We start from the raw sequence: 57,494 nt of genomic DNA on the forward strand, positions 1-57,494 counted from the left end.
GGTCGGGCTCAGTAGCGGCGCATCACGAACTCGGCGACGCAGACCGGCTTGTCGCCGCCTTCGCGCTCGATCACCACGCCCCACAGGATCTGGGCGCCGTCGGCGATATCGTCGATGGCGGCGATGGTCAGCCGCGCCCGCACCCGGCTGCCGACCGGCACCGGGGCCGGAAAGCGCACCTTGTTCAGACCGTAGTTCAGGCCCATCGTCATGTCCACCATGTGCAGCGCGTTGACCAGCAGCGCCGGCAGCAACGCCAGCGTCAGGAAGCCGTGCGCCACCGTGGCGCCGTAGGGCGACTCGCGCGCCGCCCGTTCGGCGTCGGTGTGTATCCACTGGTGGTCACCGGTGGCGTCGGCGAACAGGTCGATGCGCGCCTGGGTGATGGCCACCCAGTCCGACACCGCCACCTCATTGCCGATCTCGGCCTTCATGGCCGCCAGGTTGGCGAAGCTGCGCATCAGGAATGCTGCTGGAAGCCGCGCTGGGCGATGAAGCGCTCCAGGTGATGGTCGACATCACCCAGGCTCACCTCGATCATCGCCAGGCGCTTGAAGTGGTGCGCGGCCGGCAGCTCGTCGGTCACGCCCATGCCGCCGTGCAGCTGCACCGCCTGCTGGCCGAGGAACTTCGACGCCTGCCCGACCCGCACCTTGGCCGCCGACACCACGCGCCGGCGCTCCTCGGCGTCGCCGCAGGACATGCGGGCGGCCGCCAGCATCGCCATCGAACGGGCCTGCTCCAGGTGGATGTACATGTCGGCCATGCGGTGCTGCAAGGCCTGGAAGCCGCCGATCGGCGTGCCGAACTGCTTGCGCGTCTTCAGGTAGTCCAGGGTGGCGGCGAACAGCGCGTCCATCGCGCCCACCGCTTCGGCGCACAGCAGGCTGGCGCCGTAGTCGGCCGCCTCGTCCAACATCTCCCAGCCGCCGCCCAGCTTGCCCAGCAGCGCCGAGGCCGGCACCGCCACATGGCTGAACTGCACCGTGGCGGCGCGCTGGCCGTCGATGGTGCGGTAGTCGCGCACGATCACGCCGGGCGTATCGGCCGGCACCACGAACAGGCTGATGCCGTTGGTGTCGCGCTGGGCGCCGGCGCTGCGGGCCGAGACGATCAACGCGCCGGCCTGGGCGCCGTGGATCACCACGGTCTTGGTGCCGTCGATGCGGTAGCCTTCGCCGTTGATGCTGGCGATGGTCTTGATGTCCGACAGCTCATGGCGCGCATGCTTCTCGCCCAGCGCGCAGGCCAGCTTCAGTTCGCCGCTGGCGACTTCCTCCAGCAAGTGGTGCTGGTTGCCGGCCAGCTTGAGGAATTGCGCGCCCCACACGGTGGCGAAATATGGCTCGACCACCAGGCCGCGGCCGATCTCCTGCATCACCACCCACAGGTCGACCGCGCTGCCGTTGAAGCCGCCCTGCTCTTCCGGCACCGGCAAGGCCGTCATGCCCAGTTCGACCAGCGTGCTCCAGGCCACGTCCGAGACGCCGCTCTGCGAATGCACGATGCGCTGGCGCACGTCGAAGCCGTAATCCTTGTCGACCCAGCGGCGCAGCGCGTCGGCGAACTGCTGCTGTTCTTCTTTCAAATTAAAATCCATCGCTGCCCCTTACAGTCCCAGGATCATCTGGGTGATGATGTTTTTCTGAATCTCGTTCGAGCCGCCGTAGATCGACGTCTTGCGGAAATTGAAGTAGTAGCCGGCCAGCGGCGCGGCGGCGTCGTCGCCGGTGACGGCGTGGTCGGCCTTGCCTTCGAGGTAGTCGGTGTCGAACGGCAGCGCGTCCGGGCCCAGCGCCTCGACCATCAGCTCGGTCAGCAGCTGCTGGATCTCCGAGCCGCGCACCTTCAGCAGCGACGCCTCCGGTCCCGGCGCGTGCGATTCGCGCGTGATCACGCGCAGCACCGTGGTTTCCAGCGCCATCAATTCAATTTCGAGACTCGCCACCTTGGCGGCGTAGACCGGGTCTTGCAGCAGCGGCTTGCCGTGCTTGTAGTGCTCGGAGGCGATCTTCTTCAAGAACAGCAGTTCGCGCTTGGAGCGGCCGACCGCTGCGATGCCGGTGCGCTCGTGGCCCAGCAGGTACTTGGCGTAGGTCCAGCCCTTGTTTTCCTGGCCGATCAGGTTTTGCACCGGCACCTGGACGTTGTCGAAGAAGACTTCGTTCACCTCGTGGTCTTCGTCCAGCATGATGATGGGTCGCACGGTGATGCCCGGCGTCTTCATGTCGATCAGCAGGAAGGAGATGCCCTCCTGCTTGCGCACGGTGGAATCGGTGCGGACCAGGCAGAAGATCATGTCGGCGTGCTGGGCCAGCGTGGTCCAGGTCTTCTGGCCGTTGACGATGTAGTGGTCGCCGGAACGCTCGGCGGTGGTCTTCAGCGACGCCAGGTCGGAACCGGAGCCGGGCTCGGAGTAGCCCTGGCACCACCAGTCTTCGCAGCTGAGGATGCGCGGCAGATAGTGGGCCTTCTGCGCCTCGTTACCGAAGGCCATGATGACCGGCGCCACCATGTTGACGCCGAACGGCAGGATGGGCGGGGTACCGGCGCGGGCGCACTCTTCTTCCCAGATGTGGCGCTGGGTGGCGCTCCAGCCCGGACCGCCGTGCTCGACCGGCCAGGCCGGCGCGGCCCAGCCTTGTTTGGCGACGATCTGATGCCAGCGCACATAATCCTGGCGGCTCAGGCGCAGGTGGTTGCGGACTTTCTTCTGCAAATCGCTGGGCAGGTTAGCGTCGAGAAAGGCGCGCACCGTGTCACGAAACGCCAGATCCGCCGCCGTGTAGTTCAAATCCATGCTGTCTCCATATTCTTATGACCCCGCTAAAAAAGCACGATCGTTCAAATAATTGTACCCGATATCCTGCTCTGCATTGTGGCATTTTTAAAGGGCGACAGAATGGCGTTGTTTCCAAAACCAATGGGGGTCAAGTCTGACATTCGGACACAAGCTCGGCAGTAGCGGGCTGCCACGGTTGAACTCGTGTCCGAATGTCAGACTTGACCCCACGTTGACTTACTTCATGGTATAGCTTTGCTGCGCGGTGTCGACAGCGTAGTTATGGGCGGTATCCCAGTAGGTGAAGCTGTAGTTCACCACGTCGCCGATCTTCAGGCCGCTCGCGGTGTAGCTGTTGATGCCGGCGCTTTGCGTCATCCGCACGTTCATCTGGCCACCGGCGTTGACCGTGTAGTGCACGTCCGCCCAGCTACTGGAAGCAAGTGAGAACTTCAGCATGGTCGCGCTGGTTTGCTGCACGGCCGGGGTCGGGGTGGGCGTCGGAGTTGGTGTCGGCGTGGGGGTTGGCGTCGGAGTCGGCGTTGGGGTTGGAGTCGGCGTGGGCGTCGGAGTCGGCACGCCGGTATCCCAGACGATATCGTCAATCGCCATCTGGAACGCCGAGCTCGGCAGTGCGGCGCCGTCGCTGGCGATCTGGAACAGGTCCAGCATCGACTGCAGGGCGATCTTGCTGCCGGCCAGGTCGGCCACCGGGATGGTCGCCGTGCCCCAGTCGCCATTGCGCACCAGGCCGTACGTGGTGGCGTTGGCCGGGAACTTGACCGCGTTCTGGTTGGTGTAGGTGTCCTGCACCCCCACCGTGAAGGCAACGTTGGCCGGAATCTTGATCTTCAGCTTCATGGTGCCGTTGCGGAAGTTGCTCATGTCCCGCGCCTGGCGCGATTCCACGCTGCCGCCGAACCACTGGCCCGGCGTGTTGAAGCTCCACGCCATCACATTACTGCCTTCATACGGCGGCAGGTTGCCCGGCGTGACAGAAGCGTTGTTCCACACAAAAACGTCGGAGCTGGTACCCGCCACCAGCTTGTTGTTGACCACGGTGTTGTCGGTGAAGACGCCGAACTTGCCCACCTCCGGCGTGGTCTGGCTGCCCAGCTTGACCGTGCCCTTGCCGTCCAGCTGGTACACGCGCACATAGTCGACGTACATGGTGCCCGGCAGCGGCGCCGTCACCTGCCCCGGCGCGGCCGCGTCGGTGAAGTTGCCGCCGACGGCCAGGTTGAACAGCAGGTAGAACGGCGATTGCAGCGCGGTCGAATTGACCGGCAGCGGATTGTTGTACATGTCGTACTCGACGCCGTTGTCCACCACGGTGAAGCGCATCTGCGTATCGGTCCAGTAAAGGCGATAAATGACGAAGCGGTTCGCCAGCGACTGGCTCGGCGTGTACCAGTTCTTGGTCTGCCACGCGGTCGAAGCGGCGCAGCTTTCATTGCCCGGCACGCAGGCGGCCTGCTGCCAGGTGATGACGTTGGAGCCGGCGAAATTGTCGATCGCCGGGGTCGGACTGCCGGCCGCCGCGCGGCTGCTGGCCTTGTGGCCCATCTCGAGGATGTCGATCTCGCCGTTGCGCGGCCAGCTCTGCGGGCTCACGCCCAGCATCCACGCGGCCGGCCACAGGCCGATGCCCAGCTGCGGCGTCGCCATGCGGATCTCGACCATGCCGTACTGCACCTGCACCTTGCCGAAGGAGCCGATTTTTCCGGAGGTGAAGACGTTGCTGCCCACCGTCTGGTTCTGCGCCTTGATCGCCAGCGCGCGCGTGTTCGGCTCGAACGGCACGTTGGCGATGGAGACGTTGTTGGGGCTGTAGTACTCCAGCTCCTGGTTGCCGTAGCCGCACAGGTTGATCTGGCAGCCGTTGCCATCCACCGCCGTCCACAGCGTGGTGTTGAGCGTGGCGCCGTTGAATTCCTCGGACCACAGCAAGGGGCCGATGACGGGACTGGTGACACTGGCCGACACTTGCGTGCCGTAGGCCATCAGGATGCCGGCGGCAACGGCGGACAGAACGAATTTCTGTTTATTCACAATGTATGACTCCTCGTATCCATACTTCCTCATTTCGAACCGGACGGCCGTCCGGTCCGCACCTTCGCCGGCAATGCCGGCTATTCCGCTTGCGGTCAGGGAGCATGGAGCGCGGCGCGGCCCGGCGCGGCAAAAAAAGGGCGCAGGGACGCCTTCGCCACAAGGCGTTTCGCTTGTTGTTGCAGTCTCCGTGCCGACCGGGTCGTGGCCCGGACTGTGTCGCTGATTAGAATTGGAAACGATTCCAATTCTATGTTCAAAATATATTCTGATTAATATTTTTTGTCAACGAAGACGCGCAAGCGTGTGCAACTTACTTTTTGCGGACGCGTTTGAGGAATACCGGGAGTCGATTGAAGATACCGACCAAGGCGTGCATCTGCCAAGGAAAGACGCAGCGCTCGTCGCGCCGGGCGATGGCGGCGGCGATGCGCCGCACCGCCTCCTGCTCGGACATCAGGAAGGGCTTGCGGCCGGCGTCGCCATCATTCAGTTCGCGCAGGCGCGCGGTGTCGACGTAGCCGGGGACGATCACCGTGACGTCGACGCCGAACGGCGCCAGCGCCTTGCGGTAGGCGTCGCAGATGGCGATGGCGGCGCGCTTGCTGGCACTGTACAAAGAGCCGCCCGGATAGTCCTGCTGCAAACCGGCGATGGACGCCACCGCCACCAACTGGCCCTGCCCGCGCGCCATCATGGCCTCGGCGGCCGCGCTGAAGGCGTGATCGAGACCGCCCACATTCACCCGCAACACCGGCAAGGTGCTGGAAGGGTCGAGCGCGATCGCGGCGGCGTCGGTGTACTGGCCGGCGGTGACGATCAACAGGTCCAGGCCATCGGCCGCCACCAGCGCCACCGTGCGCGCCACCGCCGCGCGGTCGGCGATATCGCAGGCGTGGACGCTGATGCGCTTCTCCTCCAACAGCGGGGAACCATCCAGCTTGTGCGGATGCCGCCCGCAGATGGCGACGCGCGCGCCCTGCCGCCAGTAATGCTGCGCCAGTCCCAGGCCGATGCCACTGGTGCCTCCGATGATCATGACGTTCATGTGGAAGCCTTGTTGTGCTTATCTTCGTTGCGCATCACGGTCTGGCGGCCTTGCGCGGCCAGCTCGTAAGCCTCCTGCGCACGCCGATAACCATATAGCCATTGGGTTTCCACGTCGGCCACGTATTGTTCGTAACTAGCCGGCGCCACCAACTGCACGCGATTGTTGCGCCACGCGATGCGCTTCTGGACGCCGGTGCCGCGCAAGGCCTCGCTGACGTCGGAGGTATCGATCCACACATCGACCGACTGGCCGTGCACATGCCGCAGGCGCTGATTGGCGTCGAAGCCGAACACCGAGCGCAAGGCGGGAATCGCGGTGAACTGGTCGTAGGACTGCTTCATCTCCATGCTGATGTGCTGCGCCAGGCATTGCGCCAGCTCGATCGGGAACAGGTCGATCACGCCGCCGGTGTAGTCGGCGCCGCCGGCGGATTGGCAGCGGAAATAAACCATGTCGGCAATCGAGATGCGGGCCGCGTCGGCCAGAGGCATCGCGGTGTCGATCTCCAGCTCGTGCGCGACCGCGTTGGTCCAGCCGTCACGGCCGATGGCCGATGGCTGGCCGGCCGCCAGCGCGGCGATGCGCGCGTCGCCGAACAAGGTGACGCGATAAATAGCGCGGCCTTGCCGCAACTGGCCTACTTCGCCGGGAGCGAACAGCAGCTTGCCGCCGAGGATGGCCAGCGCCGGCGCGGACGCGGATGCCGGCATCGGCTCCGGCGGCAACGGCAGCACCGGCGGAATCTCGAACAGGTAGTCGTTGAACAGGTCTGGAATGTGCGCCGCCCTCGCGCCGTTCAAGCGCCGCAGCGCGATGCTGGTCACCGCCCGCAGCGGCGTGGCGCGCGGGCCGGAGCGCAGGCCGCTGAAAAATTCGTACATCCGCGGCGACGCCAGCCAGGCCTTGCGCGCCGCGCTATCCGGCAGGTTGCGGATGATGGCGCCGGCCACCGAGCCGCCACAGGTGGCCAGCAACAGGTCCGGCTCCTGGCCGGCGTCGATGGCCGCCGCGTGCATGCCGAGGTAGTAGCCGAAGCGGAAGCCGCCTCCGGCCAGCACCATGCATCGTTGGTAGCGTTGATCTGGTTGGTCTGGTTGGTCTCGCGCGGCGTCGGTCATGCGTGACATAATGCACCAATTACAACGTTTTTCACAAGGACAGGACGACAATGAACCGGCATGCCGCACCCAGCATGCAGCAACGCGTGACCCAGCTTGCGCTGAACGGCGCGCTGTTCGGCGTCTGCTACCCGCTGACCAACTACCTGGCGCAACGCCACCAGGAGCTGGGCAACGTCGCGATGGCGTGGGAGGCGGCGCTGCCCTTCCTGCCGTGGATGGTGCTGCCGTACATGACGTCCGGCCTGTTCTTCGTACTGAGTTTTTTGCTGGTGCGCGACCGCGCCGGCCTGTCGGCGCTGAGCCGCCGCCTCGCGTTTGCCACCGTCGTCGCCTGCCTGGTCTTCGCCGCCTGGCCGCTGCGCTTCTCGCTGCCCCGCCCCGCCGTCGACGACGCGCTGCCCGCCTGGCTGTTCGCGCAACTGGCGGCGGTGGACCAACCCTACAATCAGCTGCCCTCGCTGCACGTGGCCTACTGCCTGATCTTCTGGGCTGCCCTGCGCAGCGCCGTCACCTCGGCGATCATGCGCGCCGCGCTGGCCGCGTGGCTGATGCTGGTGGCGATGAGCACCGTGTTCACCTACCAGCACCACGCGCTCGATGTCGCCGGCGGCGCCGTGCTGGGCGCATTGGCGCTGCATCTGCTGCCGGCCGACGGCGACGTCCGCAAACCGGTCGCGTTCTGCTACACGGTGCTGGCCGGACTGGCGGCGCTGGCCTGGTTCGCGCAGGGCGGCTTGTGGTGGTTGTACCTTTGCGCCAGCCTGCTGCTGGTGGCGCGCGCCTACTACCTCCATCACGCGGCCTTCCTGCACAAGCGCGACGGCCGCTATCCCTTGTGGATCTGGCTGTTGTACGCGCCCTACCTGTGCGGCTATCTGCTGACCTGGCAGCTGGTGCGCTGGCATGAGCGCCACCGGCCGCCATTCGTGCGCCACAGCGAGGGCCTGTGGGTAGGCCGCCGCCTGACCGAGGCCGAGGCGGCGCAACTGCCGGCCGATTGCGCCATCATCGACCTGTCCAATGAACTAAGCGAGACGCCGGCGCTGCGCGGCCGCAGCTATCATCACTTTCCGCTGCTGGACCTGCAAGCGCCGGACGCGCAATCGGCCCGTCCCATCCTGGCGGCCATCAGCGCCCACGCGGCGCAGGGCCGCGCCATTTACCTGCACTGCGCCATGGGCTACCGGCGCAGCCGCCAAATCGCCCAACTCTACAAGGAGCACTACCAGCAATGAGTTTTTCGATCTACCAGTTGAAACCCCAATTCCAGCAACTGCTGCAACCGTTGATGCGCGCGCTGGTGCGCTGCCGCGTCACGCCGAATCAGATCACGCTGACGACGATGCTGCTGTCGGTGGCCTACGGCGCGGCGCTGGCGATGCAGCCACAATGCGCAGGCCTGTGGGCCGGCCTGGCCGGTTTCCTGCTGCTGCGCATGGCGCTCAACGCCATCGACGGCATGCTGGCCAACGCCACCGGCCAGAAGACCCGCCTCGGCACGCTGCTCAACGAGATCTGCGACCAGGTCTCGGACGTGGCGCTGTACCTGCCCTTCATGCTGGTGCTGCCCGCGCCGCTGGTGGTGCTGGCCGTGGCGGCGGCGCTGCTGGCGGAGTTTGCCGGCGTGCTGGCGCTCAGCGTGGGCGCGGCGCGGCGCTTCGACGGGCCGATGGGCAAAAGCGACCGCGCCTTCTGGTTCGGTCTGCTCGGTCTGCTGGTCGCCTGGGGCGCCGCCCCGCTGCTGCTGAACGGCATCCTGGCGCTGGTGATCGCCTTGTCGGCGTGGACCGTCGTCAATCGCCTGCGGCAGGCGCTGCGGGCTTCTGCGCCAACGACACCGTAAATATCCCCTCCAGCCCGATGCGGGTGGCGATCTTGCGGCAGCCCGCATGCGCCACCAGTCCATCCATCTCCGCCTGCGGACGCGGACGCATCTGCCACGGCTTGCCCTGGTGGCTGGTCAGGGTCAGCGCGATCATGTCCAGCTGCGGATGCCAAGGCTGGCCGGTGTAGATCAGGTGGCCGCCGGCGCGCAGCACGCGAGCGATGCCTTGCAGCGAAGCGGCCACCGGCGCGTTCTCGCTGAACAATTCGTACAGGCCGGAGACGATGACGATGTCGTACTCGCCCTCCTCCGCGCGGTAGCTGTCGGCGCTGAAGGCATCGCGCAGCTGGTAGTCGATGCCGGCGCGCAGTTGCAGCTGCTGCGCCAGCGCGCGCGCCTGGTCCAGGTTGTGTTGCGTGTAGTCGCGCAGCGTGACTTCGATGTCGCGGTCCTGGAAGCGCTTGATCGTCTCCAGCACGTAACGGCCGGAGCCGCAGGCCACGTCCAGTATCCGCAGCGGCGTCTTGCCGTCATGCGCGGCGATGCGTTCGCCCAGCATCTGCTGCAACTGGCGCTTGCGCAGGCGGATGCCGCGCCAGCCCACCGCGTCCAGATAGCCCCGGTCCATGATGCCGCCGAACAGGAAGCGGCCGCCGGCCTGGTTGCGGTAGACGTAATCGAGCGAGGCGCCGGAATCGAAGCCGTGCTGCAGGCCGATCTTCATGCCATTGCTGACCGGTCCCATCATGCCCAGCATCACGCGCTGCATGCCGAACCAGGCCTTGGCCAGCGGGCCGCAGCTCTGCCCCGCTTGCAGGGCCGCGTACTGGCGGGCGCTGTGGCTGTCGCGGTCCGCGCTCAGGTAGTGCGACGGCGCCGGCAACGCGTGCTCGAAGCATTGCTCGACGAACTGGCGGCTCGCTTCCAGCGCCACGCTGGTGTCCTGCTCGTAGAACAGCGCGTGGAAGGCTTCCGGCAAGTACACATAGCGCTTCAGCGGCGACGACAGGCGCTGGTAGAAGTCCTGCTGCGGGCCTTCCTTGACCACGTAGTCCTTGCCGGCGGTGAGCATCAGCACCGGCGTATCGATGGCGGCGGCGTCCTGCACGATGCGCTGGGCGGTGTCGGCCAGGCCCAGCAGCACACAGGCGGAGATGGCCTTGGCGATCAGCGGATCGGCGGCGTAGGCTGCCGCTTCCTGCGCCGAGTGGGTCAGCATGCCGGGGCGGATGTAGCTGGTCACGAACAGCTCCGGCTTGAAGCGGCGGGCGAAACGCAGCGCCGGCTTGGCCAGCGGCACGTACAGGTTGATGTCGAACGCGGCGGCGGCCATGATGACGCCGCGCACGCGCGGTGCGTAGTCGTGCAGCCAGGTGGCGGCGATCACCGCGCCGACGCTGTTGGCCACCACTAGGATATTCTCCGGCGCGATGCCGTGCGTGGCGACGATGTGGGCGATGAAGGTATCGAAATCCTCGACCAACGCCTCGAAGCTGGGCGCGTCGCCGCGCTCGCCGGGCGAGTAGCCGTGGCCGCGCGCGTCCCAGGCGAAGGCCCAGTCCTGCGTGTAGCCGAACTGCTCCACCAGCGGCTGGATGCGGCCCGAATGCTCATGGCCGCGATGCAGGAACACCAGCGCGCGCTGCGGCCCGTCCTGGCGCGGCGCCAACGGCTGCCAGGCGCGGTAGAACAGGCGCACGCCGTCCTTGCAGTCGAAGCCGGATTCGGTGGTGCGCCAGGCCAGTGAGCGTTCAGCTTTCATTTTAGTGTCCCAGGAAATAGGTGATGAGGAAATACAGCAGCGGCGCAGTCAGCACCAAGCTGTCGACGCGGTCGAGGATGCCGCCGTGGCCGGGTATCAGTTGCGAGAAGTCCTTGACGCCCAGCACGCGCTTGGCGGCCGAGAACATCAGGTCGCCGCAGAAGCCGCCCAGCGACAGCAGCAGCGCAAAGCCCGCGAGGTGCACGGCGTCGGCCAGATGCAGGTAGCGGCCCAAGGTCAGCGACAGCGCGCCGGTGACCACCACACCGCCGGCCAGTCCCTGCCAGGTCTTGTTGGGGCTGATGCCGGGCGCGATGCGGTGGCGGCCGAAGATGGTGCCGCTGATGAATTGCGCCACGTCGTTCAACGCGGTCAGCACGTAGAGGTAGAACAGCCAGGCCAGCCGCACATGCGGCTCCAGCGGCAGGCTGTCGAAGAGAGGCAGGAAGCAGCAGCTGTAGCACAGCACCAGCCACAACAGCCACGCCAGCGCCGGCCGGCTGCGGCTGCGGAAAAAGATGATGCTCGTGACCGCGATGGCGGGCGGTAGCGCCACCAGCGCCATGGTCGCAGGCAGGAACAGCGCACTGCCGAACACGACGGCGGCCGGCGGCACGAAGCCGCGTCCGCCAAACGGCGCCAACTCGCGCAAGGCCAGCAGGCCGATCAGCACCGCCAGCAGCGTGGCGCCGAGCGGGTGCAGCAGCAGGCTGACTGTGACCACCGGGAAGATCCACCACCAGGCATTGACCTGCGCCCGCAGCTGGCTGTGCGGCCGCGCGCGCAGCTTGACGCCCACGCCCAGCGACGCCATGCCCAGCATCAGGTACAACATGGTGAGCGCGGTCAGGATCTCCGTGCCCAGCAGTGAAAACAGCAATTGCATAAATGCCTCAATTATTTTTAAGGCAATTGTATAGCGTTTTCCGGCAAGTAGCTCAGTCTACGGTGATCAGCAGATCGCGCCCCTTGCTGGCGGCGTTGCCGGCGTAGTCCTCGGCCGTGATGCGCAGCGTGTAGTTGCCGGGGCCGAGGGCGCCGACTTTCCAGCCGCCCGGCGTCAGTTTGCCGTGGATCAGCGTGTTGTTGATGGCGTAGGAAAAACGCGTCTCCGCCGCGCCGTGGACGGTGATGCCGCTGGTGGCCGCGTAGGCCAGCTTGACCGCGTCGCGGTTGCGAGGCAGACGGTCGTACAACTGCGTAATCAGCGGCTCTTCCATGCCGGGAATGATCTCGCCGTCGGCGTTCAGCAACTGGTAGCCCAGCTTGTACACACCGAGGCGGCGGCGCGCCTGGTTGCCGTTCATCTGGTCGAAGGCGTCGACCACGATCTGCACTTCGCCCAAGGCGCGCGGAACCAGCAGGCGGCCGTCGGCCTTTTCCTTGAGCGGCTTGCCGCTGCTGTCGACCAGCGCGATGGACTGGATCTGCGGCGCGATGGTGTCTTCCAGGTCGACGAACGGCAGCGTCAGCGGATTGAGCGCGTCGCCGTTCGGTTTGTAGTCCAGGTGCACGTGCGCCATGCGGTTGACGGTGCCCAGCGTTTCGCCCACCAGGAAGCGGGTGCCGCGCTTGACGCGCACGGCGGATGGCAAGCCTTTTTCATCCTTCAACAACTGGAAGCGCGGGTCGAGCGGCTTGTCGTTGGTGCCGCGTCCCACGCGCATGTGAATGTATTGCAGGCCATCGAGCGCCACGCCTTCCGACAGTTCGCCATAGCCCCAGCTGGCGCTCGGATCGCTGATCTTGCCAGCGGTGACGGCCAGCACCGGCGTGCCGATGGCGGCCTGCACGTCCAGCCCGGAATGGAAATGGTCGCGGCTTTCGCCGTCGAAGTTGCCGCGTACCTCGCCCATCAGGCCGACCACTTCATGCGCCTTGTCCTGCGGCTTGATCGGCCACAGCATCGTGGCGCCGTGTGCCGGCGCGCCGGACAGGGGCAGTTCCGGCGCGGCCGGCTCTCCGGCCAGCGCCAGGGCCACGTGGTGCAGGCGGAAGGTGGCGGCGTCGGTGACGAACAGCGAGCCGTCCTTGGCCAGCGCGAGGCCGCGCGGCGCGTAGAAGCGCACGCTGCCGTCGGAGCCATAGCCCGGCTGCGGCGGATGGTCGGCGTCTTCCAGCGTCAGCACTTCGCCGGCCGGGGTGACTTGGGCCAAGCGGCCGTGGGCGTTGCTGCTGACGTAGAGATAGCCGTCCGGCGTCAGCGCCAGTCCGACCGGCGATTGCAGCAGCGGCGCACGCTCGCCGTCCTTGGCCTGGACCACGGTGCTGACCTTGCCGTCCTTGGCCAGCTTGCGGATCGCGTGGTTGCCGGTGTCGGCGATGTAGAGCTCGCCGGCGGCGCTCAGCGCCAGGCCGGTGGGCGTGTTGAACAGCGCCTGCACACCGGCGCCGTCGGCATCCCCGGCGCGACCGCCGCCGGCGATGGTGGTGACTTCGCCGTTGGCGGCGATGCGGCGGATGCGGTCGTTGTAGGTATCGGCCACGTAGACCACGCCGGCCGCGTCCACCGCGATGCCGATCGGGCCGTTGAATTGGGCGGCCGCGCCACGGCCGTCCTTGTCTCCCGGCAGGCCGTCGCCGGCCAGCGTGCTGACCACGCCGTCGGGCGTGACCTTGCGGATGGCGTTGTTGCCGGTGTCGGCCACGTACAGGTTGCCGGCGGCATCGATCGCCAGGCCGGACGGGGTGTGGAAGGCGGCCGCCTTGCCCGCCCCTTCCGCGTAACCCTCAACCGCGCCGGCCAGGGTGGTGGTGGCGCCGTCCTGGGCGATCTTGCGGATGCTGTTGTTGTCGCCGCCGTCGGCCACGTACAGGTTGCCGGCGCCGTCGACCACCACGCCGAACGGATCGGCGAAACGGGTGCTGCGGCCGCGGCCGTTGTTCGCGCCCGGCATGCCGTCGCCGGCGATGGAGGTGACGCGCGCGCTCCAGTGCGGCTGCGTGCCCTTCAAGGCCGACGGCCGCGCCACTTCGGCGCCGGCGTCGGCGCTAGGCCGGTGGGTCAGGATGTAGGCCGCCCCGCCTCCGCCCAATGCACCACCCAGGGCCAGGGCGGCGGCGATTAACTTGAATTGGGTAGGAGTCACGTTGCGCGAGCCTAAACGTTGATCGAAAGAAAATATCTTAACCGATCCGGGACGTAGGGGCAAAAAAAAGCCCGCTGCGGGAGCGGGCTAAGTCTATTTCCTTGGAGGAGAATAGAGGAGACAGGTGAATGATGCTGCATCGCGGTATATAAATCCAATTTATATTGGCAATAGCAGTGATTTCAAATGTGAATAACTCAAAAAAATGGCCCCGCAAACTACACGGGGCCAGACTGACTGTGACAACTTACTTGCTGGCGTCCACCGCGTAAGGCAGCACGCGCGAGGCCATGCGGGTGTCGGTTTTCAGGAAGCCCACTTCGTCGGCCAGGATGTGGACCGCTTCGTTCAGCAGCACGTCCTTGGCGGCCTTGGCGGCTTTTTCAGCATCCAGTTCCGCCGTCAGCGAGCGCTCGTCGCCCTGCAGGCCGTCGTCGGTGCGCAAGGCGCCCTTGACCGCCGCCACTTTCGGCGATGGCGCCGCCTTGCCGTTGGCCGGCTTGGCGGAGATCGCCTTGTTCAGCGCATCCTTCGGATCCGGCACCAGGACCGGATCGTCCGCGCCCAGCGTGGTCGACAGCAGACGCGCCTCACGCAGCTTGGCGCGCGCTTCCTGGGTATCGCGCTCCTTGCGGCGCACGGTCTCGTTCAGCGAGATCAGGTTGTCCTTGCGCTGCTTCTTGACCAGGGCGATGTCCTCGGCCAGGTACTGGAAGTCCTTGTCCTTGGCCACGCGCGCCTCATGCTTCTTGTCCAGCAGCGGCAGGATGTCCTTCAGGTCGCCGGTCGGGATGTACGGCGCCGGCTTGATCGAGGTCCACGGCAAGGCATTGTCGTAGCTCGATTCGCCGAAGGTGTCCGAATCGCCCATGGTCGGCAGCTTGATGTCGGGCGTGACGCCGCGCAGCTGCGTGGTGCCGCCGTTGATGCGGAAGAACTGGGCGATGGTCATCTTCAACTCGCCGTAGTGCACCTTGTCGCTCTGGGCGAAGCGGTCCAGGCCGAAGATGGTTTGCACCGTCCCCTTGCCGAAGCTCGGCTCGCCGATGATGACGCCACGGCCGTAGTCCTGGATCGCGGCCGCGAAAATCTCGGAGGCCGAGGCCGAACCACGGTTGATCAGCACGCCCAGCGGACCGTCCCAGGCCATGCCGGGAACGGTGTCGCTTTCGACTTCGATCTTGTTGTCGGCGGTGCGTTGCTGCACCACCGGGCCCTTGTCGATGAACAGGCCGGTCAGCTGCACCGCCTCGGACAGCGAACCGCCGCCGTTGTTACGCAGGTCGATCAGCACGTTGTCGACTTTTTCCTTCTTCAGCTCGGCCAGCAGGCGGGCCACGTCGCGGGTGGCGCTCTTGTAGTCCTTGTCGCCCTTGCGGCTGGCTTCGAAGTCCTGGTAGAAGGTCGGCAGCGAGATCACGCCGATGCGGCGCTTGGCCGTGCCGTCCTTGACTTCCAGGATGGATTTCTTGGCCGACTGCTCTTCCATGCTGATTTTCTTGCGCACCAGCGAGATGGTGGTGTGCTTGCCGTCGACGCCGGCGTCGACCGGCTGGATGTCGAGGCGCACGGTGGAGTCTTTCGGGCCGCGGATCAACGCGACCACGTCGTCGATGCGCCAGCCCAGCACTTCGGTCATCGGCGAGTTGTCGTCCTTGGCCACGCCGAGGATCTTGTCGCCGACCTTGATCTTGCCCGACAGTCCGGCCGGGCTGCCCGGCACGACTTCGCGCACCACCGTGTATTCGTCGCGGGTTTGCAGCACGCAGCCGATGCCTTCCAGCGACAGGCGCATGGCGATGTCGAAGTTTTCCGACGCGCGCGGGCCCAGGTAGTTGGTGTGCGGCTCGATCGACATGGCGTAGGCGTTCATGAAGATCTGGAACACGTCTTCATTGGTCAGCTTGCGCGAGCGGCTGACGTAGTTCTCGTAGCGCTTGTCGAGCGTGTCGCGGATGCCCTTGTCGTCCTTGCCGGCCAGCTTGAGGCGCAGCCAGTCGTTCTTGACGCGCTTGCGCCACAGTTCCTTCATTTCAGCGTCGCTCTTGACCCAGTCGGCCTTCTCGCGGTCGTACTGATAGCTCTCGTCGAGGGAGAAGTCGGGCTTGGTCTTGAGCAGTTCGCGGGCGTAGGCGATGCGCTCGTTGAAGCGCTGCTGGTACTGGTTGTAGATGGCGAACGGCACGCTGAGGTTCTCGCCGGTGATGGCGTCGTCCAGGCGGGTGCGGACGATGGCGTACTGGTCGAGGTCGGCCTGGGTGAAGAACAGTTTTTCCGAATCCAGCGATTTGAAATAGCGGTCGAAGATCTTTTCCGACATCGCATCGTCTAACGGAGTGGATTTGTAATGCAGTTTGGTCAGTACCCGCGAGGCCCATACGGCCGCCTGGGCCTGGCCCGGCTGGGGTTTGAGTACGGTCTCCGCCGCCGCTTTTTCTGGCACGGCCGCGCCGGCCTGCACTGACAGCGCCGCCAACACGGCTACTAACAGTATTTGCTTCTTCATCGGCTTACTCCGAAACGTAGTGTTATCAATTAATCGTCGCGCGCAGTGCTCCTGCCTGCCGTTCCATTCTACAGGATAGGCTACCCTGCGGCGCTGGGAGTTTGCAGTGTCCCTGCCCAAGCTTAAGCAAGACTGAAATGAAACCAGCTTTACTTCTATTGTCATGATTGTTGCCGCATAGAAAATATGTGGTATCCTAGTGGTCTTATAGCGCACCACCTTGACCTAAGAAAAACAATGCAAACCTTTACTATGAATCCCCGCGACTGGGGTGTCGGTACCAAGATTACCGTGTTCACTTTCGGCCTGATCGCCGTCATCCTGGCCATGCTGCTCAGCTTGATCAACATGAGCACCTCGGCCATGCTGACCGAACGCGCCAAGGCCAATGTCGCCAACACGCTGGGCGGCATCAGCAACACGATCGACGTGTTCAACACCGCCATGACCAACGAGGCATCGAGCTTCGCCCGCCTGTTCGCGGCCGGCTTCGGCGACGGCAAGTTTACGCTCGACAGCGCCACCACCGTCGACATCGGCGGCAAGGCCACGCCCTCGCTCAAGCACGACGGCAAGACGCTGAACCTGGACTTCGCCATCCCCGACAAGTTCACCGCCGACACCGGCGTGGTCGCCACCATCTTTGCCGCCAGCGGCGACGAGTTCGTGCGCGTGAGCACCTCGCTGAAGAAGGAAAACGGCGAACGCGCGGTCGGCACCCAGCTCGACCATGGCCACCCGAGCTACGCGCCGCTGCGCGCCGGGGCCAACTACATCGGCCTGGCCACGCTGTTCGGCAAGCAGTACATCACGCAATACGACCCGATCAAGGACGCCAGCGGCCAGGTTATCGGCGTGCTGTTCATCGGCCTGGACATCTCGAAGAACATGGCCATGCTGAAGGAAAAAATCAAGGCCATCAAGATCGGCGACACCGGCTACATCTACGTTGTCAACGCCGCACCGGGCAAGACGCTGGGCACGGCGCTGGTGCACCCCGCCAAGGAAGGCGAGAACCTGATCGACAGCGCCAGCAGCGACGGCCGCCCCTTCGTCAAGGACATGCTGGAGGCCAAGGAAGGTTCGATGCGCTACGACTGGGCCGACAGCGCCGGCGCCGCGCCGCGCGAGAAGATGGTCGAGTTCCATACCTTCAAGCCGTGGAACTGGCTGATCGTCGGCGGCACCTACACCGAGGAGATCACCCGCGAGGCCGGCCAGCTGCGCAACCGCTACGCCGCGCTGGGCCTGGTGTCGCTGGCCTTGTTCGCCGCGATCCTGTTCCTGCTGGTGCGCGCCAACATCACCCGCCCGCTGGCCCGCGCCGAAGCGGCCGCGACCCGCATCGCGCAAGGCGACCTGGATGTGCAACTGGCCATCGACAACAAGGACGAGATCGGCCTGGTGCTGCGCGCGCTGAACGGCATCAGCAACAACCTGTCCGGCGTGGTCGGCCAGGTACGAGCGGGCGCCGAGCAGATCGCCACTGCGTCCAACGAGATCGCCGCCGGCAACCTGGATCTGTCGTCGCGCACCGAAGAACAGGCCTCCAGCCTGGAGGAAACCGCCGCCTCGATGGAGCAGCTGAGCAGCGCCGTCAAGCAGAACGCCGACAACGCCGCGCAGGCCAACCAGATGGCGCTGGCCGCCTCCGGCATCGCGGCCAAGGGTGGTGAAGTGGTGGCGCAGGTGGTCGATACGATGGGCTCGATCAACCAGTCCTCGCGCAAGATCGTCGACATCATCTCGGTCATTGACGGCATCGCTTTCCAGACCAATATCCTGGCGCTAAACGCGGCGGTGGAAGCGGCGCGCGCCGGCGAGCAAGGCCGCGGCTTCGCGGTGGTGGCGTCGGAAGTGCGCAACCTGGCGCAGCGCTCGGCCACGGCGGCCAAGGAAATCAAGGCGCTGATCGACGATTCGGTCAGCAAGGTCGACATCGGCAGCGCGCAGGTGGCGCAGGCCGGCACGACGATGCAGGAAGTGGTGGTCAGCGTGCGCCGCGTGACCGACATCATGGCCGAGATCAGCACCGCCAGCGACGAGCAGCGCGCCGGCATCGGCCAGGTGCACGAAGCGATCGCGCAGATGGACCAGGTCACGCAACAGAACGCCGCGCTGGTCGAGGAAGCGGCCGCCGCCGCGCATGCGCTGCAAGACCAGGCCGCCGATCTGGAAAAGGTGGTGCGGATCTTCAAGCTGGGCGACCGCCACGGCGCACCGGTCCGGCTGGCGCTGAAGTAATCCCAGCTCCGTCCCACAACCGCCACCCTCGCAGGTGGCGGTTTTTTATTTGCCCTATAATTGCGCCATGGGTAAATTTCTGAAGCACCGGCGCGGCCACAGCCTGATCGTATGCATTGCGATTTTGCTGAACCTGCTCGCCCCGGCGATCGGCCACGCGATGGCGACGCTGGCGCGCGATCCGCTGGTGCTGGAAATTTGCAGCGCCACACCGGCCAAGCCGGCGCCGGGCGACACGTCCTCGCACGCGCTCAAGCACTGCGTGTTCTGCGCCCCCCATGCCGACACCTACGCGCCGCCGCCAGCGCCGGCCGGCCTGCTGACCGTGCTGCGCGGTCACGACGCCTACCCTGCGCTGCACTATCAATCCCCCACCCCGCTGTTCAACTGGTCGAGCGCGCAGCCGCGCGGACCGCCCGCCCTGTCCTGACGTCCCTGTAGACCGCATGCAGCCACGCCGCACCGGCGACGGCTGGCGTGCGCCTGTTCAACGACTCACAGGATTAACCATGCAACGCCGTACCCTACTTACCGCGCTGGCTGCATTGCCGCTGGCCGCGCATGCCGCGCCGCCGGCCTACACCGGCATCGACATCACCGGCAGCAGCATCGGCCCGGACTTCCGCCTGACCTACGGCGACGGCAAGCCCGCCTCGCTGCAGGATTACAAGGGCAAATACGTGCTGCTGTTCTTCGGCTTCACGCAATGCCCGGACGTCTGCCCGACCGCCTTGTCGCGCGCGGTCGAGATCAAAAAGCTGCTGGGCGCCGATGGCGACAAGATACAAGTCGTCTTCGTCACCATCGATCCCGAGCGCGACACCGCCGCGCTGCTGGCCGAATACATGCGCGCCTTCGATCCGGCCTTCGTCGGCCTGCGCGGCGACGTGGCGCAAACCGCCAAGGCGGCCAAGGACTTCAAGATCTTCTATCGCAAAGTCCCCAGCGGCAGCTCGTACACGATGGACCACACGGCCATCACCTATGTGTTCGACGCCGCCGGCAAGATCCGCCTAGCCTTCAAGCACGAACAAACCGCCCAGCAATGCGCAGCCGATCTGCGCAAACTGATGCAACCTAAAAAAGAAACCAGCTTCCTGAAAGGACTCTTCCAATGAAACGCATGATCTACCTGATGCTCCTCGCCGCCCTGCCCGCCTTCGCGCAAGTCACCGTCAGCGAGGCCTGGGTGCGCGGCACCGTGGCCTCGCAAAAAGCCACCGGCGCCTTCATGACGCTGACCTCGGCGAAAGACAGCCGCCTGGTCGGCGCCAGCTCACCGGCGGCCGGCGTGGTCGAAGTACACGAAATGAAAATGGTGAACGACATGATGAGCATGCGCCAGGTCGATGGCCTGGCGCTGCCTTCCGGCCAAGTTGTGCAGCTGGCTCCCGGCGGCTATCACCTGATGCTGATGCAGCTGAAGCAGCCGCTGACCGACGGCGCAAAGATCCCGCTGACGCTGGAGTTTGAGGACGCGAACAAAGTCCGCAGCAAGGTGGCGATCGACGCGGTCGTGAAGCCTTTGAACAGCGCGCACCAGCACTAGGCGCGGACGGTGGCCGTCAGATCGATTTCAGCAGCGGCCACCAGTAAGGCACCGACCACCACAGCAAGCCTGCGATCAGCAGGTAGGGCCAGGAGCGCAGCGAGATTTTCCAGTCGACCGTCGACGGCCAGCAGGCCAGGAACTGCGGCGCCACGGCAAACGCCAGCGCCAGGTCTATCCACTGGAAATGCAGTCCGGCCCGGGTGCGCCACCACGCCACCACGAACGGCAGCACCACCACCACAAACGGCGCCAGCGCGGACGGCGCCGCGTTGTACCAGCGCACCCGCGTCAAGCGCACCGATCCCAGCTCCCAGCCCTGCCCGACCCGCCGCGGAATGACGGTGAAGGCGGCCGGCCGCGCATAGGTCACCAGGCCGGCGACGAAATGGGCCAGCTCATGGCAGATGGTGCCGGCGACCGTAAAAAGGAAAAAGAAGGGATGCCGCGCCGATAAAGCGCGGATCAGCAGCGCCAGCACTAGCGACGGCGCCAGGTACAACAGAATGTCGCGGTGATGGCATAACCACGCCGGCGCGAGCGTACTACATTCAAACAGGCTGCTCATGGCCGCATCGTCGCACGGCGACGGGACGGCGTCAATTGCACACAATACAGTTGTACGATGTCTGACATCTAAGTTATGATCGTTTAAAAACCACCATGATAAGGAGACCGCATGACACCGCAGCCTGACAAAGCGAGCCGGGTACGCTGGCTGATACTCGCCATCCTGTTCGCCGTCACCACCATCAACTACGCCGACCGCGCCACCATCGCCATCGCAGGGCCGGAACTCAAGAAGCTGCTGGGCCTGTCGCCGGTACAGATGGGCTTTGTGTTTTCAGCCTTCGCCTGGTCCTACGTGCTGGCGCAACTGCCGGGAGGCTGGCTGCTGGACCGTTTCGGTTCCAAGCGCACCTATTTTTTCAGCATCTTCCTGTGGTCCAGTTTCACGATGTTGATGGGCACCGTCGGCTTCCTCACCGGCGCCGCAGCGGTCACGACGCTGTTCTGCCTGCGTCTGCTGATCGGCGCCGCCGAAGCGCCCTCCTTCCCCGGCAACAGCCGGCTGGCCTCGGCCTGGTTCCCCACGGCCGAACGCGGCACGGCGGCGGCCATCTTCAACTCGGCCCAGTACTTCGCCACGGTGCTGTTCGCGCCGCTGATGGGCTGGCTGGTCCACAGCTTCGGCTGGGAAAGCGTGTTTTACGTGATGGGCGGGCTGGGCATCGTGATGGCCTTCATCTGGCGCAAGACGGTCTATGGCCCGAAGGACCACCCCGGCATCAATGCGGCCGAACTGGCCTACATCGAAGCGGGCGGCGCGTTGGTGGATTTGGAAAGCAAGGACAAGGTCGCCGCCACCACTAAACTCGACACCTGGTCGTGCATCCGCCAGTTGCTGGGCAACCGCATGCTGCTGGGCGTCTACATCGGCCAGTACTGCATCAACACGCTGACCTACTTCTTCCTGACCTGGTTCCCGGTCTACCTGGTCAGCGAGCGCCACATGACGATCCTGAAGGCCGGCTTCGTGGCCGCGCTGCCGGCGGTGGCGGGCTTCCTCGGCGGCGTGCTTGGCGGCGTCATCTCCGACCGCATGATCAGGTCCGGCAAGTCGCTGTCGATGGCGCGCAAGACGCCCATCGTCGGCGGCATGCTGCTGGCGATGTCGATGATCGTCTGTAACTACGTCAACGCCGACTGGCTGGTGGTGCTGGTGATGTCGCTGGCCTTCTTCGGCAAGGGCATCGGCGCGCTGGGCTGGGCCGTGGTGGCCGACACCTCGCCCAAGGAAGCGGGCGGCATGAGCGGTGCGCTGTTCAACACCTTCGGCAACACGGCCGGTATCACCACGCCGATCGTGATCGGCTACATCCTGCAGGAGACCGGCTCTTTCGCCGGCGCGCTGGTGTTCGTCGGCGCCAACGCCGCCGTCACCGTGCTGTGCTATGTGCTGATGGTCGGCGAGATCAAGCGCTTCGAATTCAAGACGCCGGTGCTGCGCCGCGTCGCCGACGCAGCACCGGCCACTGGCGCTACTGCGCCGTCAACGACCACCAGTTGATGTTCCAGCCGCCGGCGCGGGCAAAGATCGCCAGGTCCTGCTGCCCCGCCGTCAGGTAGACGGTGCCGGTGATGGTGGTCCAGTTCTGCCAGCCGCCGGTGTTGGGCACCGCCAGCGCGGCCAGATCGGTGGCGTTCTTGCTCAGCACCAGCTGGCCGCCGTTGTTCGGACTGGCGACCCGGAATTGCAGGTTGTACCAGCCCGTCTTCGGCACGTTGATCGGATAGGTCATCCAGTCATTGGTGTCGATGTTGGCGACGTTGAAGCCGCCGCCGGTGTCGGTGGTGGTTTCCATGCGCATGCCGCTATGGTTGCTGAACATCTCGGCCTCGATGCGCTGGCCCGCTTCGGCCTTCCAGTTCATCCAGTAGGCGATGCTCTCGTTGCGCACCAGCGCCTGCGTGCCGAAGCCGCGGAAGTAGCTTTCGATGGCGGCGTTGGTGGCGCTGCCCACGTCCAGCCCGCCGAAGCCGCCGCCGTTGCTGCTGTTGCTGACCAGGCCCCAGCCCCACGAACTGGTGTCACCATTCGAGCCGCCGTAGCTGACCGTCTTGTATGCCCAGCTGGTCGCTGCCCAGCCGTACATATTGTAGATGTCGTAGGTCTTGCGGGTGATCTGGCCGCCGTAGCTGCCGGTCAGCGTCCACGGCTGGAACTCGCCGATCAGGAACGGCGTGTTCAGCGCGGTCAGCTTGTTGTTCCAGTCGCAGCTTTCGCCAGTGCCGCTGGTATTGCAGTGCAGCCAGGTCGCATGCATATTGGCCTGCGCGGCGGCGCCCTGCACTTCGTTCCATCCCCACAGGCCGGGATAGAAGTGCATCCAGAACGCCACGTTGCTCAGGCCGCGCGTGTTCGGGTTGCCGTAGGCGTCGATGCCGGAGTTGTGGCCCGGCAGCAGGATCACGTGGTTGGCGTCCTTGGCCCGCACCACGTTGAACAGTTCGTAGGCGAAGTTGGCCAGCGTGGTGGCGTCGGTGCCCCACGGTTCGTTGAGCAGGTCGTAGGCCGCCACCGAGGTGCGGTTCTTGTAGCGGCTGGCGATCATGTCCCACAGCCATTTGGTGCGGTCGCGGTAGGTGGTGTTGGTCCACATTTCCGCCGCGCCGACGCAGCCGTCGTGCTGCTCGCCGGCCGCCGCCTGGCCGCCGACCGCGCCGTGCAAATCGAGGATCACGTACATGCCGCGCTTCTCGGCCTCGTTGATGGCGTAGTCCAGGTATTTCCACGCATCGGCGCGCAGCGTGTACGGATGGGCGTCATCCTCGACCAGGCTGTACAGGAAAGGCACGCGCACCACGTTCATGCCCATGCCCTTCATCAGGTCGAAGTCGCGGCCGCTGATCCAGCTGTCGCGGAACACCGACATCAACCGTTCCTTTTCCGCCGCGCCGAAACGGCCGGACAGCGCCGACTCCAGATGGCACTGGTCGCCGATGCCGGCGCCGTTGTTGGAAAGATTAGAATTCATCATCCACATTTCCAGCGCCAGCCAGTTGCCCAGGTTGACGCCGCGCAGGTTGACGCGGTTGCCGGCGTTGTCGACCCAGTATTTGCCGTTCTGCCGTATCGCCGGCAGCGTCACGCCGGTGGTCTCGGGCGTGAAGTTGATCCAGTTGAGATTGAAGCCGCCGGTGCGCGCCTGCACGGTCAGGCTCTGCGGGCCGGCCGCCAGGAACACATGCGAGCTGACGGTGACCCAGTTCTGCCAGCCGCCGGTGTTGGGCAGCGCGGTGGTCTCGCCGATGGCCTTGCCGTTCTGCGCCAGCACCACCTGGCCGCCGCCGGTGGCCGAGGCCACGCGGTACTGCACGCTGTACCAGCCGGCGCTGCCGGGGTTGACCGAGTAGGTCATGCTGTCGTTGGTGTCGATCCAGCCGACGTCGCTGCCGCCACCGGTGTCGGTGGTAGCTTCCAGCGCGACGCCGCTCATGCTGGTGTAGCTTTCCGCCTCCAGCTTGCCCGGCAAGGCGGTTTGCGCGTAGCCCGCGCCGGCGACGGCCAACCCGGCAAGGGCCAGCATCCATTTGATGCGGTGATGCAGTGTCGTCTTCATTTAGTCTCCGATGGTTTTTGTGATGAAGGACCGCAGTACAAAATATGGAAGCGCTTCCACAATAGAATGGAAACGTTACCAAATTTGTACGAAAACTATACCACGATGGTTGTGAAGGTCAATCCCGATGTGCAGGCGTGCGCTGGATGCGGAAGGTGTCACCCTGCGCATCGCTGGCCAGCAAGGTGACCGACAGCTCGCCCGTCGTCACCGTCTGGCCGACCGCCAGCAACGTCTGGAAATGCTGCTCGTCGTTTTCGTCGGGCGGTTGCACGCGAACCGCGCCGTCGTGCGAAGTGAGCCGCGTATCGACGGTGTAGACCAGCAGGCCGGTGCGCGGCAGCTTGCTGTCGTAGCCCTCGGCACGCCGGCTTTCCATCGCCAGCGCAGTGTTCGGGCCGGTTGGCACCAGGGCCAGCTTGGCGCCGCCTGCGCGTTCGACCGGGGTCAGCGTGACGGTGCTGGCGGCGTCGGTGCAGATCACCTGTGCGTCGTCCAACCAGCCCAGTTGCCAGCGCTCCCAGCTCAGGTGTTCCGGCGCCCTGCCCGTCGGATTGCCCATTGCGCTGAACTCGCCGACGTAGGTATGCCACAGCTGCTTGGGCGGACGCGGACCGGCCAGGTCGACCAGCGACATCGCGTGGCCGATTTCGTGCGCAAACCAAGTCCAGCCCAGGGTGGGCAAATCGCTGCCCGAGGTGGCGCCGTTGAGGAACTCCCTGCCCCCGGCCTGCACGCCTTGGCCGGGCGAGGCGGTGAAGGTCGGCCCCCAGTTGATCGCCTGGGTGGCGGGATTGGCGATCACCAGGATGGCGTCGCTGCCGGTGTAGTCGACCGAGGGACCGGCCAGGTCGATCGCTTCCTGCAAATAGGCGCGGTGGTATTCGAACGAGGCGTCGCGGCCGAAATGGTAGTCGGCCGAGGGTTTGCGCATGCGTATCCAGCGCTCGTCGGCGGCCAGCGTCACGTCCAGCTTGCCGTAGGAGACGGCCTTGAAGTACTGCTCCGCGCGCGGCGAGATGATGGACAGGACCTCGCGCGGCGCCACAGTCGCGGGGACGTCGCTGAAGTCGACAAACAGCACGCGGAAGCGCAACTGCCCGGTGGTCTTCAGGCGCAGCGGATTGCGCGGGAATCCGAGGCCGACGTCGCTGCGCAAATGCATTTCCGGCAGGCGGCACGAGGCCAGCGGATCGGCCGTCGCGGTTGCCGTGCTCGCATCGGCCGCGACGGCGGGCGGCGCCAGCGTCGCCAGCATGACCGACAGCGCGCAGGCCACATGATGCAAACGCCGCGCCCTCATGCGCCGCCGCCAGCAACCGCCGCGACGCTGCTGTCGTACGAAAAGCCATGCTGCTGAAGGATGTCCACCAATTCCGCCGGCGTGCTGCCCAGCTTGAGGTTCTCGGCCACCCAGGCGCGCCACGCGGGCGTGATGGCAAGCGGCTCCGGCGCCAGCTCGATGCCGGTGATAATCTGCGCCAACAGCGCGTTGATGCGCTTGGTGTCGATCAGGTGCTGCACCACCGCGTGGCCAGAATACGGAAACGGATACAGCGTGCAATTGCCCATCGCCGCCAGCCTGTGCGCATGCATGGCGTCGAGGTTGACCGACTCGGTGGAATTGGGCTGGTCCGGCTTGGTGCCGAACGCGATATGCAAGCGGGTCTGTCCGCCTGCCCTGTCCCGCCCCAGCGCCGCCAGGTCGTAGTAGCCCGAGGTGGGCCGATTCTGTTCCAGCGCGCGCATCACGGCGATCCAGCGGCGGTCGTGATACAGCAGCGCCTGCCGCACATCGAGGAAGGACAGCGGCCCAAAGGCGATCACCTGCTGCACGTCGAGCAGCAGGCCGAACATGACGGCCGCATACGCGCCCATCGACTGGCCGATGGTGACCACCTTGCTCGGCTTGATCGCGGCGATCAGCGCGCGCAGCGTCTCTACCGTGTCGTCGGGATGTTCGCCCAGGCCGGCAATGGTGCGGTGATACCAGCTGTTGCCGGAATCGCGCACCAGGATCTTGTTGAGATGCCGCCCGCTGGCCTGCTCCAGCTTTTTCAGGCGGCCATAGAAATCGAATTCCGGCCGCGTCTCCCACGACACGAAGCCGAAGGCGATCACCAGGATCTCGCCGGGCACGACGCGGTCGATCAGCACGTCCTCGGTGCTGGTCTTGACGCGCCGGTTATCCAGCGCGGGCACATCAGTGACGCTCAACGACATCGTGATGCTCCCGGTTTTAACGTTTAGTGGCTGTCCGTATAGAAGCAACGTCCGCAAGCCTGGCGGTAGCTCTCGTTGCCGCCGATGCTGATCTGCTCGCCTTCCTTCATGCGCTTGCCGTTCTCGTCGACGCGGATATTCATCGTCGCTTTCTTGCCGCAAGTGCAGATGTTCTTCAACTCTTCAATATCGTCGGCCAGCGCCAGCAGATAGGCCGAGCCGGGGAACGGCTCGCCACGGAAATCCGTGCGCAGGCCGTAGGTGATCACGGGAATGCCGCGCACCTGCGCCAGTTGATGCAGCTGCTGCACCTGCACCGTGCTGAGGAACTGCGCCTCGTCGATCAGCAGGCAGGCGATTTTCTGGTCGATCAGCTCGAGGAAGTTGCTGCCGGCGTCGAACACTTCCGTCTGCCGCTGCGGGCCCAGCCGCGACGTCACCTGGCCCACGCCGTAGCGGTTGTCGATGGCGGCGGTGAACAGGCGCACCTGCTGGCCCTGCTCTTCATAATTGTGCGCCACTTGCAGCATCGCGGTGGACTTGCCTGCGTTCATCGCAGAATAACGGAAATAAAGTTTAGCCACTACTACCCCTTTTTGAAGTGCGGGATTATAAACCGCCGCCTCAGAAAAAGGAGCATACTTGCTTTTCAAGCAGCATAGTGAAACCGGTACTTTTTTTGCATATGCAAACTCGGAAACATTCCTTTCCAGCGCCTACAGAGCGGCCTACCATCCGCCCTTTACAAAAAAGCACGAGCGGACACAATTCGCCCGTGCCCACAGTTCGCAAGGAGAACCGCATGCCCACCCCCGCATTGTTTAAGCTCATCGGCAATACACCGCTGGTCCAGGTCACCCGCCTGGACACCGGCCCCTGCCAGCTGTTCCTCAAACTCGAATCGCAGAATCCCGGCGGCTCGATCAAGGACCGCATCGGCCTGTCCATCATCGAAGCGGCCGAGGCCGACGGCCGCCTGAAACCGGGCGGCACCATCATCGAGGCCACCGCCGGCAACACCGGCCTGGGCCTGGCGCTGGTCGGCCGCCTCAAGGGCTACCGCGTGCTGCTGGTGGTGCCGGACAAGATGTCCACCGAAAAAGTGCTGCACCTGAAAGCGCTGGGCGCCGAAGTGCGCACCACCCGTTCCGACGTCGGCAAGGGCCACCCCGAGTACTACCAGGACTACGCCGCCCGGCTGGCGCGCGAGCTGCCGGGCGCCTTCTTCGCCGACCAGTTCAACAACCCGGCCAATCCGCTGGCGCACGAAACCACCACCGGCCCGGAGATCTGGGACCAGATGGGACACGAGGTGGACGCCATCGTGGTCGGCGTCGGCTCGTCCGGCACCCTGACCGGCCTGACCAACTACTTCCGCAAGGCCGCGCCGCAGGTGGAATTCGTGCTGGCCGATCCCAAGGGCTCGATCCTGACCGAGTACGTCAACACCGGCCACGTGTCCGACACCAGCGGCTCGTGGGCGGTGGAAGGCATAGGCGAAGACTTCATTCCGTCGATCGCCGACCTCAGCGCCGTGCGCAAGGCCTACACCATCAGCGACCAGGAAAGCTTCGACAGCGCCCGCAGCCTGCTGCGCGCCGAAGGCATCCTGGGTGGCTCGTCGACCGGCACCTTGCTGGCCGCCGCGCTCAAGTACTGCCGCGAGCAGACCACGCCCAAGCGCGTGGTCACCTTCGTCTGCGACACCGGCACCCGCTACCTGTCCAAGGTCTACAACGACGGCTGGATGCGCGACCAGGGCCTGCTGCGGCGCGAACCATTGCACGACCTGCGCGACCTGATCGGCCGTCGCTACGACGAGGGCGATGTCGTCAGCGTCTCCCCCGCCGACACCCTGCTGATCGCCTTCAACCGCATGCGCAGCGCCGACCTGGCGCAGCTGCCGGTACTGGAGAGCGGCAAGCTGGTCGGCATCATCGACGAATCGGACCTGCTGCTCAAGGTCGACAACCACGCGGAACAGTTTTCCAGCCTGGTCGGCGCCACCATGACGTCGCGCCTTGAAACGCTGCACCCCAGCGCCAGCGTACAGGCCCTGCGCAGCACGCTCGACCGCGGCCTGACCGCAGTGGTGGCCGACGGCGACGCCTTCTACGGCCTGATTACCCGCTTCGATTTGCTGAACCACCTGAGAAGGACTTTATCTTGAGCGACCAACATCTGAAGAACCACAAAAAAGCCACCCTGGCCACCCGCGTGATCCACGCTGGCCAATCGCCCGACCCGTCGACCGGCGCCATCATGCCGCCGATCTACGCCACCTCCACCTTCGTGCAGGACAGCCCGGGCGTGCACAAGGGCCTGGACTACGGCCGCTCGCACAACCCCACCCGCTGGGCGCTGGAGCGCTGCGTGGCCGACCTGGAAGGCGGCGCGCAGGGCTTCGCCTTCGCCTCCGGCCTGGCAGCGATATCGACGGTGCTGGAACTGGCCGACGCCGGCTCGCACATCATCGCCGGCGACGACATGTACGGCGGCACCTACCGCCTGTTCGAGCGGGTGCGCCGGCGCAGCGCAGGCCATGATTTCACCTACGTCGACCTGACCAACCCGGAAAACCTGCTGGCCGCGATCCGGCCCGAAACCAAAATGGTGTGGGTCGAAACGCCGACCAACCCGATGCTCAAGCTGGCCGACTTGAAGGCGATCGCCAAGATCTGCCGCGAGCGCGGCATCATCGCCGTGGCCGACAACACCTTCGCCAGCCCGCTGGTGCAGCGGCCGCTGGAACATGGCTTCGACATCGTCGTCCATTCGACCACCAAGTACCTGAACGGCCACTCCGACATCATCGGCGGCATCGCCGTGGTGGGCGGCGAGCCGCACCAGAAAGAATGGTGCGAGCAGGTCGGCTTCCTGCAAAACTCGGTGGGCGCGATCGCCGGCCCGTTCGACAGCTTCCTGGCGCTGCGCGGCGTGAAGACGCTGGCGATCCGCATGGAGCGCCACTGCCGCAGCGCGCTGGAACTGGCGCGCTGGCTGGAGCAGCAGCCGGAAGTGCGCAAGGTCTACTACCCCGGCCTGGAATCGCACCCGCAGCACGAACTGGCCAAGCGCCAGATGGACGGCTTCGGCGGCATCATCTCGATCGACCTGAAGACCGACCTGCCGGGCGCGCGCCGCTTCCTGGAAAGCTGCTCGGTGTTCGCGCTGGCCGAAAGCCTGGGCGGTGTCGAAAGCCTGATCGAGCATCCAGCGCTGATGACGCACGCCACCATCCCGCCGGCGACCCGCGCAAAGCTGGGCATCGGCGACGGCCTGATACGGCTGTCGGTGGGAATCGAGGATATAGAGGATTTAAGGGCCGATATTCGCCGTTCGCTCGATGCGATTTAGGTGCTAGTATCCGGGAATTGCGTAATCAGCCCGAGACTTCATGGAATTCCTCTTAATCATCATCGGTGTACTGGCCATCGGCGCCCTTTATTCGGTCGGCGTGGCCAGCGCCAAACCGGTGCCCGGCAGCGACTTTTACAAGGTGTCGAAGGATGGCCGCGTGCTGGCCTCCGGCGGCCCCAAAGTGACGGCGCTGCGGCCCAAGGTCACGCCGGAAGGCTTGATGGTCAAGCTGCGCAACGGCAATCGTACCGGAGAGTTCCTGGTGCACGACCTGGTGGCCGAAGCGCACCTGCCCAATCCATCGGGCTTGAAGTGGGTGCGCCACAAGGACGGCAACCCGCGCAACAACAAGGTTGAGAATCTGGCATGGAGCAAGGAGCCGGTCGTTGAGCCCGTCGCGGCGCCGACGCCGCCTGCGGTTCCGGAGGCGCCGCAGACGCGCTACGCCTCACCTGCGGCGCGGGCCGCAGCGGCAGCCCTGGCCGCGGCCGCTGCAGATGCGGCGGCAAGCTCCGCGCCGGCGAAGACCATCGGCGATAGCCTGCCCGGCGGCGCGCCTTAATTACCTGGGTGGTATTTGCGTTCCAGATGCTTTTCCACGTCCGCCTTGTAGAACAACACGTCCTTGAATTCCCCACGCGCGTACATCGCGGCCTGGTCGCTGAAATGCGGCGAGGCCGGATTGCCGCTCTCCCCGCCCGCCAGGATGCTGCGCGCCTTGATGCGCGGCCCAAACTCCACCGCCGCCACGAAGCTGTTGCCACGCTCGCCGTAGATCTTTTTGGTCTTGGCCTTGGACGTCATGCCATAGGCGGCCAGCGAACCCCAGTTGGCTGACGCGAACGCCACCGGCAAACTGGGCTTGCCGTCGTCGAAAGGCTGGACGATGTCGCCGGTCAGGCGCTGGAAGCGATTGATCTCGCCCCATGGCGTCTGCCACGTACCGAAGTCCGCCGCCAGCTTGGCCGACGCGCGCTCCAATGCCTGCAAGCGCTGCTGCGGCGTGATCGCGGCCTGGATGTAGTCGAGCACCTGCACTTCGCGCACCTTGGCTGCCGGGCCATAGGTGGCCGACAGGTCCTGCGCCCAGAAGATCGCCAGCGACGTCGGCACCGACTCCAGCGAATACCGCATGTCCCAGCCGCGCAGCGCGGCGATCTGCGGCGCCAGGCCGGCCTTGAGTGTATCGCCCTCCGGCAGTTCGCCCCATGCCGCGAACAGCTGCGGCAGCAGCGGCTCGAAGGCCGGCAGCTGCGTGTCGTAGGCGCTGGCGATCAGGCTGTCGAGCGTGAAGTTCTTCTTGTTCTCCAACACCCGCACTGCGTGGATGCCGCGCGGATTCTCCGGATTCATCGACATATAGGCGGGATAGTCGCGCGCCTTGGGGCTGTACGCGCCGGCCGCCGTGTAGGGCCAGTTGTTGGTGTTCTGTATCCAGCCGTTCTTGGGATTGAACAGCGTGATGGTGTCCTTCACCGCGTGCAGGCCTTGCCATTCGGTGGCCGGATCGCTGCCGTCGACCGGATGCTTCCAGTCGAACTTCGGATCGCGCTTGGGGATGAAGTTCCCGTGGAAGTAAGCGATGTTGCCGTCGGCGTCCGCGTAGACGGTGTTGTTGGACGAGTTGGTGCGCAGCTCCATCGCCTTGTAGAAGTCCTGGTAGCTGCGCGCCTTGGTGCGGATATACGATTGCGTCAGCGCCTTCAATGGCTCGTTCATCAGCCGCACGGCGATCCACTTGCCATCCCGGGCGCGCACGATGGGGCCGTGGTGGCTGTAGTAGACCTTGACCACCTTGCTGGCCATGCCGGCCGCCGTCTTGTACGGCAGCGTGATGTCGATCGCCTTCAACGGCCGCTGCTCCTGGCCGTACTGGTAGTAGAACTGGCCGTCCTTCTCGCTGATGGTCTCCAGGTATTCGTCGATGACGTCGCCGCCGCCGGAAGTATGCATCCAGCCCAGGCGGTCGTTGAAGCCCTGGTAGACGAAGAACTGGCCCCAGGTCACGGCGCCGTAGGCGTTCAGCCCCTGCTCGCTGTGCACCTGCACTTCGGGACGGAAGTAGAACGAGGTATGCGGATTAATCAGCAGCAGCGCGTGGCCGTCCTTGCTCAGCGCCGGCGCGATGGCGAAGCCGTTGGAGCCGCCCGGCTCCTTGTCCAGGTCGAAGCCGTCGCCGCGCGCCGACAGCAGTACCGGCGGCGCCAGCGGCAGTTTGGCGCCGTTGGCGTACAGCTCCTGCAACTGTTTCAGGTCCACCGATTCGATGTCGCCGCCGATGCTGCCTTCGCTGAAGCTGAGCGCCATCCACGGCTCGAAGCGGGTGATCAGCGCCGGCTTCACCTCGGGGTGCGTGGCCAGGTAGTAGTTCAAGCCGTCGGCGTAGGCCACCATCAGCTGCTTCAGCCATGCCGGGCTTTTGGCGTACTGCGCCTGCAAGTCCGCCGGATTGATGAACAGCTTCATGCGCAGGTCGCGATACAGCTCGGCCTCGCCCTCGATTTCGGCCAGCCGGCCCATGGCGTTGATGTAATTGAGCTCGACCCGCTTGAAGTCGTCCTCGGCCTGCGCATACATCAGGCCGAACACGGCGTCGGCGTCGGTCTTGCCGTAGACGTGGGGAATGCCCCACTTGTCGCGCAGGATGGTCACGCGCTGGGCCGCCGCCTTCAGGCGCGCGGCCTCCGCCACCGGCTTGGCCGCCGGGGGCGCCGCCACCGCCATATTCATCGCAACACAACACATCAGGGCTAAGCTTGAACGCATCGACAGACTCCGGGCGGTGGGGGGAAGTACAACTTAGCTGGCGTCGACCAGCTCCGAGATGCGCAGTTGCAGCGCGGTGATTTCCGCCCGCAGCGCCGCGTTCTTTTCCTTCAGCGCGGCGTTTTCGGCGCGCAGCTCGTCAACCTCGGTCAGCGGCCGGCCGTACTCGCCGCCGCCCTCCTTCGCTTCCTTGGCGGGACGCGAGGCGGCGCGCAGCTCGCGCACTTCCTTGGCGGCCTTCTGCAATTCCTTCTTGCCGCCGGCGACCGCGGCCACCTGGTCGGCTTCCGGCAGCGAGGCCACGGTGGCGGCGGCGTTGATCGAAATCGTGCCGGAACGGACCGCCTCCACCAGCTCCGGCGTCGCCGTCTTCTGGATCTTTTCGATCTGGCTGATGGTGGCGCTGCTCAGGCGCGCGGCGCGGGCGATGTCCTCGCGCGAGGTCAGCGGCATGGCGGCCGGCTTGGCCTTGGGCGCCTCGCCCTCCGGCGGCGCGATGGCGGCGTCCTCGGCGGCGGCCTGCACGGCCAGCTCGGCCACGCGGGCGGCGACGATCTCCTTCTTGCGCAGCGCCAGCACGCCGCGCTGGTAGTCGGAAATGCTGCGGCGGCCCAGGTTGTTATCGATCATCCACAGCTTGACGTCGTCCAGGTTGCGGAAACTGGTGTTTTCCGTGACCTTGAACGGAATGCCGTGCTGCTGGCAGATCTGGTAGCGGTTGTGGCCATCCACCAACACATCTTCCCACAGCACCAGCGCATCGCGGCAGCCTTCCACCAGGATGCTGCGCTCCAGCGCCGCGTACTCGGCCTCGGTCAGCGGCTCGATGTAGGCGCGCAACACGTCGTTAATTTTGATTTGCATAGTTATCCTCGAATTACCGGCGGGCCGGCGCCTGTGCGCCCGGCCAAATCGCCGTCCCGCATGCTACACCATAGTCGCACGCCGCCAAAGTCCCACGGCAAGATGTCCACTAAGGCAATCTTAAGAAATCTTCACTATTATTCGCCCCAGTCAACCAGCTTTCTCCAGCCATTGACACTAAGCCCCGACAGGTTTGCCGCCTGATCGGGGCTTTTCTTTGCCCTGAGGAAATGGTTTATTAATTAAATGCAATGAAAATTACAATCTGACAACGACATACGCAAAAAACCATGATATCTTTGATGCATCGTAGTAAATTAACATGCACAGGGGAAATATCATGACCGTAAAAAGCACCTTCAAACTTGGCGCACTCGCACTCGCGCTGGCCTTCTGCGGCGCCGCCAACGCGACCGTCGACCTGACCAACCAGTACGCGCTGAGCTCGACGGTGAGCGGTCAGGACGGCCAGTACACCTTCAACTATGCGATCACCAACCTGAACCAGGGTTCGGCCGGCGACCGCATCGGCCTGGACGGCTTCACCATCTACATCCCGACCGCCGCCACCGTCGTCGGTTCGAGCTCGCCAACGTCCTACCTGAACGGCGGCTTCTGGACCACCGGCACCTCGTCGCAGCTGGAACTGAGCCTGGGCGACAGCCCCAACACCAGCCAGAACCTGAGCGCGCCGGCCGGCTACAAGACCTTCACCTGGTGGGGCCAGTACACCGAGTCCGTGTACCAGGTCAACAGCACCGCCAACTTCAGCATCACGCTGAGCGGCGTGTCGGTCGGCCAGAACCAGGTCGGCGTAACCAGCTACTTCGGCGGCGCCACGCCACCGGGCGGCCAGGAATTCGTCGGCAACCGCTACGGCAACTACACCACCTTCACCACCAATATCGCGTCGGCCGTGACCGCCGTGCCGGAACCGGAAACCTATGCGATGCTGCTGGCCGGCCTGGGCATGGTCGGTTTCATGGCACGCCGTCGCCGCCAGGCCTGATCGCCGGCGCAGGCAAAAAAAACCGGCAGCCTGAACGCGCTCAAGATCGCGTTCAGGCTGCCGGTTTTTTTATGCAGGATTGCTTTTGCCCGGGCCTTGTTGCATGATTCAGCTTCCTTAATCAAGGCCTCACTATGATCAACTACATAATTCACGTGTCCTTTGCCGATGCGGCGCCCGATACCATCCTGCGCTTCAGCATCGAATTGTCGAAATACGGCATCGCCGCCGGCGTCAAGGCCGACGACGGCCGCGCCTACCACCTGCCGCCCGGTACCTACACCTACATCGGCAAGGAAACCATCAACGACGTGCGCGACGGCGTGCACCGCCTGGCGGAAACCATCCAGACCGGCGCCTCGGTGCTGGTGACCGAAGTGACGACGCTGTCCTGGAGCGGCCTGAAGGAAGTACCGGTCGCCTGAGTCCCGGCTATGGCGTGACGGCGGGCACGGTCAGGGTGAAGGTGACGCCCTTGCCGCACTCGCTATCGAGCTTGATGTCGCCCTTGAGCACGCCATGGGCCAGGTTGTGGACGATGAACATACCGAGTCCGGAACCGCCCTGCCCCAGCTTGGTGGTATAGAAAGGCTCGAACACCTTGCGGTGCAACTCGGGCGCGATGCCGGCGCCGTCATCCTGATAAATGATCTCGACCTGTTCCTGCATCTGCCGGGCGTCGATCATGATGCCGCCGCCGCCCGCGCCGAAACCGTGACGGATCGAGTTCATGATCAGATTGCTGAAAATCTGTTCCAGATCGCCGGGATAGGCGTCCATCTCGATGCCGGCCGGTATCCGCAGATCCACGCGGGCCTAGGCATGCCGCAACGCCGTGCCCAGCGTGTGCAGGATATCGCCCACCGTGTCGCGCAAGTCGAACACGCGGCGGCGCTGGCTGGTCTGGTCCACCGCCACCTTCTTGAAACTATCGATCAACTCCCCGGCCCGCTGCCCGCTGCGCACCAGGATGACGCTGGCGTTCAGGCACTCGTCCACCGAGGTGAACAGCAGGCTCCTGGTCAGCGTGCCCCCCGCCGCCGACTTCGACAAGTCGCTCAGGCGCTCGCCCAGCGCCGACGCCATCATGACGATATTGCCGATCGGCGTGTTGAGCTCATGCGCCACGCCCGCCACGATGCCGCCCAGCGAAGCCAGCTTTTCCGATTCGACGATCTGGTCCATCGCGCGCCTCAGCTCCTGGGTCCGTTGTTCGACCCGCCCCTCGAGGTCCTCGTTGAGCTGGCGCAGGCGCAATTCGCTCTCCTTCAGCTCGGCCGTGCGTGCGCGCACCATGCCTTCCAGGTTGACCTTGCGGTATTCGATCTCCATGCGTTGGGCGTACAGCTCGCAGAACACCCTGACCTTGCTGCGCAACACCAGCGGTTCAATCGGCTTGATCAGGTAATCGACCGCGCCCGATTCGTAGCCCTTGAACAAATGATGCTTCTCGTTCATGCCGGCCGTGACGAAAATGATCGGCAAGTGGCAGGTCTTGGGATTGGTGCGCAGCAGCGTCGCCGTTTCCAGGCCATTCATGTCGGGCATCTGGACATCGAGCAGGATCAGGGCGAAATCGCACTTCAGGCTTTGGCGCAGGGCTTCGTTGCCGGAGTTGGCGGCCACCAGTTCCAGGTCGAGCCCCATGTCCGACAACAGGGCGGCGAGCGCCGTCAGGTTCTCGGGACGGTCGTCGACCATCAGCACCGGGATCTTGTTAGCGTCCACTGTGTTTTCCTTTTCGCGCATGAGCGCCAGCCAAGGACTGCAACAACGCCCCCAGGCCGGCCAGGGGCACCACATAGTCCGCCTTGACGGCGGCCAGCGCCGCCAGCGGCATGCTCGGGCTGGCGGCGTCGGCCGGGTCCTGGACCACGGCCAGCCCGCCCTTTTGCTTGATCGCCCGTAAGCCCTGGCTGCCGTCGGCGTTTGCGCCAGTCAATATTACCCCGATCAGGGCCGGGCCGAAAGCGCGGGCCGCCGACTCGAACAACACATCGATCGACGGCCGCGCGTAGCTGACGGCCGGGTCCGTGCTCAGCGCCAGCGTGCCGTCGCGCTCCACCATCAGGTGGTAATTGGCCGGCGCCAGGTACACCGTGCCGGCCTCGATGCGCTCGCGCTCCTCGGCCTCCTTGACGCGCAGCGCGCAGCCCTGGCCCAGCACCGTCGCCAGCGAACCGTCCGAGTCGGCCGAAATGTGCTGCACGATCAGCAAGGGCCAGGGCAAATCGGCCGGCAGTGTTCCCAGCAGCAGCTTGAGCGCGCTGACGCCGCCGGCCGACACGCCCAGCACGATGGCCCGGTATGGCGTGCGCCTAGGCATAGGGCTTCCGGTAGATGCTCAGGTGGGCGGCGAAGCGCTCGTATTGCTGGCCCTGCGGACGGCCGTCGAGCCGCTCCTTCATGCCCAGGCACAGGAAACCGCCCGGCTGCAGGCAATGCTCGAACAGGCGCAGGCAGCGGTCCTTGAGCTCGCCCTTGAAATAAATCATGACGTTGCGGCACAACACCAGGTTCATTTCGCCGACGTCGCTGTCGGTGACCAGGTTGTGCTGGGCGAACACCAGATGGTCGCGCAGGCTGGACGCCAGGATGGCATTGTCGTAACAAGCCGTGTAGTAGTCCGCGAACGATGCGGTGCCACCGCTCTGCTGGTAGTTGCGAGTGAACGCTTGCATGGCCTTGAGCGGGTAGATGCCGTCGCGCGCGCGCTTGAGCACGGCCTCGTTGAGGTCGGTCGCGTAAATGCGGTAGCGCCCGGCCAGGCCGGATTCCTGCAGCAGGATCGCCATCGAATAGGCTTCCTCGCCGCTGGCGCAGCCGGCGTGCCAGATCTTGACGAAGGGATAGGTCTGCAGAAAGGGGATCACCTTTTGCCGCAGCGCCAGGAAGAACGCCGGGTCGCGGAACATTTCCGTCACATTCACGGTGATCCCTTGCAGCAGCGTCTCGAAGCAGGCGGGATCGCGCAGCAGCTGGGCCTGGGCCTGGGAAAACGTGGCGTGGCCGGAACCGGCCAGCCACAGCCGCAGCCGGCGCTTGAGCGAGGCCTCCGAGTAGCCGCCGAAGTCGTGGCCATACACCTGGCGCACGCCCTGCAGCAGCAGTCCGATTTCCACATCCTCGATGGCGTCCGGGTCCATGGCTGGGCTCCTAGCGGCTGGTCCAGACCCGCAGCAGCGACATCAGCTTGTCGGTGTCGATCGGCTTGGCCAGGTAATCGCTGGCGCCGGCCTCCAGGCATTTCTGCTCGTCGCCCAGCATCACCTTGGCGGTCATCGCGATGATGGGCAAGGCGCTGAAACGGCGGTCGGCGCGGATCCGGCGCATCGCCTGGTAGCCATCCATCTCCGGCATCATGATATCCATCAGCACCACGCTGATGGCGGGATGCTCATCGAGCCGCCGCAGCGCCTCGATGCCGTTTTCGGCCTCCAGCACCAGCATGCCCTTCTCGGCCAGCAGGCTGGTGAGCGAGAAGATGTTGCGCATATCGTCGTCGACGATCAGCACGGTCTTACCGTCCAGCATGGCCTCCTTGTCGATCGCGGCCCGTATCATGCGTTGCCGTGACGGTTCCATCTTGCTTTCGACCATGTGCAGGAACAGCGTCACCTCGTTCAGCAGGCGCTCCGGACTCTTGGCGCCCTTGATGATGATGCGCTCGGCGTAGCGCTGCAACTGGCGTTCCTGCTCGCGCGTCAGGTCGCGGCCGGAATGGATGATGACGGGGATCCGGCGCGCCTGCTCCATGCCCTGGATATGCTCGAGCAGCTCGAAGCCGGACATGTCGGCCAGTCCCAGGTCGAGCACCATGCAATCGTAGCGGCCGGCCGCCAGCAGCGCCATCGCCTCGCGGCCGCTGGCGGCCACGGTCAGCACCACCTCGCGCTCGCCCAGCAGCGCCTTCAGGCCGGCCGCCTCGGCCGGGTTGTCCTCGACGATCAGCAACTGCTTGAGCGAATGGTCGAGCGCGCTTTCGACCGCGCCCAGCACCTCGTCCATCTGGGCGGCGCTGGCCGGCTTGGTGACCAGGCCGATCGCCCCCATCTCCATGGCGCGCTGGCGCTCCTCCAGGCAGGTGATGAAATGGACCGGAATGTGGCGCGTTTCCGCGCTGTCCTTCAGGCTGCGCATCACGCCCCAGCCGTCTATGCTCGGCAGCATCACGTCCAGCAGGATGGCGCTGGGCAGGTAGTGCCGGGCCAGCGCGATGCCGCCGGCGCCATCGACCGCGACCAGGGCCGCGTAGCCGCGCTGGCGCACGAAGTCCATCAGGATGCCGGCGAAGTTGCGGTCATCCTCGACGATCAGGATGCAGCGCGCCTCCGGCTCCAGCGTGGCGCGGTCGTCGGCCAGCGCCTGGGGCGGCAGCGGCGCGGCGGCGGCCGGCGCGGACAGCGGTGACACGGACGGCGACGGCGCGGACGACGGCGGCGGCACGGCGGCGGGCACGCTCACGGCGGCTTCGGCGGACGCGGCGGCGGGCGCCTCCAGCGGCAGGCACAAGGTGAAGGTACTACCCTGCCCTTCGACACTGTGCAGGCTCAGGCTGCCACCCATCTTGCTCGCCAGCTGCAGCGAAATCGACAGGCCCAGCCCGGTGCCGCCGTACTGGCGGCTGATGCCGCCGTCGGCCTGCTTGAACGCTTCGAAGATCAATTCCTGTTTGCTGGCCGGCACCCCGATGCCGGTGTCGACCACGGCCCAGCACAGCGCCTGCTGTCCCAGCGGGTTGGCGGCCGCGTCGGCCAGCGACACCCGCAAGTCCACCGCGCCGCTGGTGGTGAACTTGATGGCGTTGGCGATCAGGTTCTTCAGGATCTGTCCGGTGCGCTGCACATCGAGCGGCACCTGCGGCGGCACGTCCGGCGCGACGTCGGCGTGGAAGCGCAGCCCCTTCTGCTCGGCCTGCAAATGGAACAGCTCCTGCATCTCCGCGCACAGCTGGGCCGGCTGCACCAGCTCGTAGCTGAATTCCACCTGGCCCGCCTCGACCTTGGACAGGTCGAGGATATCGTTGATCAGGTTGAGCAAGTCCTGGCCGGCGCCATTGATGGTGCTGGCGTACTCGACCTGCTTCGGGCTGAGCGTCTGGCTCTTGTTTTCCTTGAGCAGGCCCGACAGGATCAGCATGCTGTTCAGCGGCGTGCGCAGCTCATGCGACATATTGGCCATGAACTCGCTCTTGTAGGCGCTGACCTTTTGCAGCTCCTCGGCCTTGCGCCACATATCGCGGCTGGCCTGCTCCAGCTCGGCATGCTTGAGGCGCAGCTGTTCGCGCTGGGCTTCCAGCAAGTCGGCGCGTTCGGCCAGCTCCTCATTGGTTTGCTGCAGCTCCTCCTGCTGGACCCGCAACTCCTCGGCCTGCTGCTCGGTCTCGACCAGCAAGCCCTTGGTGCGCTGGCGCGACTGATTAACCTCGAAACCGACCGCCAGGGCCTCGCGCACCGATTCCAGCAAGTCCAGCTCGGCCGTTCGGAAGGCGCGGAAAGCCGCCAACTCGATGGCGCCCACCAGATTGTCGCCGTGCAGCAGCGGCACCAGCATCAGGTGGCCGGGGTCGGCTTGGCCCAGCGCCGAGCCCACCGGCAGATATCCGGCCGGAACATTGTCCACCAACAGAATGCGGCGTTCCCGCAGCGCCTGGCCGAGCAAGCCGTCACCGCTGGCGATGCGCGCGCCCATGTCGACGCCGCCCGGCAGCGCGTAGCCCGCCGCCAGATAGAACTGCTGGCTCTGCTCGTCATGCAGGAAGAAGGCGCCGACGCCGGCGCCGGTGCGCGTGGCCAGGTAGCACAAGACCTGTTCGGCCAGCAAAGCGGTCTCCTGCTCACCCCGCATCAGCGCATTGAGCTCGTTCTGTCCGCTCTTCAGCCAGTCGCGCGCCTGCTCCGCATCGCGGCTGGCGCGCAGCGAAAGGCTCATCTTGCGCATCGCGTGATCCAGCGCCAGCTGGGCTTCCCCTATGCTGAACACGGACTTGAGCAACTGTCCCACCTCGTCATTGGAAATGGCGCGAGGATCGATGTCGGGCAGCCGGGCCAGCGCGATCTCCTGCTCCAGGTTGCCGCCGGCGATGGCCTCGACCGCCTCGACCTTTTCGGCGCTGCCGGCGTTCAGCGCGCTGGCCGCATCCAGCGCCGCCGCCAGCGGCAGCGCGATGCTGCGCTGATAAAACAGCCGGATGAACAGCGCCAGCAACAGCAACATCACCGCCAGCCCGGCCAGCACCTGATAGACGATGGACTGGCCGCTGGCCAGTTGCCGGCTCGAATCGACTTCCAGCACGCCGCGCACATCGCCCAGCTTCCAGTTGGTGCGCGGGCTGCCGGGCAAGCTGTTGTGGCAATTGACGCAGGTCTGGGCCACCATCCGGTCCGCCATCGCCACCCGCACCACGGTCTTGCCGCCGACGGTCTCGACCCGGGTGTAGGTCTTTTCGGGATTGCCCTGCAAAAAGGTCCAGGCATCGTCGCCGAACTGGTCGATGACACGGTCGCGCCGGTTGGGGAAGGGATACGGGCTGTACAGGCGCAGTGCGGTGCCCGACTCCTTGAGCAGCGCGCTCATGTCCAGAATCATGGTGGCCGGCAGGGGCACGGTGTCGGGGCGCCCCAGATGGTCGAACGAGACCCGCAGCTGGCTGTTCGCCATCACCTTGGAGACCACGTTGTCGGTGTAATACTTGCGCAGCAACTGGAACTGCCGCACCGTCTCCTGGCCGGCCACGATGGCTTCCTGTTCCGCGTTGCGCTGGATGACCAGCGGCAGCAGGATCGCCGCGACCAGTGCGCTGAGCATCAACAGCGCGCCGATGGGCACGAACAGTTTCCAAAACATGGAGCGCGACATCAAGGATCTCACGTCGCTATCCTCCCGCCCGGCAGCAGACAAGGCAGCGCCACCATGGCCGCCGCCCATAGCGCCAGCAGGAAGAATTTTTGCCTCAGCAAGAGCCGATTCAGCAAGCCACTCATGTCCCCGCCCCGTCACGGTTATGTCCGATTAATTATAGGGGTATTGACATAGGCCAACGAATAAATTTACGGCAAGTGTGACGGGACGTTGCTAATTCCTGCCGGCCGCCTCGACGTAGACCTCGTCGTCGCAGCCGATCTCGCGCGGGGCTGCTGCGGCGGCGTTGCCGACCAGTTGCGACAGCTCGCCGCCGGTGCTGAAGTCCAGCGGCAGCGCCACCCGGATCTCCTGCAGGTATTTGTGCTGGGTGCACACCAGCGTGATGCTGGCCGCCACCTGGGCGCCGTAGCGCGCCTTGACGCGGTCGAAGAACTCGCCGACGCGGAAGCTCTTGCCCGCATTGTCCAGGACGATCTTGCCCACCTCCGAATCATTCACCACCTTCACCGCCGACACCGCCTTGATGAAATACTCGTCCGGCGGCAGCGCCTGGCACTTGCCGTGCTTGTTCCATTCATAGGCGCCGAAGGTGCGCTCGAAGTAGAAATTGGGCATCCACGGCGCGACTTTATCGATGGTTTCCTTGGTCAGCGCGAACGGCGCGCCGTCGCAGCTGCCGTAGCGGGTGCCGCATTCCTTCTTGTTCGGCCACAGGCCGTGCAGGCTCAGGGTTTTCGCTTGCAACGCGCCGCTGTTCATGGCGTCGCACTCGGGCTTCTTGCCGTTGTAGGGCACATGTTCGCAGAAACCGGGCTGCCAGGTGATCGCCAGCACATAGCTGTCCTGCTTGTTGGCGATGCTGCACGACTCGCCGCCGCCCTGCTCGCCGGACGGCGACTTGACCGCCTGCTCGGCCAGCGCCGGCGTGCCGCAGCTGCGCTGCACCCAGCGCAGCGACGGCTCGGCGCCGGGCACTTCCACCCGCAGCCAGTCGTATTCGACCTTGTTAATCTCGCGCACTGTGTAGGCGCTGCCGGCGGCCACCTTGACCTCGCCCGGGTTGGTGCGCTTGGCGAAGGAGGCAAACGCCTCGCAGGACTGGGTCGCGGTGAATTTGCCGCTGGCCGATTCGCTGGCGCCGGCGTCGAGCGCGGCTACTGCCAGCAGCAACAACGCTGCGAGGTGACGATGCATGGGAACTCCGAAGGTGGGGAAAGTCGCGCTATTCTATTACAGCCAGCCGGCGTCGCGGGCCAGGCGGAACGCTTCGACCCGGTTGCCGGCGTCGAGCTTGCTGATCGCCTCCGACAGGTAGTTGCGCACCGTGCCTTCCGACAGATGGATCTGGCGCGCGATGTCGCCGCTGCTGCGGCCCTCGCCCGCCAGCCGCAGCACCTGCCGTTCGCGCTCGTTGAGCGGGTCTTCCTTGCCGCTCCAGCTCTCCAGCGCCAGCTCCGGCGCGATGGCGCGGCCGCCCGCATGCACGGTGCGGATCGCCGCCGCCAGCGTCTCGGCCGGCGCATCCTTGAGCAGGTAGCCGCGCACGCCGGCGCCCAGCGCGCGGCGCAGATAGCCGCTGCGCGCGAAGGTGGTGACGATCATCACCCGCGTCGGCAGGCTGTGGCCGGCCAGCGCGGCGGCCAGTTCCAGCCCGGTCATCAATGGCATCTCGATATCGGTCAGCACGATGTCCGGCCGCAGCGCCAGGCACAGCGCCAGCGCCTCCTGCCCGTTGGCGGCCTTGCCCACCACATCCAGGTCGCCCTCCAACTTCAACAGCGCCGCCAGCGCGCCCAGCACCAGCGCCTGGTCTTCGGCGATCACCACTTTTATCATCGTCATGCGGCCGCTCCCATCGGCAAACTCAATTCCAGCGCCAGGCCGCGATCGGCGCGCAGCGCCAGCCGTCCGCCCAGCGCCGCCACGCGCTCCTTCATGCCGCTCAGGCCCGAGCCATGCACGATCGCGCCGCCTTCCAGCGCGCGGCCGTTGTCGCGCACCCGCAGCACCACCATGCCCGATTCCAGCGCCATCCGCACCTCGCAGTGGGAGGCGCCGGCGTGGCGCAGGATGTTGGTCACCGCCTCGCGCAGCGCCAGCGACAGCACATTCTCCAGCGCGGCCGGCAACACGCACGGCTGCACCTGCTCGCTGAAGCCGACATTGGCCGCCGCCAGGCTGGCGCGCGCCGTCGCCAGTTCATGCGCGAAGCCGGTCTGGCGGATGCCCGTCACCGCCGACCGCACCTCGCTCAAGGCCTGGCGCGCGGTCTGCTCGATATCGCGGATCTCGCTGCGGCAGGCTTGCGGGTCGCGCTCCAGCAGCTTGCCCGCCAGCTCGGCCTTCAGGGTGATCATCGACAGCGTATGGCCCAGCAGGTCGTGCAGGTCGCGCGAGATGCGTTCGCGCTCGGCGATGCGGGCCATGTGCGCCACCTCCTCCTGCTTGCGCAGCAGCTGGTCGCGCGAGCGCCGCGTGTTCTCCTCCATGATGCTGGCAAATCCGACCGGAGCGCCGATCACCAGCACCGGCACCAGGAAATTGATCTTCAAGCTGACGTAAGGCGTCATCAGGCAAGCGCACAGCAGCACCAGTGCTATGCCCAGGTAGGCGTGGCTGCGGCGCTCGAAGCGCGAGCACATGGCGCTGGCGAAGATGAAGAACGTGCTGGCGCCGGCGTTGTGCGGCGCCCACAGCACGCCCAGCAGCACCACGAACAGCAGCAGCGGCACCACCTGCAGATTGCTGCGCCAGAAGCTGGCGAAATACACGGGGAAGAACGCCAGCACCGTCAGCACCAGCCACACCAGCTCCGCCGGGCTGGGACCGACGTAGGCATACTTCCACACGATGAACAGCAGCGACCATGCCCACATATACGGTCCCTTGCCCATGGCCGGCGGCACCCAGGGCCGGCCCAGCGTGTTCTTCAAACTGTGTAGTATCCCCACGTCCATCCTTCGCTTATTACTCGTTCACCAGCCGCACATCGGCGATCTGGAACTGGTACTCGCCCAACTTCGGCCCAGCGTTGAACGCTATCATGGTCACGGCGCCAAAGTCTATGCCCTTGAAGCCATCGAACGGCAGCGCCACCTCTTTCCACTCACCCGAGGTCTCGAAGGCCTGGTTGACCGGGATCTGCACGCCGCTCGACAGGATGCCGACGTTGTAACGCTGGCCATCGCCCTTGACGCGGAAGCGCAGCACCTTGGCGCCGCGCAGGTCGGCCGGCTGCATCATCTGCGCGCCGGGCATGAAGGCCAGTCCGGCCCACGGATAGGCAAAGCCGGGTTGCACTTTCGCGTTCACCGCCAGCGGACGCAGGCCGTCCGCGCCGGCGTCCTGCACCTTCAGTTCGACGCTGGATTTGCCGCCGACGAATTGGTCGGTGGACGGCACCCAACCGATGCCGATCGGGCTGGCCAGTTTGTCGGCCGAGAACTGGCTGATGCGGCCACCGGCCGGCAGCTCCAGCGGCGGCTGCGTGCGCGGCGCCAGCTCCTGCGCCACCGTCGCCAGCTGGGCCTTGCGCAGCGGGCTGACGGCGTCGCCGTCCTTCCACACTTCGACGATGTGGTGCAGCGCGCCGACGTCGCTGCCGGCGTCGCCCTGCACCAGCAGCAGGTTGGCCTTGTAGCCCTTGGCGATGCGGCCGCGGTCGGCCAGCTTGAAGGCGCGCGCCGGCGCCGACGTGGCGGCGGCCAGTGCCTGCTGCGGCGTCAGGCCGGCCTGCACCAGCGAGCGCAGTTCGTGCAGCAGGCTGATGCCGTACTGGGTGCCGGAGTTGCCGGCGTCGGTGCCGGCCAGCAGTGGCGCGCCCGCCTTGTTCAATGCGGCCACCACCTGGTTCGGCGCCGCCATCCGCACGGCATTGACTTGCTGGCCGTAGGTGACCTTCAGTGGCGCGACCTGCTCCTTGGTGAGCAAGGCGGCCAGGCCGGCGTCGCCCAGCACGTCATCCTCGCGCATGCCGGCGATGCTCTCCAACACGCTCATGGTCGGGATCACGAAGGCGCGCTTCTGCTGCACCAGCTTGACGAAGCCGGCCAGCTCCGCATCGCTCAGGCGCTCGCCGTTGAACAGGTGGGCCAGGCCGTCGGCGCCCGCCTCCAGCGCGGCGCGGGCGTCGGCCAGGCTGCTGATGTGGACCACCGCCAGCTTGCCGCGCGCGTGCGCCGCATCAATCACCGCCTTCACGGTCGGCAGGTCCAGCGTCTTCATCGGATGGCCCGGATAGCCCGGCTCCATCACGATCTTGATGAAATACGAGCCCTCGGCGATGCGGGCGTCGACGAAGGCCTGGGCGTCCTCGGGCCGTGTCAGCGTCGGTATCGCCATGCCGTATTCTGTGCCATGGCCGCCCGGCGCGGTGACCAGGGTGCCGGCCGAATACATGTCGGCCTGGCCGTGGTTGTCGTTGCTGCGCATTTTGGCGCTGACCTGCTGCATCGCCTCCACGCCGGTGAACATGTCGATCTGCGTGGTCACGCCGAACATCAGCGGCAGCTCGAAGAAGCGGTAGGCATGGACGTGGGCGTCGATCAGGCCGGGCAGCAGCGTGCGGCCGGCGCCGTCGACGATGTGGGCGCCGGCCGGCGCGCTGCCGCGGAAGTCGGCGTCGGCGATCTTGTCGTCCTTGACCAGCACCGAGCGCTTGGCGTGCATCTGCTCGCCGTCGAACACGCGGGCGTCGCGTATCAGCCAGGTATCGGCCAGCGCCGGGATGGACAGGCCGAGGCCACAGGCAAACAGCATCTTCGAAAGTACAGGGTTCATTGAAGTCTCCGGGTTGGTATGACGACAGTGTGCCGCGATGCCGGCTGGCCGGCCAGAAGCAAATGACACAACTTTGAGATGACAATTGTCATATCCCCCGCAGCCCTGCCGATGCGGTTAGAATTGTACTAAACAAGTCACATCCGATACGGAAGAAAACACCGCATGTTGAATTCTCGCTTACGAACATTGACCTGTCTGGGTGCGCTGGGCGTGTGCATGGCGGCGGTCGCGGTGGCCGCGCCGGCGGCGCCGGCAGCCAAATTCGCGCCGGTGCCGGTGGTTTCGATCTTCCGCCCGCTGCAAGCCAACGGCTCGGCCGACGACGCGCTGGCCAGCGGCCGCGTGGTGCCCGGCAGTTATGCGATGACTTCCAAGGCCAGCAAGCACTGGCGCATCGCCTTCCTGTTCCCGCACCTGAAAGACCCGTATTGGGCCGGATGCAGCTATGGCGTCATCAGCGAAGCGCACCGGCTGGGCATCGCCGTCGACATCCTGCCCGCCACCGGCTACGACGACCTGAAAGGCCAGTTGCAGCAGATGGACGCGGCCATCGCCGCCAAGTACGACGCCATCGTCATCTCGCCGATCGGCATGACGGCCAATAACAACTCGATCGCCAAGGCGCGCGCCGCCGGCATACCGGTGTTCGAACTGGCCAATGACAGCCGCAGCGACGACCTGACCATCAAGGTCACCACCTCGCTGCGCGCCATGGGCATGGAAGCGACCCGCTGGATGGTGCGCGACGCCCAGCAGCGCGGCCTGAAGTCGATCAACATCGGCCTGCTGCCCGGCCCGATGGGCGCGGGCTGGGTCAAGGGAGAAGTCGATGGCACGCGCATCGCCGCGGCGGAAGCGAAGATAGCGGTCAACATCATCGACATCCGCTACGGCGACAGCGACCGCAAGGTGCAAACGCAGCTGGCCACGCAGATGTTGGCCAAGCACGGCGCCAAGCTCGATTACCTGCTGGGCTGCACCGGCTGCGCGCCGGCCGCGGTGCAACCGGTCAAGGCGGCCGGCTTGAACGGCAAGCTGCGCGTGGTGGCCTACGACCTGACCGACGAAATCGCCGGCATGATCCGCAGCGGCGACATCGCCGCCGCCGCCGACACCAAGGGCGTAAGCCAGGCGCGGGTGGCGATCAACGCCGCCGTCAATCTGCTGGAGGGACGCAGCAAGGATCTGCCGCACACCATCCTGATCAACCTCGGACTGGTCGACCAGCAGAACTTCGCCAGCTATCCCTTCGATACCTCGATCGCACCGGAAGGCTACAAGGTCGTGTTGTCCTACGACCCCGCCAAGAACTGATCAGGCCTGCCGCTTCAGTTCCACCACGCGGGCGGCGCGGAAGCGGGCCGCCAGCTCGGTCCACTGCGCGTCCGCCTGGTCCAGCGCCGCCAGCTTCACGTGGCCGTAGCCGCGCACCTGGTCCGGCAACCGCGCCAGCTTCAACGCGGCCTCCTTGTTGTCGGCCTTCAGGCTGGCCGCCAGTTCGGCGGCGAACGCCAGGTAGCGGTCGCGCAGCGCGCGCTCGCGCTTGCGCTCCTGCGTGTAGCCGAAGACGTCGAGCGGCGTGCCGCGCAGCGATTTGAACCTGGCCAGCACGCCGAAGGCCGGCATCATCCAGCCGCCGAAGCGCATCTTGACCGGCACATCGGAGCCCGGCTTGCGGCGCGCCAGCAGCGGCGGTGCCAGATGGAAGGCCAGCTTGTAGTCGCCGTCGAACTGCGCGGCGATCTGCGCGCGGAAGGCCGGATCGGCATGCAGGCGCGCCACTTCGTACTCGTCCTTGTAGGCCATGACCTTGAAAAGATTGCGCGCCACGGCCTTGCTCAGCTGCTTGCGCGAGCCGCTGCCTTCCAGCGCGATCTCGCGCTGCTCGACTGCGGCCACCGCGTCCGCATACTGGCGCGCGTAGGCGGCGTTCTGGTAGCTGGTCAGCCAGTCGACGCGGAAGGCCACGATGTCGGCCAGCGACTTCGGCGCGGCGAACTGGATCACTTGCTGCGACGGCTGCACCAGGCGGTCCAGCGCGGCGCGGTCGGCGGCGGCCAGGCGGCCCAGCGTGAAGGCGCGCTTGTTCATGTCGATGGCGACGGCGTTCAGTTCTATCGCCCGCATCAGCGCCTCCAGGCCCACCGGCACCAGCCCCAGTTGCCAGGCAAAACCCATCAACAGGATATTGCCGCCGATCGGGTCGCCGAGGAAGCGCTGCGCGGTTTCCTGTGCGTCCAGTTGCAGCACATTGGCCGCGCCGGCCGATGCGGCCAGCTTCTCCAGCAGGCCGGCCTTGTTGATCGAGGCGTCGCGCTCGCGGGTGAAATCGGCGGTCGGGATTTCACGCTCATTGGCCACCACCTTGGTGTGCCCTTCGCGCATCACCGACAGGCTGTCCGGCATGGCAGCCACCACCAGGTCGCAGGCGAACACCGCGTCGGCCTGGCGCAGGTCGATGCGCACCTGGTTCAGGCGCGACGGCGACGACGCCACCCGCACATGCGACAGCACCGCGCCGCCCTTCTGCGCAAAGCCCATGAAGTCCAGGGTTGACGCGCCCTTGCCTTCCAGGTGCGCCGCCATCGAGATCAAGGCGCCCACCGTGACGATGCCGGTGCCGCCGACGCCGGCCACCAGGATCTCGAACGGTTTGGCCAACGCATGGCGCGGCGGCGTTGGATAGTCGGCCAGCGCCCGTTCCAGGTCGGCCAACGACAGCTTCACACTTTCCGGCTTGCGCAGCGCGCCGCCCAGCACCGAGACAAAGCTCGGGCAGAAGCCTTCGACGCAGGAGTAGTCCTTGTTGCAGGACGACTGCTCGATCTGGCGCTTGCGGCCCAGTTCCGTCTCCAGCGGCAGGATGGACAGGCAGTTCGACTGCACGCCGCAATCGCCGCAGCCTTCGCACACGGCAGGGTTGACCACCATGCGGCGCGCCGGGTCGGGGAAGACCACCTTGTCCGGCTTGTTCTTCTTGCGGCGGCGGCGCTTCTCGGCGGCGCAGGTCTGGTCGTACACCAGCACCGTCACGCCGGCGATCTCGCGCAGCATGCGCTGCATCGCATCGAGTTCGGTGCGATGGTGCACCGTCACGCCGTCCGGCAAGGTCACGCCCTGGTAGTTTTCCGGCGCGTCGGTCACCACCACGACTTTCTTCGCGCCTTCGCTGCAGACCTGCTGCACGATTTGCGGCACCGACAGGCTGCCGTCCACCGGCTGCCCACCGGTCATCGCCACAGCGTCGTTGTAGAGGATCTTGTAGGTGATGTTGGTGCGGGCCGCAATCGCCTGCCGTATCGCCAGCGATCCCGAATGATAGTAGGTGCCGTCGCCCAGGTTCTGGAACACGTGCGGCTCGCCGACGAAGCGCGAGGAGCCGACCCAGGCGACGCCCTCGCCGCCCATCTGCGCCAGGTAGTTGGTGTCGCGCTTCATCCACGTCGCCATGAAGTGGCAGCCGATGCCGGCCAGCGCGCGGCTGCCTTCCGGCACGCGGGTGGAGGTGTTGTGCGGGCAGCCGGAGCAGAAATACGGCGTGCGTTTGACGCCATCGGCGCCGTTCGACAGCAGCTCGGCGGCGCAGAACTCGGGCAGCATGCGCGCCAGGTCCAGCTGCGCGAACTTCGGCGCCAGCCAGCGCACCAGCGCCGGCGCGATGCGCGACGGCCGCAGCTCGCCCAGTGCCGACAGCAGCTCGTGGCCGTCGCGGTCGGTCTTGCCGATGACCGTGGGGCGCTGATCCGAAGGCAGGTTGTAGAACAGGTTCTTGACCTGCTGCTCGATGACGGCGCCCTTCTCCTCCACCACCAGGATCTCGCTCAAGCCGGCGGCAAACGCCGACAGGCGGGTGCGCTCCAGCGGATAGGTCAGGCCTGGCTTGTACAGGCGCACGCCCAGTTGCTCCAGCCGGGCCAAAGGCAACTCCATGCGCTCCAGCGCCTCCAGCAAATCGAGGTAGGCCTTGCCGGCGCTGATGATGCCGATGGTGGCGCGCGGCGCCGGCACCACCAGCCGGTCGATGGAATTGGCGCGGGCGAAGGCCTGCACCGCCTCCAGCTTGGCGGCGGCGCGCTGCTCCAGCGCCAGGCCTGGCAGGTCCGGCCAGCGGTTGTGCAGGCCGTCCGGCGGCGCCACGTAATCGGTCGGCGTGACGTACTGCGGCAGCGGCGGCAGCTCGACCACCGCGCCGCCCTCCACCGTTTCCGAGATGGCCTTGAAGCCGCTCCACGCGCCCGAATAGCGCGACATGGCCCAGCCGTACAGGCCGAATTCCATGTACTCCTGAATATTGGCCGGATTAATCACCGGCATGCTCCAGGCGATCAGCGCCTGCTCGCTCTGGTGCGGCATCGACGACGACACGCAGCCGTGGTCGTCGCCCAGGATCACCAGCACGCCGCCGGTCGGCGACGAGCCGTAGACGTGGCCGTGTTTGAGGGCGTCGCCGGCGCGGTCCACGCCCGGCCCTTTGCCGTACCACATGGCGAACACGCCGTCGACTTTGCGCGTCGGGTCGGCCTCGACCTGCTGCGAGCCCATGACGGCGGTCGCGCCCAGTTCTTCGTTAATCGCCGGCAGGAATTCGATGTGGTGGCCTTGCAGCAGGTCCTTGGCGCGCCACAGTTCCTGGTCCACGGCGCCCAGCGGCGAGCCGCGGTAGCCGCTGACGAAACCGGCGGTGTTGAGCTGCCGCGCCTCATCGCTGAGCTTTTGCATGCACAGCAGGCGCACCAGCGCCTGGGTGCCGGTCAGGAATACGCGGCCTTCGGCGCGGGTCAGGTTGTCGTCCAGCGCATAGTGGGGATCGGCCAAAAATGGTACAGGCAGGGTCAGGGTATTCATTGTCTCGTCTATATTTTTTTGATGAGAAAGGATATGTCCCCATAGCCGAAAAATTATTTCTATCTGGTCGCTCCAGAGCGCTAAAATGGCAAAAATCCTCCCCAAAACGAGCAAATTAATGAAAAACGTGTCTATAGACCCAGCTTCGCTGAAAATCCTCGCCGAATTGCAGAAAAACGGCAGGATCTCGTCCAACGAGCTGGCGGAGAAGATCGGCATGTCGGCCAGCCCGTGCTGGCGCCGCCAAAAGGAGTTGGAGGACAACGGCTACATCGTCCGCTACACGGCGCTGGTGGACCGCCGCAAGCTGGGGTTGTCCGTGGTGTGCCTGCTGCACATTTCGCTGCTGCGGCATGCGGAAGGCGTGGTCGAGCAGTTCGAGGCGGCGATGCGCCTGCGGCCGGAAGTGGTGGAGTGTTACGAGACCACGGGCAGTTCGGACTACATGGTCAAGGTGATCGTGGCCGACATGGACGCCTACCACGATTTTTTGCACAACGTGCTGGTCAAGCTGAACGGCGTATCCCAGGTCAACACCAGCGTGGCGCTGCGCGAAGTGAAGTACGAGACGGCGCTGCCTTTGTAGGCTGACTGGCCCGCGCTTGATCTGAATCAATCAAATTTCACATTCAACTCCCTACGATGGATGCATATGCAGTAGCACCCATCACGGAGGCAGCATGTCCTACAAAACGATACTCGTGCACGCCGACGGCTCGCCCCAGGCGGCGCAACGCATCCGGCTGGCGGCCCAGCTGGCGCTGGCGCATGAGGCCCATCTGATCGGCGCCGCCATGACCGGCCTGTCGCGTCATGCCTTGCCCGATGGCTCGATTGCCCCCATCGGCGCGCCCTTCCCCTTCGACCTGCGCCTGCTACGCACCCGCGCCGACGCCGCGCTGAGCCAGTTCGCCGATTGCGCCAGCCGCATGGGCTTGCCTTCCTTCGAGACCCGCCTGGTCGACGACGCGGCGGACGACGGCCTGATCCTGCAAAGCCCCTATGCCGACCTGCTGGTGCTGGGCCAGGGCGCCCCGGAGAACGATCCGCACGCGCTGCTGAACCGGCTGCCGCAGGACGTCATGTTCCAGTGCGCCCGCGCGCTGCTGATCGTGCCCCACAATGGCCGCTTCGAGCAGGTCGGAGAACATGTGCTGGTCGGCTGGGACGGCAGCGTGGCGGCCATCCGCGCCTTGACGGCCGCGCTGCCGCAGCTGCGGCGCGCGGCGCGCGTCACGCTGGCGGTCAGCCCATCGCAGGACAGCCAAGGTCGGCAGACCGAGCTGCCTGGCGTCGAGATGGCCCGCTATCTGGCCAGGCATGACGTGCGCGTCACGGTGAGCGAGCTGGACGGCGGACGGCAGGCCGGCGCGGCGCTGCTGGAGATGGCGTCCGAGGTGGGCGCGGACATGCTGGTCATGGGCGGCTACGGCCACTGGCGCGTGCGGGAATGGATGCTGGGCGGCGCCACCCGCAGCGTCCTGCGCGGGATGACGCTGCCGGTGCTCATGGCGCACTAGGCGTTGGCGGCCTGCATGAAGATGGGAGCGCGGGCCGGCGCGGCGACGGCCGGCGCGATGCCGGTGGCCAGCGACTCCAGGTGGGCGTGGTCGAGGATGCGCAGTTCGCGCTTGTCGACCGCGATCCAGCCGCTGGCGCGGAAGCGCGACAGCAGGCGGCTGATGCTTTCGATGGTCAGGCCCAGGTAGTCGCCGATATCCTCGCGCGACATGCGCAACTGGAAGCTGCTGGGCGAGTAGCCGCGCGCCGCATAACGGCTCGACAGGTTCAGCAGGAAGGTGGCGAAGCGCTGCTCGGCGCGCATATTCCCGAGGAAGAGCATGGCGTTTTGCTCGCGCATGATTTCCTGGCTCATGATGCGATGGAAATGGCGCAGCAGCTGCGGTACTTCGGCAAACAATTCCTGCAGACGGGCGAATGGTATCTCGCACACCTCGCTGTCCTCCAGCGCCACCACGCCGCAAGCGTGCTGGCCGTTGCCGATGGCGTCCATGCCCAGCAGTTCGCCCGCCATCTGGAAACCGGTGATCTGCTGCTGGCCGCTGTGGTTGACGCGCGAGGTCTTGAAGTGGCCGAAGCGCACCGCGTACAGGCTGTGGAACGGCTGCTCCATGCGGCACAGGTTCTCGTCGCGCTCGACCCGGCGGCGACGGCCGATGATCTTGTCCAGCCGGCCGATCTCGCTGTCGCTGAGCCCCTGCGGCAGGCACAGGTTCTTGAAGCCGCACATCGCGCATTTGCTCTGGCCTGCGCCCGCTGCGCCGCCGGATGCGGCAAGTTGTAGATTCGTCGTCATGTCCATGCTCCCTGTTGTGCTGTCCGTCGCATCGCAGCGATGGATTCGGTATGGGATCAGTATCGACGATGGCGGGCGCGCTGCGCATCGGGCTTCGCGGCCCTGTCGTGTAGGGGGCGGCCGACAAAATCCTGTAGGGGATCCCCTACAACGCCTAGATCAGCCCGTGTTCCAGGGCGTAGCGGGTCAGTTCGGCATTGCTATCGAGTCCCATTTTCTCCAGGATGCGGGAACGGTAGGTGGTCACCGTATTGGGGCTGAGGTGCAGGGTTTCGCCGATGCGCACCAGCGATTCGCCGGCCGCGATCAGCTTCAGCACCTCCAGCTCGCGATTGGACAAGGCCTCGTGGCCGGCGTTGCCGCCGCCGCCGATCAGGCTGGCCAGCTTCTCCAGCAAGGCCGGGCTGACGTGCTTGCCGCCCGAGGCGGCCTTGCGCACCGCCGCCACCAGCGTGGTGGTCGGGGCGTCCTTGATCAGGTAGCCGGCCGCGCCCAGCTTGAGCGCGCGCACCGCGTAGATGTCTTCCGAATAGGTGCTCAGCATCAGCACGGCCAGCTTGGGCCGCTCGCTGCGCAGCTGCTTGAGCAGCTCCAGGCCGTTCTTGCCGGGCATGGTGATGTCGAGCAGCGCCACGTCGAACTCCTGGGCCAGGACCAGTTGCAGCGCCTCCTGCGCGTTGCAGGCCTCGCCATCGACGCGGATATCGTCGGCCGAGCTCAGCATCAAACGCACGCCGTTGCGCGCGATCGCGTGGTCGTCGACCAGCAGCACGCGGATGGGATTAGTACTCATGTTGTTCGTCCAATGGCAGGCGCAGCAGCAGGGTCGTGCCCTGGCCGGGCAGGCCGGTAATTTTCAATTCGCCGTCGAAATGACGGCAGCGTTCATGCATGCCGAGGATGCCCCAGCTCTCGCGGTTCAGCAGGCGCTCGGCCGCTATGCCCTGGCCATCGTCGCTGATGCGCAATTCCAGCACGCCGTCGGCATAGTCGACCTGCAGCGCGGCGTTGCTGGCGCCGGCGTGGCGCACCACATTGGTCAAGGCTTCCTGCGCGATGCGGAACAGCATGGTGCTGCGCCCGGCGTCCAGCTCCAGCTCGCCGGCGGCGGCCGCAACCGTGCACTGGCAATGCAGGCCCGAGCGGCGCTCGACCTGTTCGGCATACCACTCCAGCGCGGCCCACACGCCCAGCTGGTCCAGCACGCTGGGCCGCAGGTCGGTGATCACGCGGCGCACCGTATCGATCGCGTCCTGCGCCAGTCCGGCGGCCTCGGCCAGCAGCGGTTCGGCCGGCGCGGCGGCGGCCTCGGCGCGCTCGATGCTGACCGCGATATAGGCCTTGATGCCGGTCAGCAGGCCGCCCAGCTCGTCATGGATTTCCTGGGCGATGCGCTTGCGTTCGTTTTCCTTGATCTGCTCCTGGTGCGCCGACAGGCTGCGCAGCGCTTGCTGCGACGCCAGCAAGGCCTGCTCGCCCAGCTTGGTCTGGGTGATGTCGATCATGATGCCCTGCATGAACAGCGGCTGGCCCTGCTCGTCGCGCACCAGTTCGGCCTGGTCGCGCAGCCACAGCGCACGGCCGTCGCGCGCGTGCAAGCGGTACTCCAGGTGCAGCGGGCTGCCGTCGCGGCGGCTCGCTTGCAGCGCCGCCAGCGTCGCCTCGCGCTGTTCCGGGTCCATCAGGCGGCCGTGCAGCGCGGCGTCGGCCAGCCATTCGGCGGCGCTGTAGCCCAGCAGGCCGATTTGCGGACTGATGTAGCGCAGCGCGCCGTCCAGCTCGGCGATGTAGCTGATCGCCTGCATCTGCTCGACCAGGGTACGGAACTGGGCTTCGACCTGGCGCTTGTCGTCCAACAACTGCTGTTCGCGCAGCATGCGGTGGATCGCGCCCGGCAGGAATTCCAGGTAGTAGCCGTCGACGTCCTTGACCAGGTAGTCGCGCGCGCCGCGCCGCATGGCCTCGGCCGCGACGGCGGCGCTGTCGGCGCCGGTCAGCATCATCACCGGAATGCCCTGCGCGGCGCCGTCCTCGTTCAGGTGGGCCAGGAACTCCAGCCCGGTCAGGTCGGGCAGATGGTAGTCGAGCAGGATGCAGTCGGGACGCTCGCTGCGCGCCAGTTCCAGGCCCTGCTCGCCGCTGTCGGCTTCCAGCAGTTCGAAGGCTGCATCGGCGGCGGCAACGGCGGCGGCCGCGAAGGCGCGCCGGCAGGCCATGCGGTCGACCGCGTCGTCCTCGACGATCAACACGCGCAGAGGGGTACTCACGGCATCTCGCTGATGGTCCAGTACAGGTCGATCGAGCGCATCATCTCGACGAAGCGGCGGTAGTCGACCGGCTTGGCCATGTAGCCGGCCACGCCCAGGTCGAAGCTGCGCACCTTGTCCTGCTGTTCCTCGGACGTGGTCAGCACCACCACCGGAATCCGGCGCAGCGACGCGTCGAGCTTGATCTGCTGCAGGAACTCGATGCCGTTCATCACCGGCATATTCAAGTCCAGCAGGATGATGCAGGGCCGATCCTGCGCCGGATCGCGCAGGTAGGCCAGCGCCGCCTCGCCGTGCTCCATGCTGACCACCGCGTTGCCGACATGGATTTCCTTCAGCGCGCGCTTGATGGTCATGATGTCGACGTGGTCGTCCTCGACCAGCAGGATGGGTTTGTTACTGACTTTCATGCAATGCTTCCTGTTCTGGATAAATGGGCGGCGGACTTGGGCAGCGTGAACCAGAAGGTGCAGCCCTGCCCCATCTGCGATTCGAGCCAGATGCGTCCCTGATACATTTCAACGATTTTCTTGGCCAGCGCCAGGCCGACGCCGGTGCTCTCGACCCGGTCGCGCGAGGCCAGCGTCTGGAACAGCTGGAAGATGCGCTCGAAATGGCGGGTCTCGATGCCGGGGCCGTTGTCGCGCACGCTGAAGCGCCAGTGGCTGCCGTCGTCCTCGCAGCCGATGTCGATCACGCCGTCGACCTTGTCCATGTACTTGATGGCGTTGGAGATCAGGTTGTGGAACACTTGCTGGATGCGGGTCGGCTCGATCAGCACCGTCGGCAGCGCCGGCGCCACCGTGATGCGGAACTGCGGCGGCGGCGCCAGCAGGTCCACCACGTCCGCCAACAACTGGTTCAGGTCGACCGCCGACTGCGCCTCGCGCACCCGGCCCACGCGCGAGTATTGCAGGATGCCGTCGATCAGGCTGCTCATCCGGTGCACCCGGTTGATCAGCAGCCGCATGTGCTCCTTGCCCTCGTCGTTGAACTGCTCGGCGTAGTCGGTGGCCAGCCAGTCGGCCAGCGAGCCGATGCCGCGCAGCGGCGCCTTCAGGTCGTGCGACACCACGTAGGCGAAGTTGGTCAATTCCTCGTTGGCGCTGGAAATTTCCTGCATCAGGCGGCGGTTGTGCTCCTCCGCCCGCTTGCGTTCGGAAATGTCGCGCACCATGCCGGTGAACATGCGGCGCGCGCCCAGCTGCATCTCCACCACCGACAGTTCCATCGGGAACACGCTGCCATCCTTGCGCAAGCCTTCCACCTCGCGGCCCTTGCCGATGATACGTTTCTCGCCGGTGTCGCGGTAGTGCGCCAGGTAGCCGTCGTGCAGCTTGCGGTGCGGCTGCGGCATCAGCATCGAGACGTTGTGGCCCGCCACTTCGGCCTCGGCATAGCCGAACAGGCGTTCGGCGGCCGGGTTCAGCCGCTCCAGCCCGCCCTGCTCGTCGATGGTGAGGATGGCGTCGACGGCGGTCTCGAAGATGGCGCGCATGCGCGCCTCGCTTTCCTGCAGCGCCTGCTGGGCCAGCTTGCGTTCGGTGACGTCGCGCACCGTGGCCAGCACCAGCGGCAAGCCGTGCGAGGTGCGCAGCGGCGACAGGCTGACCTCGACGCCGAACTCGTGGCCGTCGCGGTGCCGCCCGAACAGCTCGGCGCCCGCGCCCATCGCGCGCGCGCGCGGCTGCTCAAAAAAATCGGCCCGGTGGCCGACGTGGGCGGCGTGGAAGCGGGCCGGCACCAGCGCCTCCAGCGCCAGCCCCAGCATCTCGCCGGAGCCGTAGCCGAACATGCTCTCCAGCGCCGGATTGGCCAGCACGATGCTGCCGGCCTGGTCGACGATCAGCATGGCGTCGGTGGCCGACGCCAGCAGCCATTCCAGGCTCAAGCCTTCAATCCCGAGATTTTTCAACGACGCGTCCTGTAAAACGATGCCCATTCGGCATCCAGACCCAAATCATACGATTGAATGCCCCGGAACACAAAAAAAAATGCCAGATCGGCAAGCCGCTCGCCACGTCCGGCCTGACGGCCCCTGACCGCAGTATTCTTGGGCATTTTGATCTGGATCAACGGGCACTACAGACGG

General features: G+C 65.8%; 47 protein-coding genes. 15 read left to right on the forward strand and 32 right to left on the reverse strand.

Annotated elements, in window-relative coordinates; translation table 11 throughout:
• Positions 1–8 precede the first annotated feature (8 nt).
• From D0T21_RS09045 to D0T21_RS09070, 6 genes are all read right to left on the reverse strand, one after another.
• The gene (locus D0T21_RS09045) at positions 9–461 is read right to left on the reverse strand and encodes a MaoC family dehydratase (protein ID WP_116990994.1); all 453 of its coding nucleotides are present in this window, start codon (positions 459–461) and stop codon (positions 9–11) included.
• Positions 461–1,600: an acyl-CoA dehydrogenase family protein gene (locus tag D0T21_RS09050; protein WP_116990995.1), complete on the reverse strand. Its 1,140-nt coding sequence runs from the start codon at positions 1,598–1,600 to the stop codon at positions 461–463. The genes D0T21_RS09045 and D0T21_RS09050 overlap by 1 nt, the downstream gene beginning before the upstream one ends.
• A 9-nt stretch (positions 1,601–1,609) precedes the next feature.
• Positions 1,610–2,800 carry an acyl-CoA dehydrogenase family protein gene (locus D0T21_RS09055; protein ID WP_116990996.1) on the reverse strand — a complete coding sequence of 397 codons (1,191 nt, stop codon included), beginning with the start codon at positions 2,798–2,800 and terminating at the stop codon, positions 1,610–1,612.
• A gap of 219 nt (positions 2,801–3,019) precedes the next feature.
• Complete coding sequence (locus tag D0T21_RS09060; protein WP_116990997.1) at positions 3,020–4,834, reverse strand: family 16 glycosylhydrolase; 1,815 nt, start codon at positions 4,832–4,834, stop codon at positions 3,020–3,022.
• A 313-nt stretch (positions 4,835–5,147) separates the two neighbouring features.
• The gene (locus D0T21_RS09065; protein WP_116990998.1) at positions 5,148–5,882 is read right to left on the reverse strand and encodes an SDR family oxidoreductase; all 735 of its coding nucleotides are present in this window, start codon (positions 5,880–5,882) and stop codon (positions 5,148–5,150) included.
• On the reverse strand, positions 5,879–6,946 hold the full coding sequence (locus tag D0T21_RS09070) for a hypothetical protein (protein WP_229211393.1): 1,068 nt from the start codon (positions 6,944–6,946) through the stop codon (positions 5,879–5,881). The genes D0T21_RS09065 and D0T21_RS09070 overlap by 4 nt, the downstream gene beginning before the upstream one ends.
• A 107-nt stretch (positions 6,947–7,053) precedes the next feature.
• Here D0T21_RS09070 and D0T21_RS09075 point away from each other — a divergent pair, with 107 nt between their 5' ends.
• Positions 7,054–8,241 carry a phosphatase PAP2 family protein gene (locus D0T21_RS09075; protein WP_116991000.1) on the forward strand — a complete coding sequence of 396 codons (1,188 nt, stop codon included), beginning with the start codon at positions 7,054–7,056 and terminating at the stop codon, positions 8,239–8,241.
• Positions 8,238–8,849, forward strand: coding sequence for a CDP-alcohol phosphatidyltransferase family protein (locus tag D0T21_RS09080; RefSeq protein ID WP_116991001.1), 612 nt, complete (start codon positions 8,238–8,240; stop codon positions 8,847–8,849). Before D0T21_RS09075 ends, D0T21_RS09080 begins: the two co-directional genes overlap by 4 nt.
• On the opposite strand, the gene D0T21_RS09085 is transcribed toward D0T21_RS09080, so the two are convergent.
• The 4 genes from D0T21_RS09085 to D0T21_RS09100 form a co-directional block, all read right to left on the reverse strand.
• Positions 8,800–10,593 (reverse strand): bifunctional alpha/beta hydrolase/class I SAM-dependent methyltransferase, encoded by a 1,794-nt coding sequence (locus D0T21_RS09085; RefSeq protein WP_116991002.1) that lies wholly within the window; start codon positions 10,591–10,593, stop codon positions 8,800–8,802. The genes D0T21_RS09080 and D0T21_RS09085 overlap by 50 nt on opposite strands.
• A gap of 1 nt (position 10,594) precedes the next feature.
• Positions 10,595–11,479, reverse strand: coding sequence for a phosphatidate cytidylyltransferase (locus D0T21_RS09090; protein ID WP_116991003.1), 885 nt, complete (start codon positions 11,477–11,479; stop codon positions 10,595–10,597).
• Between the two features lie 52 nt (positions 11,480–11,531).
• Positions 11,532–13,682, reverse strand: a complete 2,151-nt coding sequence (locus D0T21_RS09095) for a gluconolaconase (protein ID WP_229211394.1) — start codon at positions 13,680–13,682, stop codon at positions 11,532–11,534.
• 247 nt (positions 13,683–13,929) lie between these two features.
• Positions 13,930–16,188: a carboxy terminal-processing peptidase gene (locus D0T21_RS09100; RefSeq protein WP_116991005.1), complete on the reverse strand. Its 2,259-nt coding sequence runs from the start codon at positions 16,186–16,188 to the stop codon at positions 13,930–13,932.
• 237 nt (positions 16,189–16,425) lie between these two features.
• Between D0T21_RS09100 and D0T21_RS09105 the strand changes: the two genes are divergently transcribed.
• The 4 genes from D0T21_RS09105 to D0T21_RS09120 all read left to right on the forward strand — a co-directional run bounded on the left by D0T21_RS09105 (position 16,426) and on the right by D0T21_RS09120 (position 19,981).
• Entirely contained in the window at positions 16,426–18,432 is a 2,007-nt protein-coding gene (locus D0T21_RS09105) for a methyl-accepting chemotaxis protein (RefSeq protein WP_229211395.1), read from the forward strand.
• A 67-nt stretch (positions 18,433–18,499) separates the two neighbouring features.
• Positions 18,500–18,862, forward strand: a complete 363-nt coding sequence (locus tag D0T21_RS09110) for a DUF2946 family protein (RefSeq protein ID WP_116991007.1) — start codon at positions 18,500–18,502, stop codon at positions 18,860–18,862.
• A gap of 79 nt (positions 18,863–18,941) precedes the next feature.
• A complete protein-coding gene (locus D0T21_RS09115; RefSeq protein WP_116991008.1) occupies positions 18,942–19,550 on the forward strand; it encodes an SCO family protein in 609 nt (202 codons plus the stop codon).
• Entirely contained in the window at positions 19,547–19,981 is a 435-nt protein-coding gene (locus D0T21_RS09120) for a copper chaperone PCu(A)C (RefSeq protein WP_116991009.1), read from the forward strand. The genes D0T21_RS09115 and D0T21_RS09120 overlap by 4 nt, the downstream gene beginning before the upstream one ends.
• 16 nt (positions 19,982–19,997) lie before the next feature.
• Here the strand turns inward: D0T21_RS09120 and D0T21_RS09125 are convergent, their stop codons facing one another.
• Entirely contained in the window at positions 19,998–20,549 is a 552-nt protein-coding gene (locus D0T21_RS09125) for a hypothetical protein (protein ID WP_116991010.1), read from the reverse strand.
• 111 nt (positions 20,550–20,660) lie between these two features.
• On the opposite strand from D0T21_RS09125, the gene D0T21_RS09130 reads away from it, so the two are divergent.
• Complete coding sequence (locus D0T21_RS09130; protein WP_116991011.1) at positions 20,661–22,052, forward strand: MFS transporter; 1,392 nt, start codon at positions 20,661–20,663, stop codon at positions 22,050–22,052.
• Here D0T21_RS09130 and D0T21_RS09135 read toward each other — a convergent pair.
• The 4 genes from D0T21_RS09135 to D0T21_RS09150 all read right to left on the reverse strand — a co-directional run bounded on the left by D0T21_RS09135 (position 22,024) and on the right by D0T21_RS09150 (position 26,912).
• The gene (locus tag D0T21_RS09135; protein ID WP_229211396.1) at positions 22,024–24,105 is read right to left on the reverse strand and encodes a carbohydrate-binding protein; all 2,082 of its coding nucleotides are present in this window, start codon (positions 24,103–24,105) and stop codon (positions 22,024–22,026) included. The two genes, D0T21_RS09130 and D0T21_RS09135, sit on opposite strands and share 29 nt — an antisense overlap.
• 118 nt (positions 24,106–24,223) lie before the next feature.
• Positions 24,224–25,408, reverse strand: a complete 1,185-nt coding sequence (locus D0T21_RS09140; protein ID WP_147328059.1) for a hypothetical protein — start codon at positions 25,406–25,408, stop codon at positions 24,224–24,226.
• Positions 25,405–26,328, reverse strand: coding sequence for an alpha/beta fold hydrolase (locus D0T21_RS09145; protein ID WP_116991013.1), 924 nt, complete (start codon positions 26,326–26,328; stop codon positions 25,405–25,407). The genes D0T21_RS09140 and D0T21_RS09145 overlap by 4 nt, the downstream gene beginning before the upstream one ends.
• 23 nt (positions 26,329–26,351) lie before the next feature.
• Complete coding sequence (locus D0T21_RS09150) at positions 26,352–26,912, reverse strand: thymidine kinase (protein ID WP_116991014.1); 561 nt, start codon at positions 26,910–26,912, stop codon at positions 26,352–26,354.
• A 218-nt stretch (positions 26,913–27,130) separates the two neighbouring features.
• Here D0T21_RS09150 and D0T21_RS09155 point away from each other — a divergent pair, with 218 nt between their 5' ends.
• The 3 genes from D0T21_RS09155 to D0T21_RS09165 are packed head-to-tail and all read left to right on the forward strand — an operon-like array spanning position 27,131 to position 30,250.
• Positions 27,131–28,498 (forward strand): cystathionine beta-synthase, encoded by a 1,368-nt coding sequence (locus tag D0T21_RS09155; RefSeq protein ID WP_116991015.1) that lies wholly within the window; start codon positions 27,131–27,133, stop codon positions 28,496–28,498.
• An 11-nt stretch (positions 28,499–28,509) separates the two neighbouring features.
• Positions 28,510–29,685: a PLP-dependent aspartate aminotransferase family protein gene (locus D0T21_RS09160; protein WP_116991071.1), complete on the forward strand. Its 1,176-nt coding sequence runs from the start codon at positions 28,510–28,512 to the stop codon at positions 29,683–29,685.
• A gap of 40 nt (positions 29,686–29,725) precedes the next feature.
• On the forward strand, positions 29,726–30,250 hold the full coding sequence (locus tag D0T21_RS09165; protein WP_116991016.1) for an HNH endonuclease: 525 nt from the start codon (positions 29,726–29,728) through the stop codon (positions 30,248–30,250).
• Here D0T21_RS09165 and D0T21_RS09170 read toward each other — a convergent pair.
• Together D0T21_RS09170 and D0T21_RS09175 are read right to left on the reverse strand one after the other, a co-directional pair.
• Positions 30,247–32,454 carry an acylase gene (locus D0T21_RS09170; RefSeq protein WP_116991017.1) on the reverse strand — a complete coding sequence of 736 codons (2,208 nt, stop codon included), beginning with the start codon at positions 32,452–32,454 and terminating at the stop codon, positions 30,247–30,249. The genes D0T21_RS09165 and D0T21_RS09170 overlap by 4 nt on opposite strands.
• Positions 32,455–32,487: 33 nt before the next feature.
• A complete protein-coding gene (locus D0T21_RS09175; RefSeq protein ID WP_116991018.1) occupies positions 32,488–33,318 on the reverse strand; it encodes a hypothetical protein in 831 nt (276 codons plus the stop codon).
• Between the two features lie 340 nt (positions 33,319–33,658).
• Here D0T21_RS09175 and D0T21_RS32390 point away from each other — a divergent pair, with 340 nt between their 5' ends.
• Together D0T21_RS32390 and D0T21_RS09185 are read left to right on the forward strand one after the other, a co-directional pair.
• The gene (locus tag D0T21_RS32390) at positions 33,659–34,327 is read left to right on the forward strand and encodes a PEP-CTERM sorting domain-containing protein (RefSeq protein ID WP_229211397.1); all 669 of its coding nucleotides are present in this window, start codon (positions 33,659–33,661) and stop codon (positions 34,325–34,327) included.
• A 134-nt stretch (positions 34,328–34,461) separates the two neighbouring features.
• Positions 34,462–34,752, forward strand: a complete 291-nt coding sequence (locus D0T21_RS09185) for a type V toxin-antitoxin system endoribonuclease antitoxin GhoS (protein WP_116991019.1) — start codon at positions 34,462–34,464, stop codon at positions 34,750–34,752.
• Positions 34,753–34,759: 7 nt separating this feature from the next.
• Here the strand turns inward: D0T21_RS09185 and D0T21_RS09190 are convergent, their stop codons facing one another.
• The 9 genes from D0T21_RS09190 to D0T21_RS09230 all read right to left on the reverse strand — a co-directional run bounded on the left by D0T21_RS09190 (position 34,760) and on the right by D0T21_RS09230 (position 45,970).
• On the reverse strand, positions 34,760–35,137 hold the full coding sequence (locus tag D0T21_RS09190; protein WP_116994325.1) for a sensor histidine kinase: 378 nt from the start codon (positions 35,135–35,137) through the stop codon (positions 34,760–34,762).
• A 6-nt stretch (positions 35,138–35,143) separates the two neighbouring features.
• Positions 35,144–36,055 carry a response regulator gene (locus tag D0T21_RS09195; protein ID WP_158567987.1) on the reverse strand — a complete coding sequence of 304 codons (912 nt, stop codon included), beginning with the start codon at positions 36,053–36,055 and terminating at the stop codon, positions 35,144–35,146.
• Positions 36,045–36,653 (reverse strand): chemotaxis protein CheB, encoded by a 609-nt coding sequence (locus tag D0T21_RS09200; protein WP_116991020.1) that lies wholly within the window; start codon positions 36,651–36,653, stop codon positions 36,045–36,047. The genes D0T21_RS09195 and D0T21_RS09200 overlap by 11 nt, the downstream gene beginning before the upstream one ends.
• Positions 36,646–37,473, reverse strand: a complete 828-nt coding sequence (locus D0T21_RS09205; RefSeq protein ID WP_116994327.1) for a protein-glutamate O-methyltransferase CheR — start codon at positions 37,471–37,473, stop codon at positions 36,646–36,648. Before D0T21_RS09205 ends, D0T21_RS09200 begins: the two co-directional genes overlap by 8 nt.
• A 10-nt stretch (positions 37,474–37,483) precedes the next feature.
• The gene (locus D0T21_RS09210) at positions 37,484–41,173 is read right to left on the reverse strand and encodes a response regulator (protein ID WP_158567988.1); all 3,690 of its coding nucleotides are present in this window, start codon (positions 41,171–41,173) and stop codon (positions 37,484–37,486) included.
• Positions 41,174–41,401: 228 nt separating this feature from the next.
• The gene (locus D0T21_RS09215; protein WP_116991023.1) at positions 41,402–42,385 is read right to left on the reverse strand and encodes a ribonuclease I; all 984 of its coding nucleotides are present in this window, start codon (positions 42,383–42,385) and stop codon (positions 41,402–41,404) included.
• 36 nt (positions 42,386–42,421) lie between these two features.
• A complete protein-coding gene (locus D0T21_RS09220; RefSeq protein ID WP_229211398.1) occupies positions 42,422–43,033 on the reverse strand; it encodes a response regulator transcription factor in 612 nt (203 codons plus the stop codon).
• Positions 43,030–44,142, reverse strand: a complete 1,113-nt coding sequence (locus D0T21_RS09225) for a sensor histidine kinase (protein ID WP_229211399.1) — start codon at positions 44,140–44,142, stop codon at positions 43,030–43,032. The genes D0T21_RS09220 and D0T21_RS09225 overlap by 4 nt, the downstream gene beginning before the upstream one ends.
• 16 nt (positions 44,143–44,158) lie before the next feature.
• Positions 44,159–45,970, reverse strand: a complete 1,812-nt coding sequence (locus tag D0T21_RS09230) for a CIA30 family protein (RefSeq protein WP_229211400.1) — start codon at positions 45,968–45,970, stop codon at positions 44,159–44,161.
• A gap of 165 nt (positions 45,971–46,135) precedes the next feature.
• On the opposite strand from D0T21_RS09230, the gene torT reads away from it, so the two are divergent.
• A complete protein-coding gene (gene torT, locus D0T21_RS09235; protein WP_229211401.1) occupies positions 46,136–47,287 on the forward strand; it encodes a TMAO reductase system periplasmic protein TorT in 1,152 nt (383 codons plus the stop codon).
• Here torT and D0T21_RS09240 read toward each other — a convergent pair whose 3' ends face one another.
• The gene (locus tag D0T21_RS09240; RefSeq protein ID WP_116991026.1) at positions 47,288–50,818 is read right to left on the reverse strand and encodes an indolepyruvate ferredoxin oxidoreductase family protein; all 3,531 of its coding nucleotides are present in this window, start codon (positions 50,816–50,818) and stop codon (positions 47,288–47,290) included. It lies immediately after the preceding gene.
• Positions 50,819–50,936: 118 nt separating this feature from the next.
• Here D0T21_RS09240 and D0T21_RS09245 point away from each other — a divergent pair, with 118 nt between their 5' ends.
• Both D0T21_RS09245 and D0T21_RS09250 read left to right on the forward strand, forming a co-directional pair.
• Positions 50,937–51,404, forward strand: a complete 468-nt coding sequence (locus D0T21_RS09245; RefSeq protein WP_116991027.1) for an Lrp/AsnC family transcriptional regulator — start codon at positions 50,937–50,939, stop codon at positions 51,402–51,404.
• A gap of 94 nt (positions 51,405–51,498) precedes the next feature.
• Positions 51,499–52,338, forward strand: a complete 840-nt coding sequence (locus D0T21_RS09250) for a universal stress protein (protein ID WP_116991028.1) — start codon at positions 51,499–51,501, stop codon at positions 52,336–52,338.
• On the opposite strand, the gene fnr is transcribed toward D0T21_RS09250, so the two are convergent.
• The 5 genes from fnr to D0T21_RS09275 all read right to left on the reverse strand — a co-directional run bounded on the left by fnr (position 52,335) and on the right by D0T21_RS09275 (position 57,344).
• Positions 52,335–53,135 (reverse strand): fumarate/nitrate reduction transcriptional regulator Fnr, encoded by an 801-nt coding sequence (gene fnr / locus D0T21_RS09255; RefSeq protein WP_301546325.1) that lies wholly within the window; start codon positions 53,133–53,135, stop codon positions 52,335–52,337. The genes D0T21_RS09250 and fnr overlap by 4 nt on opposite strands.
• Positions 53,136–53,289: 154 nt before the next feature.
• Positions 53,290–53,928, reverse strand: coding sequence for a response regulator transcription factor (locus D0T21_RS09260; protein ID WP_116991030.1), 639 nt, complete (start codon positions 53,926–53,928; stop codon positions 53,290–53,292).
• Positions 53,918–55,402 (reverse strand): response regulator, encoded by a 1,485-nt coding sequence (locus D0T21_RS09265; protein WP_116991031.1) that lies wholly within the window; start codon positions 55,400–55,402, stop codon positions 53,918–53,920. Before D0T21_RS09265 ends, D0T21_RS09260 begins: the two co-directional genes overlap by 11 nt.
• The gene (locus D0T21_RS09270; RefSeq protein ID WP_116991032.1) at positions 55,399–55,812 is read right to left on the reverse strand and encodes a response regulator; all 414 of its coding nucleotides are present in this window, start codon (positions 55,810–55,812) and stop codon (positions 55,399–55,401) included. Before D0T21_RS09270 ends, D0T21_RS09265 begins: the two co-directional genes overlap by 4 nt.
• The gene (locus tag D0T21_RS09275) at positions 55,809–57,344 is read right to left on the reverse strand and encodes a PAS domain S-box protein (protein ID WP_229211402.1); all 1,536 of its coding nucleotides are present in this window, start codon (positions 57,342–57,344) and stop codon (positions 55,809–55,811) included. The genes D0T21_RS09270 and D0T21_RS09275 overlap by 4 nt, the downstream gene beginning before the upstream one ends.
• Between the last annotated feature and the right edge of the window lie 150 nt (positions 57,345–57,494).

Source organism: Duganella sp. BJB476, assembly GCF_003416895.1.
Lineage (GTDB): Bacteria > Pseudomonadota > Gammaproteobacteria > Burkholderiales > Burkholderiaceae_D > Rugamonas.

What these genes read in the sequence shown, in the direction of transcription:
- D0T21_RS09045 (WP_116990994.1), bottom strand. Translation starts at nt 461, where the DNA reads ATGCGCAGCTTCGCCAACCTGGCGGCCATGAAGGCCGAGATCGGCAAT.
- D0T21_RS09050 (WP_116990995.1), bottom strand. Translation starts at nt 1,600, where the DNA reads ATGGATTTTAATTTGAAAGAAGAACAGCAGCAGTTCGCCGACGCGCTG.
- D0T21_RS09055 (WP_116990996.1), bottom strand. Translation starts at nt 2,800, where the DNA reads ATGGATTTGAACTACACGGCGGCGGATCTGGCGTTTCGTGACACGGTG.
- D0T21_RS09065 (WP_116990998.1), bottom strand. Translation starts at nt 5,882, where the DNA reads ATGAACGTCATGATCATCGGAGGCACCAGTGGCATCGGCCTGGGACTG.
- D0T21_RS09070 (WP_229211393.1), bottom strand. Translation starts at nt 6,946, where the DNA reads ATGGTGCTGGCCGGAGGCGGCTTCCGCTTCGGCTACTACCTCGGCATG.
- D0T21_RS09075 (WP_116991000.1), top strand. Translation starts at nt 7,054, where the DNA reads ATGAACCGGCATGCCGCACCCAGCATGCAGCAACGCGTGACCCAGCTT.
- D0T21_RS09080 (WP_116991001.1), top strand. Translation starts at nt 8,238, where the DNA reads ATGAGTTTTTCGATCTACCAGTTGAAACCCCAATTCCAGCAACTGCTG.
- D0T21_RS09085 (WP_116991002.1), bottom strand. Translation starts at nt 10,593, where the DNA reads ATGAAAGCTGAACGCTCACTGGCCTGGCGCACCACCGAATCCGGCTTC.
- D0T21_RS09090 (WP_116991003.1), bottom strand. Translation starts at nt 11,479, where the DNA reads ATGCAATTGCTGTTTTCACTGCTGGGCACGGAGATCCTGACCGCGCTC.
- D0T21_RS09100 (WP_116991005.1), bottom strand. Translation starts at nt 16,188, where the DNA reads ATGAAGAAGCAAATACTGTTAGTAGCCGTGTTGGCGGCGCTGTCAGTG.
- D0T21_RS09105 (WP_229211395.1), top strand. Translation starts at nt 16,426, where the DNA reads ATGCAAACCTTTACTATGAATCCCCGCGACTGGGGTGTCGGTACCAAG.
- D0T21_RS09110 (WP_116991007.1), top strand. Translation starts at nt 18,500, where the DNA reads ATGGGTAAATTTCTGAAGCACCGGCGCGGCCACAGCCTGATCGTATGC.
- D0T21_RS09115 (WP_116991008.1), top strand. Translation starts at nt 18,942, where the DNA reads ATGCAACGCCGTACCCTACTTACCGCGCTGGCTGCATTGCCGCTGGCC.
- D0T21_RS09120 (WP_116991009.1), top strand. Translation starts at nt 19,547, where the DNA reads ATGAAACGCATGATCTACCTGATGCTCCTCGCCGCCCTGCCCGCCTTC.
- D0T21_RS09125 (WP_116991010.1), bottom strand. Translation starts at nt 20,549, where the DNA reads ATGAGCAGCCTGTTTGAATGTAGTACGCTCGCGCCGGCGTGGTTATGC.
- D0T21_RS09130 (WP_116991011.1), top strand. Translation starts at nt 20,661, where the DNA reads ATGACACCGCAGCCTGACAAAGCGAGCCGGGTACGCTGGCTGATACTC.
- D0T21_RS09135 (WP_229211396.1), bottom strand. Translation starts at nt 24,105, where the DNA reads ATGAAGACGACACTGCATCACCGCATCAAATGGATGCTGGCCCTTGCC.
- D0T21_RS09140 (WP_147328059.1), bottom strand. Translation starts at nt 25,408, where the DNA reads ATGAGGGCGCGGCGTTTGCATCATGTGGCCTGCGCGCTGTCGGTCATG.
- D0T21_RS09145 (WP_116991013.1), bottom strand. Translation starts at nt 26,328, where the DNA reads ATGTCGTTGAGCGTCACTGATGTGCCCGCGCTGGATAACCGGCGCGTC.
- D0T21_RS09155 (WP_116991015.1), top strand. Translation starts at nt 27,131, where the DNA reads ATGCCCACCCCCGCATTGTTTAAGCTCATCGGCAATACACCGCTGGTC.
- D0T21_RS09165 (WP_116991016.1), top strand. Translation starts at nt 29,726, where the DNA reads ATGGAATTCCTCTTAATCATCATCGGTGTACTGGCCATCGGCGCCCTT.
- D0T21_RS09170 (WP_116991017.1), bottom strand. Translation starts at nt 32,454, where the DNA reads ATGCGTTCAAGCTTAGCCCTGATGTGTTGTGTTGCGATGAATATGGCG.
- D0T21_RS09175 (WP_116991018.1), bottom strand. Translation starts at nt 33,318, where the DNA reads ATGCAAATCAAAATTAACGACGTGTTGCGCGCCTACATCGAGCCGCTG.
- D0T21_RS32390 (WP_229211397.1), top strand. Translation starts at nt 33,659, where the DNA reads ATGACCGTAAAAAGCACCTTCAAACTTGGCGCACTCGCACTCGCGCTG.
- D0T21_RS09185 (WP_116991019.1), top strand. Translation starts at nt 34,462, where the DNA reads ATGATCAACTACATAATTCACGTGTCCTTTGCCGATGCGGCGCCCGAT.
- D0T21_RS09200 (WP_116991020.1), bottom strand. Translation starts at nt 36,653, where the DNA reads ATGCCTAGGCGCACGCCATACCGGGCCATCGTGCTGGGCGTGTCGGCC.
- D0T21_RS09205 (WP_116994327.1), bottom strand. Translation starts at nt 37,473, where the DNA reads ATGGACCCGGACGCCATCGAGGATGTGGAAATCGGACTGCTGCTGCAG.
- D0T21_RS09210 (WP_158567988.1), bottom strand. Translation starts at nt 41,173, where the DNA reads ATGTTTTGGAAACTGTTCGTGCCCATCGGCGCGCTGTTGATGCTCAGC.
- D0T21_RS09215 (WP_116991023.1), bottom strand. Translation starts at nt 42,385, where the DNA reads ATGCATCGTCACCTCGCAGCGTTGTTGCTGCTGGCAGTAGCCGCGCTC.
- D0T21_RS09220 (WP_229211398.1), bottom strand. Translation starts at nt 43,033, where the DNA reads ATGACGATGATAAAAGTGGTGATCGCCGAAGACCAGGCGCTGGTGCTG.
- D0T21_RS09230 (WP_229211400.1), bottom strand. Translation starts at nt 45,970, where the DNA reads ATGAACCCTGTACTTTCGAAGATGCTGTTTGCCTGTGGCCTCGGCCTG.
- torT (WP_229211401.1), top strand. Translation starts at nt 46,136, where the DNA reads ATGTTGAATTCTCGCTTACGAACATTGACCTGTCTGGGTGCGCTGGGC.
- D0T21_RS09240 (WP_116991026.1), bottom strand. Translation starts at nt 50,818, where the DNA reads ATGAATACCCTGACCCTGCCTGTACCATTTTTGGCCGATCCCCACTAT.
- D0T21_RS09245 (WP_116991027.1), top strand. Translation starts at nt 50,937, where the DNA reads ATGAAAAACGTGTCTATAGACCCAGCTTCGCTGAAAATCCTCGCCGAA.
- D0T21_RS09250 (WP_116991028.1), top strand. Translation starts at nt 51,499, where the DNA reads ATGTCCTACAAAACGATACTCGTGCACGCCGACGGCTCGCCCCAGGCG.
- fnr (WP_301546325.1), bottom strand. Translation starts at nt 53,135, where the DNA reads ATGACGACGAATCTACAACTTGCCGCATCCGGCGGCGCAGCGGGCGCA.
- D0T21_RS09260 (WP_116991030.1), bottom strand. Translation starts at nt 53,928, where the DNA reads ATGAGTACTAATCCCATCCGCGTGCTGCTGGTCGACGACCACGCGATC.
- D0T21_RS09270 (WP_116991032.1), bottom strand. Translation starts at nt 55,812, where the DNA reads ATGAAAGTCAGTAACAAACCCATCCTGCTGGTCGAGGACGACCACGTC.
- D0T21_RS09275 (WP_229211402.1), bottom strand. Translation starts at nt 57,344, where the DNA reads ATGGGCATCGTTTTACAGGACGCGTCGTTGAAAAATCTCGGGATTGAA.